This is a genomic window from Streptomyces sp. NPDC058239 (assembly GCF_042882185.1).
Classification (GTDB): domain Bacteria; phylum Actinomycetota; class Actinomycetes; order Streptomycetales; family Streptomycetaceae; genus Streptomyces.
Map to the genome: position 1 here is coordinate 55,906 of NZ_JBHVWS010000028.1, position 57,671 is coordinate 113,576.

At 69.8% G+C, this 57,671-nt stretch carries 48 protein-coding genes and 4 tRNA genes (1 of these 52 running past the window's edge); 28 read left to right on the plus strand and 24 right to left on the minus strand.

The annotated features are described in order from the left end of the window. Positions 1-11 precede the first annotated feature (11 nt). The 5 genes from ACFVYE_RS26955 to ACFVYE_RS26975 form a co-directional block, all read right to left on the minus strand. Positions 12-911, minus strand: a complete 900-nt coding sequence (locus ACFVYE_RS26955; RefSeq protein WP_383963960.1) for an LLM class flavin-dependent oxidoreductase — start codon at positions 909-911, stop codon at positions 12-14. A gap of 92 nt (positions 912-1,003) precedes the next feature. Further along, a complete protein-coding gene (locus tag ACFVYE_RS26960; RefSeq protein WP_383963957.1) occupies positions 1,004-1,546 on the minus strand; it encodes an RNA 2'-phosphotransferase in 543 nt (180 codons plus the stop codon). A gap of 165 nt (positions 1,547-1,711) precedes the next feature. Further along, positions 1,712-2,689 carry a MerR family transcriptional regulator gene (locus ACFVYE_RS26965; RefSeq protein ID WP_383963955.1) on the minus strand — a complete coding sequence of 326 codons (978 nt, stop codon included), beginning with the start codon at positions 2,687-2,689 and terminating at the stop codon, positions 1,712-1,714. Further along, positions 2,686-4,458: an SDR family oxidoreductase gene (locus ACFVYE_RS26970; RefSeq protein ID WP_383963952.1), complete on the minus strand. Its 1,773-nt coding sequence runs from the start codon at positions 4,456-4,458 to the stop codon at positions 2,686-2,688. The genes ACFVYE_RS26965 and ACFVYE_RS26970 overlap by 4 nt, the downstream gene beginning before the upstream one ends. Beyond that, on the minus strand, positions 4,455-5,306 hold the full coding sequence (locus ACFVYE_RS26975; protein WP_383963949.1) for a M24 family metallopeptidase: 852 nt from the start codon (positions 5,304-5,306) through the stop codon (positions 4,455-4,457). The genes ACFVYE_RS26970 and ACFVYE_RS26975 overlap by 4 nt, the downstream gene beginning before the upstream one ends. A 291-nt stretch (positions 5,307-5,597) precedes the next feature. On the opposite strand from ACFVYE_RS26975, the gene ACFVYE_RS26980 reads away from it, so the two are divergent. The 6 genes from ACFVYE_RS26980 to ACFVYE_RS27005 all read left to right on the plus strand — a co-directional run bounded on the left by ACFVYE_RS26980 (position 5,598) and on the right by ACFVYE_RS27005 (position 10,557). Continuing rightward, positions 5,598-6,587 (plus strand): ABC transporter ATP-binding protein, encoded by a 990-nt coding sequence (locus ACFVYE_RS26980; protein ID WP_383963990.1) that lies wholly within the window; start codon positions 5,598-5,600, stop codon positions 6,585-6,587. After that, positions 6,577-7,485: an ABC transporter permease gene (locus ACFVYE_RS26985; RefSeq protein WP_383963947.1), complete on the plus strand. Its 909-nt coding sequence runs from the start codon at positions 6,577-6,579 to the stop codon at positions 7,483-7,485. Before ACFVYE_RS26980 ends, ACFVYE_RS26985 begins: the two co-directional genes overlap by 11 nt. Beyond that, the gene (locus tag ACFVYE_RS26990; protein ID WP_327274090.1) at positions 7,482-8,393 is read left to right on the plus strand and encodes an ABC transporter ATP-binding protein; all 912 of its coding nucleotides are present in this window, start codon (positions 7,482-7,484) and stop codon (positions 8,391-8,393) included. The genes ACFVYE_RS26985 and ACFVYE_RS26990 overlap by 4 nt, the downstream gene beginning before the upstream one ends. 30 nt (positions 8,394-8,423) lie before the next feature. After that, entirely contained in the window at positions 8,424-9,143 is a 720-nt protein-coding gene (locus tag ACFVYE_RS26995; protein ID WP_383071178.1) for an ABC transporter permease, read from the plus strand. Between the two features lie 321 nt (positions 9,144-9,464). After that, positions 9,465-10,160 (plus strand): hypothetical protein, encoded by a 696-nt coding sequence (locus ACFVYE_RS27000; protein ID WP_383963943.1) that lies wholly within the window; start codon positions 9,465-9,467, stop codon positions 10,158-10,160. Between the two features lie 309 nt (positions 10,161-10,469). Further along, positions 10,470-10,557: transfer RNA gene (locus tag ACFVYE_RS27005), tRNA-Ser, on the plus strand. Between the two features lie 81 nt (positions 10,558-10,638). Here ACFVYE_RS27005 and ACFVYE_RS27010 read toward each other — a convergent pair. The 9 genes from ACFVYE_RS27010 to ACFVYE_RS27050 form a co-directional block, all read right to left on the minus strand. Then, the gene (locus ACFVYE_RS27010; protein ID WP_383963941.1) at positions 10,639-11,436 is read right to left on the minus strand and encodes an HAD family hydrolase; all 798 of its coding nucleotides are present in this window, start codon (positions 11,434-11,436) and stop codon (positions 10,639-10,641) included. Beyond that, on the minus strand, positions 11,433-12,710 hold the full coding sequence (gene serS / locus ACFVYE_RS27015; RefSeq protein WP_383963938.1) for a serine--tRNA ligase: 1,278 nt from the start codon (positions 12,708-12,710) through the stop codon (positions 11,433-11,435). Before serS ends, ACFVYE_RS27010 begins: the two co-directional genes overlap by 4 nt. Positions 12,711-13,343: 633 nt before the next feature. Continuing rightward, positions 13,344-14,279, minus strand: coding sequence for a prephenate dehydratase (gene pheA, locus ACFVYE_RS27020; protein WP_383963935.1), 936 nt, complete (start codon positions 14,277-14,279; stop codon positions 13,344-13,346). Positions 14,280-14,306: 27 nt separating this feature from the next. Further along, on the minus strand, positions 14,307-15,620 hold the full coding sequence (efeB, locus tag ACFVYE_RS27025) for an iron uptake transporter deferrochelatase/peroxidase subunit (protein WP_383963932.1): 1,314 nt from the start codon (positions 15,618-15,620) through the stop codon (positions 14,307-14,309). Positions 15,621-15,628: 8 nt separating this feature from the next. After that, positions 15,629-17,587, minus strand: a complete 1,959-nt coding sequence (locus ACFVYE_RS27030) for a copper resistance CopC/CopD family protein (RefSeq protein ID WP_383963929.1) — start codon at positions 17,585-17,587, stop codon at positions 15,629-15,631. A gap of 14 nt (positions 17,588-17,601) precedes the next feature. Further along, positions 17,602-18,051 (minus strand): copper chaperone PCu(A)C, encoded by a 450-nt coding sequence (locus ACFVYE_RS27035; protein WP_383963926.1) that lies wholly within the window; start codon positions 18,049-18,051, stop codon positions 17,602-17,604. After that, positions 18,048-18,701: an SCO family protein gene (locus ACFVYE_RS27040; protein ID WP_383963924.1), complete on the minus strand. Its 654-nt coding sequence runs from the start codon at positions 18,699-18,701 to the stop codon at positions 18,048-18,050. The genes ACFVYE_RS27035 and ACFVYE_RS27040 overlap by 4 nt, the downstream gene beginning before the upstream one ends. Positions 18,702-18,747: 46 nt before the next feature. Then, positions 18,748-19,476: a YcnI family protein gene (locus tag ACFVYE_RS27045; protein ID WP_389607524.1), complete on the minus strand. Its 729-nt coding sequence runs from the start codon at positions 19,474-19,476 to the stop codon at positions 18,748-18,750. Positions 19,477-19,641: 165 nt separating this feature from the next. Continuing rightward, complete coding sequence (locus ACFVYE_RS27050) at positions 19,642-20,445, minus strand: hypothetical protein (RefSeq protein ID WP_389607525.1); 804 nt, start codon at positions 20,443-20,445, stop codon at positions 19,642-19,644. Between the two features lie 259 nt (positions 20,446-20,704). Between ACFVYE_RS27050 and ACFVYE_RS27055 the strand changes: the two genes are divergently transcribed. Beyond that, entirely contained in the window at positions 20,705-21,232 is a 528-nt protein-coding gene (locus ACFVYE_RS27055) for an ATP-binding protein (protein ID WP_389607526.1), read from the plus strand. Positions 21,233-21,279: 47 nt separating this feature from the next. Here ACFVYE_RS27055 and ACFVYE_RS27060 read toward each other — a convergent pair whose 3' ends face one another. Both ACFVYE_RS27060 and ACFVYE_RS27065 read right to left on the minus strand, forming a co-directional pair. Then, positions 21,280-22,743, minus strand: coding sequence for an aminopeptidase P family protein (locus tag ACFVYE_RS27060; RefSeq protein ID WP_383963913.1), 1,464 nt, complete (start codon positions 22,741-22,743; stop codon positions 21,280-21,282). 135 nt (positions 22,744-22,878) lie between these two features. After that, on the minus strand, positions 22,879-24,303 hold the full coding sequence (locus ACFVYE_RS27065; RefSeq protein ID WP_383963911.1) for a PP2C family protein-serine/threonine phosphatase: 1,425 nt from the start codon (positions 24,301-24,303) through the stop codon (positions 22,879-22,881). A 568-nt stretch (positions 24,304-24,871) separates the two neighbouring features. Here ACFVYE_RS27065 and ACFVYE_RS27070 point away from each other — a divergent pair. Next, positions 24,872-25,588: a bifunctional DNA primase/polymerase gene (locus tag ACFVYE_RS27070; protein WP_383963908.1), complete on the plus strand. Its 717-nt coding sequence runs from the start codon at positions 24,872-24,874 to the stop codon at positions 25,586-25,588. Between the two features lie 856 nt (positions 25,589-26,444). Here the strand turns inward: ACFVYE_RS27070 and ACFVYE_RS27075 are convergent. The 3 genes from ACFVYE_RS27075 to ACFVYE_RS27085 form a co-directional block, all read right to left on the minus strand. Further along, on the minus strand, positions 26,445-27,410 hold the full coding sequence (locus ACFVYE_RS27075; RefSeq protein WP_383963905.1) for a DUF5926 family protein: 966 nt from the start codon (positions 27,408-27,410) through the stop codon (positions 26,445-26,447). 204 nt (positions 27,411-27,614) lie between these two features. Continuing rightward, positions 27,615-28,220 (minus strand): ATP-binding protein, encoded by a 606-nt coding sequence (locus ACFVYE_RS27080; protein WP_383963902.1) that lies wholly within the window; start codon positions 28,218-28,220, stop codon positions 27,615-27,617. A gap of 53 nt (positions 28,221-28,273) precedes the next feature. Further along, entirely contained in the window at positions 28,274-29,107 is an 834-nt protein-coding gene (locus ACFVYE_RS27085; RefSeq protein ID WP_383963899.1) for a glycerophosphodiester phosphodiesterase, read from the minus strand. 241 nt (positions 29,108-29,348) lie between these two features. On the opposite strand from ACFVYE_RS27085, the gene ACFVYE_RS27090 reads away from it, so the two are divergent. Then, complete coding sequence (locus ACFVYE_RS27090; RefSeq protein ID WP_383963896.1) at positions 29,349-30,869, plus strand: trypsin-like peptidase domain-containing protein; 1,521 nt, start codon at positions 29,349-29,351, stop codon at positions 30,867-30,869. Positions 30,870-30,919: 50 nt separating this feature from the next. Further along, positions 30,920-31,006: transfer RNA gene (locus ACFVYE_RS27095), tRNA-Ser, on the plus strand. A gap of 115 nt (positions 31,007-31,121) precedes the next feature. On the opposite strand, the gene ACFVYE_RS27100 is transcribed toward ACFVYE_RS27095, so the two are convergent. Next, positions 31,122-31,982 carry a bifunctional DNA primase/polymerase gene (locus ACFVYE_RS27100; RefSeq protein ID WP_383963893.1) on the minus strand — a complete coding sequence of 287 codons (861 nt, stop codon included), beginning with the start codon at positions 31,980-31,982 and terminating at the stop codon, positions 31,122-31,124. Between the two features lie 327 nt (positions 31,983-32,309). On the opposite strand from ACFVYE_RS27100, the gene ACFVYE_RS27105 reads away from it, so the two are divergent. The 8 genes from ACFVYE_RS27105 (at position 32,310) to ACFVYE_RS27140 (ending at position 40,136) form a co-directional block, all read left to right on the plus strand. Continuing rightward, on the plus strand, positions 32,310-32,621 hold the full coding sequence (locus tag ACFVYE_RS27105) for a hypothetical protein (RefSeq protein ID WP_383963890.1): 312 nt from the start codon (positions 32,310-32,312) through the stop codon (positions 32,619-32,621). 212 nt (positions 32,622-32,833) lie between these two features. Beyond that, positions 32,834-34,009, plus strand: a complete 1,176-nt coding sequence (locus ACFVYE_RS27110; protein WP_389607527.1) for an acyl-CoA dehydrogenase family protein — start codon at positions 32,834-32,836, stop codon at positions 34,007-34,009. Then, complete coding sequence (locus tag ACFVYE_RS27115; protein ID WP_383963884.1) at positions 34,006-34,965, plus strand: bifunctional MaoC family dehydratase N-terminal/OB-fold nucleic acid binding domain-containing protein; 960 nt, start codon at positions 34,006-34,008, stop codon at positions 34,963-34,965. The genes ACFVYE_RS27110 and ACFVYE_RS27115 overlap by 4 nt, the downstream gene beginning before the upstream one ends. Position 34,966: 1 nt before the next feature. Further along, a complete protein-coding gene (locus ACFVYE_RS27120) occupies positions 34,967-36,001 on the plus strand; it encodes an acyl-CoA dehydrogenase family protein (protein ID WP_383963882.1) in 1,035 nt (344 codons plus the stop codon). Next, complete coding sequence (locus ACFVYE_RS27125; RefSeq protein ID WP_383963879.1) at positions 35,998-36,393, plus strand: MaoC family dehydratase; 396 nt, start codon at positions 35,998-36,000, stop codon at positions 36,391-36,393. Before ACFVYE_RS27120 ends, ACFVYE_RS27125 begins: the two co-directional genes overlap by 4 nt. Continuing rightward, positions 36,390-37,556 (plus strand): lipid-transfer protein, encoded by a 1,167-nt coding sequence (locus ACFVYE_RS27130; protein WP_383963877.1) that lies wholly within the window; start codon positions 36,390-36,392, stop codon positions 37,554-37,556. Before ACFVYE_RS27125 ends, ACFVYE_RS27130 begins: the two co-directional genes overlap by 4 nt. 189 nt (positions 37,557-37,745) lie before the next feature. Next, positions 37,746-38,342 carry a SigE family RNA polymerase sigma factor gene (locus ACFVYE_RS27135; protein WP_383963874.1) on the plus strand — a complete coding sequence of 199 codons (597 nt, stop codon included), beginning with the start codon at positions 37,746-37,748 and terminating at the stop codon, positions 38,340-38,342. Between the two features lie 144 nt (positions 38,343-38,486). Next, positions 38,487-40,136, plus strand: coding sequence for a long-chain fatty acid--CoA ligase (locus ACFVYE_RS27140; RefSeq protein ID WP_383963988.1), 1,650 nt, complete (start codon positions 38,487-38,489; stop codon positions 40,134-40,136). 119 nt (positions 40,137-40,255) lie between these two features. Here the strand turns inward: ACFVYE_RS27140 and ACFVYE_RS27145 are convergent, their stop codons facing one another. Beyond that, positions 40,256-44,308 (minus strand): PAS domain-containing protein, encoded by a 4,053-nt coding sequence (locus ACFVYE_RS27145; RefSeq protein ID WP_389607528.1) that lies wholly within the window; start codon positions 44,306-44,308, stop codon positions 40,256-40,258. Positions 44,309-44,523: 215 nt separating this feature from the next. Beyond that, positions 44,524-44,979 (minus strand): SSI family serine proteinase inhibitor, encoded by a 456-nt coding sequence (locus ACFVYE_RS27150; protein WP_383974116.1) that lies wholly within the window; start codon positions 44,977-44,979, stop codon positions 44,524-44,526. A 239-nt stretch (positions 44,980-45,218) separates the two neighbouring features. Between ACFVYE_RS27150 and ACFVYE_RS27155 the strand changes: the two genes are divergently transcribed. The 8 genes from ACFVYE_RS27155 (at position 45,219) to ACFVYE_RS27190 (ending at position 53,468) form a co-directional block, all read left to right on the plus strand. Beyond that, positions 45,219-45,309, plus strand: a tRNA-Ser gene (locus tag ACFVYE_RS27155). 273 nt (positions 45,310-45,582) lie between these two features. After that, positions 45,583-45,655, plus strand: a tRNA-Arg gene (locus ACFVYE_RS27160). 79 nt (positions 45,656-45,734) lie between these two features. Further along, complete coding sequence (locus ACFVYE_RS27165) at positions 45,735-46,616, plus strand: DUF2797 domain-containing protein (RefSeq protein WP_383974113.1); 882 nt, start codon at positions 45,735-45,737, stop codon at positions 46,614-46,616. A 34-nt stretch (positions 46,617-46,650) separates the two neighbouring features. Continuing rightward, positions 46,651-47,529 carry an amidohydrolase family protein gene (locus ACFVYE_RS27170; protein ID WP_383974110.1) on the plus strand — a complete coding sequence of 293 codons (879 nt, stop codon included), beginning with the start codon at positions 46,651-46,653 and terminating at the stop codon, positions 47,527-47,529. A gap of 78 nt (positions 47,530-47,607) precedes the next feature. Next, the gene (locus tag ACFVYE_RS27175) at positions 47,608-48,348 is read left to right on the plus strand and encodes a response regulator transcription factor (RefSeq protein WP_383974108.1); all 741 of its coding nucleotides are present in this window, start codon (positions 47,608-47,610) and stop codon (positions 48,346-48,348) included. Positions 48,349-48,352: 4 nt separating this feature from the next. Next, positions 48,353-49,906, plus strand: a complete 1,554-nt coding sequence (locus ACFVYE_RS27180; RefSeq protein WP_389607529.1) for a sensor histidine kinase — start codon at positions 48,353-48,355, stop codon at positions 49,904-49,906. 26 nt (positions 49,907-49,932) lie between these two features. Then, positions 49,933-51,264, plus strand: coding sequence for a glycosyltransferase (locus ACFVYE_RS27185; RefSeq protein ID WP_383974103.1), 1,332 nt, complete (start codon positions 49,933-49,935; stop codon positions 51,262-51,264). Further along, the gene (locus ACFVYE_RS27190; RefSeq protein ID WP_383974100.1) at positions 51,261-53,468 is read left to right on the plus strand and encodes an ArnT family glycosyltransferase; all 2,208 of its coding nucleotides are present in this window, start codon (positions 51,261-51,263) and stop codon (positions 53,466-53,468) included. The genes ACFVYE_RS27185 and ACFVYE_RS27190 overlap by 4 nt, the downstream gene beginning before the upstream one ends. A gap of 4 nt (positions 53,469-53,472) precedes the next feature. Here ACFVYE_RS27190 and ACFVYE_RS27195 read toward each other — a convergent pair whose 3' ends face one another. After that, positions 53,473-54,330, minus strand: a complete 858-nt coding sequence (locus tag ACFVYE_RS27195; RefSeq protein ID WP_383974097.1) for an endonuclease/exonuclease/phosphatase family protein — start codon at positions 54,328-54,330, stop codon at positions 53,473-53,475. A 128-nt stretch (positions 54,331-54,458) separates the two neighbouring features. Between ACFVYE_RS27195 and ACFVYE_RS27200 the strand changes: the two genes are divergently transcribed. Further along, positions 54,459-55,988 carry an MFS transporter gene (locus ACFVYE_RS27200; protein ID WP_383974094.1) on the plus strand — a complete coding sequence of 510 codons (1,530 nt, stop codon included), beginning with the start codon at positions 54,459-54,461 and terminating at the stop codon, positions 55,986-55,988. A 94-nt stretch (positions 55,989-56,082) separates the two neighbouring features. Then, entirely contained in the window at positions 56,083-56,841 is a 759-nt protein-coding gene (locus tag ACFVYE_RS27205) for a TetR/AcrR family transcriptional regulator (RefSeq protein WP_383974091.1), read from the plus strand. 15 nt (positions 56,842-56,856) lie between these two features. Here the strand turns inward: ACFVYE_RS27205 and ACFVYE_RS27210 are convergent, their stop codons facing one another. Next, positions 56,857-57,671, minus strand: partial view of an NAD(P)-dependent oxidoreductase gene (locus ACFVYE_RS27210; protein WP_383974087.1) — the 3' portion only. The gene runs 148 nt beyond the window's last position; 815 of the gene's 963 nt are visible here — the last part of the coding sequence; its start codon lies off the right edge, out of view; the stop codon is at positions 56,857-56,859.

Here is a 57,671-nt window from a genome sequence, read left to right on the forward strand (position 1 = left end):
AGCCGGGTCTGTCAGCGGCCGAGCTGGGCCAGGCCCTCGGTGGCGATGCGCTCGAAGACCTTCTCGTCCGCCGCGAAGTCGGAGTCCGGGATCGGCGAGTGAATGACGATCTCCGTGAAGCCCAGTGCGAAGTGGGTGCCCGCAAAATCCACGAAGGCGTCGAAGGACTGCAGAGGGCGGTCCGGCGTGAAACCGGTGAGAAGGATCTTGTCCAGCTCGCCGACATCCCGGCCGATGGACTCGCAGGCCGTGCCCAGCTTGGTGAGCTGCCCGCGGATGGCCTCGACGGACTGCTCCGGGGTCCCCGCTTCGTACAGCTTCGGGTCGCCTGTGGTGACCCAGGCCTGGCCGTACTGCGCGGCAAGCTTCATCCCGCGCGGCCCGGTCGCGGCCACTGCGAACGGCAGCCGGGGCCGCTGCACACAGCCGGGGATGTTCCGGGCCTCGTTCGCCGCGTAGAACCGGCCTTCGTACGTCACCGAGGGCTCGCGCAGCAGCTGGTCGAGCAGCGGTACGAACTCGTCGAAGTGGTCGGCACGTTCGCGCGGCGTCCACGGCTCCTCGTCGCTCCGGCGCAGCGTCGTGGCATCGAAGCCGTTGCCGCCCGCGCCGATGCCGAGGGTGACGCGTCCGTCGGAGACGTCGTCCAGCGTGATGAGGTCCTTGGCGAGCGTGACGGGGTGCCGGAAGTTGGGGGAGGTGACGAGGGTGCCCAGGCGCAGCCGCTGGGTGGCGGCGGCCGCGGCGGTGAGGGTCGGTACCGCGCCGAACCACGGCCCGTCGCGGAAGGTCCGCCAGGCCAGATGGTCGTAGGTGTAGGCGGCGTGGAACCCCAGCTCTTCGGCGTGCTGCCAGACCTTTTGGCCCTTGCTCCAGCGGTGGATGGGCAGAATCACAGTGCTCAGACGCATGTCTACGACCTTACGGGTCCGAAAACCGGTGGGCGTCCCCGTGGAAGCACACCGGCCCTCGGCGGGACCGGTCGTGGGATCAGCCGCCGGGATCAGTCGCAAAAACGCAGGAATGCGGGCGGTACGGCAGCGGTGAGCCAGACTCCGTTGGCGCTGACATAGAAGGTGTGGCCCGCGCGGTGCATCGCGGCCGCGTCCACCGACAGGACGACGGGGCGGCCGCGCCGGGCGCCGACCCTGGTCGCCGTCTCGCGGTCGGGCGAGAGATGGACGTGTGTGCGGGCCATGGGGCGCAGACCCTCGCTGCGGATCGCGTCCAGCACGCGGCCCACCGTGCCGTGGTAGAGGTACACGGGCGGCTCGGCCGGTGGGAGAGCGAGATCGACCGGGACGGTGTGGCCCTGGCTCGCACGAATGCGGCCGTCCTCGACGGCGAAGCGCTGCTTGTCGTTGGCGGCGACGACATGGTCGAGTTCGGCCCGGGTGATGGGGAAGTTGTTGCGAGCCGTGGCGCGCAGCAGTTCGTCGATCGTCACCCAGCCGTTGGCGTCGAGCGTGATTCCGATCCGCTCCGGCTGGTGTCGCAAGTGTTTCGAGAGGTATTTGGACACCTTGATGGTGCGTCTGTCGTCCATCCCGTCAGAGTGCCCGCGGCGGTCGCTCACGCGCATCCGGATTTCACCCCGATTCGCTACAGCAATTATATTCGCTGTAGCAATTCTCGTCCACAGGTTTGATCCACAACCAACTTGAGTTATCCACAGGTTAATTGGCGATTCTGTGGACAAGTCGCTGAAGAATCAGCCGCTTTGGGTAATATGCGTTATTTCATTGGTGGATGAGACAAGTGCATCCAATGTCCTTGACTGCACCTCGCGTTCTGCCGCTGCCGCGATGAAGGCGGACACGTGCTCCGGACCAACCAGTCGTTCCACGGCGCGGATCGTCTCCGGCGGCAGATCCACTTGGCGCGCCATGGGGATCGAGTCCTCCGAGGTGAGCGGGGTCTCGGAGCCGAGATGGTGGTGCAGATGTCTGGTGGCGAACATCCGCATCGCACGCGCCAGTTCGGCGTCCACTGTCTGCTGAGCGAGCGGACGCAGCCTGCGCACCATGGCGGCCGCTTCTGCCGCGTCCGAGTCCGTCGGCGGGCGATGACCGAGGTAGCGCGCGAAGACGTGCTCCGTGGTGAACTCCAGGAAGCGCGAGGCGATCTGCTCGACCTGGCCGCGAAGTTCCCTCAGATGGCCCGAGATTGCACTGAGCGGTACACCGGCTTCGTGCAACTCGACGGCCACTGCGAGCTCTTGAGGGCTCGGAACCAGGAACTCGTCGTCCCGTCCCGGAATGCGTTCGAGTACGCCGAGCTCCACCGCCTCGGCGACCGCCTCGTCGTCCGGGCTGCCGCCGAACCTGGTGTTCAGCTCAGCCCGGGTGATCCGGTCGGCCTGCTCGTCCGTCCAGGGGCCGTGCACCTCGGCGACGAGCCCGAGCACCCCGCCCAGACCACGGCCCGTGTCCCACGCCTCCAGGAGTTCCTTGATGCTGGCCAGGGTGTATCCGCGATCCAGCAGATCGGCGATCTGCCGGAGCCGGGCGAGGTGGGTGTCCCGGTACACATTGGCCCGGCCGCGCCGTTCCGGCGTCGGCAGCAGGCCGCGGTCCTGATAGGCGCGGATCGTACGGACCGTGGCGCCGCTCGCATGCGCCAGGTCCTCGATCCGGTACTCGGTGGCGGACCGGCCGGCCACCGCCGACGACTGCCCGGGGCCACTCACAGCGGCGGCTTCAGCCGGGCGATCCCGCGCAGCGCACCGGGACTGAACCGGGACAGGAACCGGGCGCCGCGGGCCTCCGGTGTCACCGGCACAACGGCCTGGTTGCGCACCACTGCCTTGAGGATCGCGTCGGCGACCCTCTCCGGCGGATAGTTGCGCAGCCCGTACAGCCGGCTGGTCCGCTTCTGCAGACGCTTCTCCTCCGCGGCGTCGGCACCCGCAAAGTGCGTCGTAGCGGTGATGTTCGTGTTGACGATGCCGGGACAGATCGCGCTGACCCCGATCGACCGGTCGGCGAGCTCGGCCCGCAGACACTCGCTGAGCATCAGCACGGCCGCCTTGGAAGTGCTGTATGCGGGCAGCGCCCGGGAAGGCTGATAGGCGGCGGCGGAAGCCGTGTTGACGATATGGCCGCCCTGGCCGCGTTCGGCCATCTGCTTGCCGAAGATCCGGCAGCCATGGATGACACCCCACAGATTGACGTCCAGGACATTCCTCCAGTCCTCGCTCGTGGTCTCCAGGAAGGAGCCGGACAGGCCGATCCCTGCGTTGTTGACCAGGACGTCGACGATGCCGTACTCGGTGGCGACTTTCTCGGCGAGCTTCTCCATCGCCTGTTCGTCACTGACGTCGACCGCTTCGCCCCAGGCTGCCGGGGAACCGATCAGCCGGGCCATCTCCGCCGTCCTGGCCGCTCCCTCCGCGTCCCGGTCCACGGCCACCACCCGTGCGCCCGCCTCGGCGAAGGCGAATGCGGTGGCCCGCCCGATGCCGCCTGCCGCGCCCGTCACAAGGACCAGCTGTCCGCCGAACCGGTCCGCGTACGCCCCGGTCGGCGCGGTGTCCTGCACCGGCCGGCCATCCTCCCGCGCCGCCTCGTTGGCTGCCACGAACTCACTGATCCAGGAGGCGAGCCGGTCCGGCCTGGTGCGCGGCACCCAGTGCTTGCCCGGCAGGGAGCGGCGTACCGATTGGGGTGCCCACAGCTCCAGTTGGTCGTACAGCTTCTCCGACAGGAAGATGTCGCCGGTCGGTGTGATCAGCTGGACCGGTACATGCGCATAGGCGTCGGTACGGGGTCTGCGCAGCCGGGCCCGGATGTTGTCGCGGTAGAGCCAGGCGCCGTGTGCCGCATCGTTGGGCAGCGAGGGCGTCGGATAGTCACCCGCGGGCACCTTCTCCAGTCGCTGGAGAATCCGCGGCCACTGCTTGCCGAGCGGGCCGCGCCAGGCAAGCTCGGGCAGGACCGGCGTATGCAGCATGTAGACGTACCAGGACTTGGCGCCCTGGCCGAGCAGCTGGCCGACCCGGCGCGGGGTGGGCCGGTTCATCCGCTGCTTGATCCAGTGCCCGAAATGGTCAAGGGAAGGCCCGGACATCGAGGTGAACGAGGCGATCCGGCCCTCGGTCCGCTTGACCGTGACGAACTCCCAGGACTGGACAGACCCCCAGTCGTGCCCGACCAGATGCACCGGCCGGTCCGGGCTCACAGCGTCGGCGACGGCCAGGAAGTCATCGGTGAGCTTCTCCAGGGTGAAACCGCCACGCAGGGGTGCCGGCGCTGTGGAACGGCCGTGCCCGCGCACGTCGTACAGCACGACGTGCCACTGGCCGGCCAGTTGCCTGGCGACATCCGTCCAGACTTCCTTGCTGTCCGGGTAGCCGTGCACGAGGACGATCGTCGGCCGGCCCTCGTCGCCCAACTCGGCGACACACAGCTCGATTCCGCCCGTACGCACCCGGCGCTCGCGCGCTTCTGGCAGGCTCATGCCGCCACCCTCTCCTCGGCCCAGCGCCGCACATGCGGCAGATCGTCGTCCAGCCAGAAGGCGCTCTGTTCGGGGTCCTTGGAGTCGGTGACCACCAGGATCTCCTCGAACTTGGCGCCCGTACCACGGAATCCGAGGTGGGGTTCGACCGCCCACAGCCCGGGCTGCGGCGGATGGTCGGAGAAGCGGTATGGACTCCACAGCGGCGACCAGCCGTCCCGGTGTCCGTGCAGTGCGTCGCTCATCAGGCCCTTGAGCGACCGGGTGCCGAAGCCGAACACATGAGGGGACCAGCGGTGCTCGGCGACGCGGTCGAGCTTGTGGGCGATGACGCCGAAGGGGTAGGCGCGATGTCTGTTGACGTACCCCTGCTTGATCATCAGGCGCTCGACGTCCTCGTAGATCTCGCGCAGCGAACGCCGCTCCCGCACCTCGCGCAGAATCAGCTCACGGTGGACTTCCAGATCGGCCAGGAGCTTGTCGTGCAGGGGACTGAGCCCGAGACAGCCTGAGTAGCCGATGTCCGCTGTGAAACCCTTGTACACGGGGGCCATGTCGAGGATGAACGGCATCCCCGGCTCCAGCTTCCGGTTGGTCGGGAAGAACTGCAGGGGCACCTTGAAGCCGGCGAACGCCGTGCGGTCCCCGAACCAGGCGAAGGGGAGGTGGAACCAGTCCCGCACCCCGCGCTCGCGCAGCCAGTCGCGCTGCATGCGGGCGGCCTCGCGCTCGGTCACCCCCGGCGTGAGCCGGGCTGCGACCGCCTCGGCGCAGTCGTACGCGAGACGTTGCACTTCTCTGAACCCCCGCAGCTCCGGGGCCGGTTCGTCCGTCACTGCCGAGGTCATGCCACCGTCCGTTCCCTGCCGTGTGCGGTACGTGCCCGTAACGTGACACTGATGAATGTGACAATGTCCGGCGACTACGTCAAGAGGTGTGCCGAGACCTGTGGACAACCCGGGCAGGCCCATCTCCCTGCCTCCGGGCTCCTCCCCCGTGGTGGCTCCCCTACGGGTCCGTACGCCTGGAGTCTGATGCGGATCCAGCCGCCAGGACTGACGACCGGTGTGGTCCGCGCCACTATCTTCGAAGACGTGACTGTGATCGCGACCGAAAGCCTGAGCAAGCGGTTCCCCCGGGTGACCGCTCTTGACCGGCTCTCCCTGGACATCGGACCCGGTGTGACCGGCCTGGTGGGTTCCAATGGAGCCGGCAAGTCCACATTGATCAAGATCCTGCTGGGTCTGTCCCCTGCCACCGAAGGCCGGGCCGCGGTGCTCGGACTCGACGTCGCCACCCATGGCGCCGCCATCCGGGAACGGGTCGGCTACATGCCCGAGCACGACTGTCTGCCGCCGGACGTCTCGGCCACCGAGTTCGTCGTCCACATGGCGCGGATGTCCGGACTGCCGCCGACGGCAGCGCGCGAGCGCACCGCCGACACACTGCGCCACGTCGGTCTGTACGAGGAGCGCTACCGCCCCATCGGCGGCTACTCGACCGGCATGAAGCAGCGCGTGAAACTGGCCCAGGCACTGGTCCACGACCCGCAGCTGGTCCTGCTCGACGAGCCGACGAACGGCCTCGACCCGGTCGGCCGCGACGAGATGCTCGGGCTGATCCGCCGCGTACACACGGACTTCGGCATTTCGGTCCTGGTCACCTCGCACCTCCTGGGCGAGCTGGAACGCACCTGCGACCATGTCGTCGTCATCGATGGCGGCACACTTCTGCGCTCCAGCTCCACCAGCGACTTCACGCAGACGACCACGACCCTCGCGGTCGAGGTCACCGACAGCGACACCCACCCGGACGGCACCGATGCGCTGCGTCAGGTCCTCACCCGGGCCGGCGTCAAGCTCGTGGGCCACGACGGTCTCGATGGGCAGGGGCTGCCCGGTGCGGGCCACATCCTGCTGGTCGAGGCGACCGGCGAGGAGACGTACGACATCGTGCGCGACAGCGTCGCCGGGCTCGGGCTCGGTCTCGTACGGATGGAGCAGCGGCGCCACCACATCGCCGAGGTCTTCCGTACCGAAGAGGCACCGCACGCCGCAGCCGTCACGCAGACCGTGTCCGCGGTTGTCGGGGCCGTACAGCAGAAGGGGAGCGGTCGTGATGAGCACTGAGACCGGAGCCGTGAGCGGGAGCGAGACCTCCCGGATCCACAACATCGGGTACCGCTCCTACGACGGCACGCGGCTGGGCCGCAGCTATGCGCGGCGCTCGCTCTACTCGCAGTCCCTGCGGGGCTCCTTCGGACTGGGGCGTTCCGCGAAGTCCAAGGTGCTGCCGATACTGCTGTTCGGCGTGATGTGCATGGTCGCGGCGATCATCGTCGCGGTCGCCATCGCGGCCCCGGGGAGCACGGCTCTGCCGATCAAGTACACGGCGTTCGCGATCTATCTGCAGGCCGTCATCGGACTCTTCCTCGCCGCGCAGGCACCGCAGGCGGTCTCCCGTGACCTGCGCTTCAAGAGCGTGCCGCTGTACTTCTCGCGGCCGATCGAGCGGGTCGACTATGTCGTCGCGAAGCTGGCGGCCATGGCGTCCGCGCTCTTCATCCTCACCGGGGCACCGCTCGTCATCCTCTACGCGGGCGCACTGCTGGGGAAGTTCGACTTTGCCGAGCAGACCAAGGGATTCGGACAGGGGCTGGTGTCGGTGGCGCTGCTGTCCGTGCTCTTCGCCGGACTGGGCCTGGTGATGGCCGCGCTGACACCGCGCCGCGGTTTCGGTGTCGCCGCGGTGATCGCCGTACTGACCATCTCCTACGGCGCGGTCTCCACGGTCCAGGCCATTGCCTGGCAGACGGGTTCGACGGGAGCCATCGAGTGGCTGGGGCTCTTCTCCCCCATCACGCTGATCGGTGGTGTGCAGACCGCGTTCCTCGGGGCCAATTCGGCCTTCCCCGGAGGGGAAGGCCCGGGGGCCGGGGCCGGCGTGGTCTATCTGATCTTTGTTCTCGCGCTCGTCGCCGGCTCGTACGCCGTACTGATGCGCCGCTACCGGAGGGTCGGGCTGTGACCACCATCGAGATCGACCACACCTCGCGCTGGTTCGGCAATGTGGTCGCCGTCAACGACGTGAGCATGACGGTGGGCCCGGGCGTCACCGGGCTGCTCGGCCCCAACGGCGCGGGAAAGTCCACGCTGATCAATATGATGGCCGGTTTCCTCGCCCCGTCTACCGGCACGGTCACGCTCGACGGCCGGCCGATCTGGCGCAATGAAGCGGTGTACAAGGAGATCGGGATCGTGCCGGAACGGGAGGGGATGTACGACTTCCTGACCGGCCGCGAATTCGTCGTCGCCAATGCGGAGCTGCAGGGACTCGGCGATGCGGCGGCGCAGAAGGCGCTGGCCACGGTCGAGATGGAGTACGCGCAGGACCGCAAGATCTCGACCTACAGCAAGGGCATGCGCCAGCGCGTGAAGATGGCGTCCGCCCTGGTCCACGAACCGTCGGTGCTGCTGCTCGACGAGCCGTTCAACGGGATGGACCCGCGCCAGCGGATGCAACTGATGGCGCTGCTGCGGCGGATGGGGGCGGAGGGCCGTACCGTGCTCTTCTCCTCCCACATCCTCGAAGAGGTCGAACAACTCGCCTCGCACATCGAGGTGATCGTGGCGGGACGGCACGCGGCATCCGGTGACTTCCGGAAGATCCGCCGGCTGATGACGGACCGCCCGCACCGCTATCTCGTACGTTCCAGCGACGACCGCGCCCTCGCTGCCGCGCTCATCGCCGACCCGTCGACGGCCGGTATCGAGGTGGACCTGGGCGAACAGGCCCTGCGTATCCAGGCGGTCGACTTCGGACGCTTCACCGAGTTGCTGCCGAAGGTCGCACGTGACCACGGAATTCGCCTTCTGACCGTTTCGCCGTCCGACGAGTCCCTCGAATCGGTCTTTTCCTATCTCGTAGCGGCCTGAGTAGTGGCCTGAAAGGAGCTGTGAAGCGTCATGTACGACCCCACAGTCGCCCGGCTCACCTACCGGGCCCTGCTCGGCCGGCGCCGGGCCGCCATCCTCTTCGTCCTGCCGGCGCTGCTGGTGATCATTGCCGTGGCGGTACGGGCGTTCGCCGGAGCCGATGACCAGGTCGCCTCGGACGTGCTGGGCGGCTTTGCCATCGCCACGATGGTGCCGCTGATCGGCGTGATCGCCGGAACCGGAGCCATCGGTCCCGAGATCGACGACGGATCGATCGTCTATCTGCTGGCCAAGCCGGTGAAGCGGCCGACGATCATCTTCACCAAGCTGATCGTGGCCATCGCCGTCACGATGGTCTTCTCCGCACTGCCCACGCTGATCGCGGGGCTGATCCTCAACGGGAACGGCCAGCAGATCGCGGTGGCTTACACCATTGCGGCGCTGGTCGCCTCGATCGCGTACAGCTCGCTGTTCCTGCTGCTGGGCACCGTCAGCCGGCACGCGGTCGTCTTCGGCCTCGTCTACGCGCTGGTGTGGGAGGCATTGTTCGGCACCCTGGTGCCGGGGGCACGCACGCTCAGCGTTCAGCAGTGGTCCCTCGCGGTTGCCGAGAAGGTCGGCGGGGCCGGCGCGATCACCTCCGATGTCGGGCTGCCGGTCGCGACGGTCCTGCTGGTGGCGGTCACGGTGGTGGCGACCTGGTACGCAGGTCAGAAGCTGCGCACACTGAAGCTGGCCGGCGAGGAGTGATCGGGGGTTTCCCCGGATACCTCTGCCGTGCTCCGTTTCTGATCACTCCGATCTACGTCAACCCTCGTCTCCTGGACGGGGGTTGACGCATTTCGGACAGTAGTACGCGTAACTGTACGGTTATCGGTTCGTTGCGCAGGGTGCGTGGAGGCAACTGGAATCTGTGGCGTCGTAGCTTTCGTGAAAACAGGGATTGCCGATGCCGGTGAGGGAGTACCCGCCGGGTCGGTCATTGAGTGAGTGGCAACCGTGAGCGTCCTCCGCCCCTCAAGCCCGGGACAGGGCTGTCCATCGTCGGTTTCACGATCGGAAGGCATGTCCATGCCCACGGAAGTTGCCCTGCTCGAATCGCGTGCGCTGCGCGTCGAGCAGATGGGGCGCGTCGACGTCCTCGACAAGGTCAAGAGTCTTGTCATGCTCCCGGACGGAATTCACCTTCGCACAGAGGATGTGGCCCGTTACTTCGAAGTATCCACAACCGCGGTCAGGAGGCTCACGGACCGCCATCAGAACGAGCTCCTGGACAACGGGATGCGAGTGCTGCGTGGCGCTGATCTGCGCTCTTTCCATAGCGACATGCTGTCGCTATGGGCGGGTGAGGTGCCGGAAAGTTATCCACAGGCAGCGACTCAGCTCAGGCTCTACACCCGCAGGACCGTGCTCAACATCGCGATGCTTCTTCGCGACAGCGACATCGCTCGATGCGTCCGTACGTATCTGCTCGACGCCGAGCAGGACCTGCGCGCGGGCTACGCCGCGCTCGAACACCGCGTCACCCGGGTCGAGAGCTGCCTCGCAGGAGTGGGCAGCGCGCTTCAGGAACTCGGGCCCGTCCTCAACCGGATGTCGCACCGGCTCGACAGCCTCGACCGGAGGGTGGACATCACACATCAGGTCGTCGGCGCCATGAGCGTGCGGCTGGGCCACCTGTCCGAGGACATCGTCCGTATCGACGGAAGGATGGATGATCTCGCCCGCCACCTGAAGGATCTGGGCCGCCGCAACAAGCAGCGCTGATCCGAAGGCCGTTCACGGCCTTTCGGTATTGCCCGGAAAACGGGTGGCACCGAAAGGCCGTTCCGGTCACAGTAGTTGGTGCAGCACACGCCGGAACCGGCGCAGCACGCCCCGACAGCAACAGCAGCACGCCGACATGCACGTCACAGGCCGGGAGAGGAGCGCGACGATGACCGAGAGTCCGAGTCCGTCGAGTTCCCAGCAGGGCGGGCCCGAGCCGGCACCGGAGTAGTCACCGACGACTCCGCCGTGCCGATCGGAGCAGAGGACGCCCGGGGCGGTTTCTGCGCATCGTGCGGCCGCCCTCCCGGAGGATTGGCCGAGTGGAAAGGCAGCGGCTTGCTAAGCCGTCGTCGGGGCCGTGAACCCCGCGCGCGTTCGATCCGCGCATCCTCCGCAGCAGCAGTGTCGGGTACCGGTACGAGTGGAGCAGCCGTTCCAGCTGCCCGCGCCCGTACCTCTGCCCGTACCCGTACGACTAGAGCAGCCGCTCCAGCACCACAGCGATGCCGTCATCCTCGTTGGACGTGGTGATCTCCTGGGCCACAGCCTTCAGATCCTCATGAGCATTGGCCATTGCCACACCCCGCTGTGCCCAGGCGAACATCGGGATGTCGTTCGGCATGTCACCGAAGGCCAGAGTGTCAGCGGCCTTCAGGCCCAGCCGGCGCGCGGCCAGCGAGAGTCCGGTCGCCTTGCTCAGCCCCAGCGGCAGGATCTCCACCACACCAGGACCGGCCATGACCACGTCGACCAGGTTGCCGACGGCCGATCGCGCGGCCTTCGCCAGTGCGTCGTCGTCGAGATCGGGATGCTGGATGTAGACCTTGTTCAGGGGGGCCGACCACAATTCGGCCGGGTCCTCCGCGAAGACAGCCGGAAGCGGCCCTTCCTGTACGCGGTAGCCGGGGCCGACCAGCACTTCGCCGTCGAGCCCGTCGCGGCTCGCCGCCAGCGCCAATGGGCCGACCTCGGCCTCGACCTTGGACAGCGCGAGACCGGCGAGCTGCCGGTCCAGGGTCAGCGAGGTCAGCAGCTTGCGCTCACCCGCGTGGTAGACCTGTGCGCCCTGGCCGCAGACCGCGAGTCCCTCGTAACCCAGGTCGTCCAGGATGTGCCGGGTCCACGGGACAGCGCGACCGGTGACGATGATGTGCGCGGCACCGGCCGCGGTGACCGCAGCCAGTGCCTCACGGGTGCGCTCGGAGACCGTGTCGTCGTTACGCAGCAGAGTGCCGTCGAGATCGGTCGCGACGAGCTTGTACGGAAAGGTCACCTGGCGACCGGCTCCAGAACCTCGCGCCCGCCCAGGTAGGGCCGGAGCACCTCGGGTACCCGTACGGAGCCGTCGGCCAGCTGGTGGTTCTCCAGGATCGCCACGATTGTGCGCGGTACGGCGCACAGCGTGCCGTTCAGCGTCGCCAGCGGCTGGACCTTCTTGCCGTCGCGCATCCGGACGGACAGACGGCGCGCCTGGAAACCGTCGCAGTTCGAAGCGGACGTCAGCTCGCGGTACTTGCCCTGCGTCGGGATCCACGCCTCGCAGTCGAACTTGCGGGAGGCCGAGGCCCCCAGATCGCCGGTGGCGACATCGATCACCTGGAAGGGCAGCTCAAGAGCGGTGAGCCACTGCTTCTCCCAGTCCAGGAGCCTGCGGTGCTCGGCCTCGGCGTCCGCCGGGTCGACGTACGAGAACATCTCGACCTTGTCGAACTGGTGGACACGGAAGATGCCCCGGGTGTCCTTGCCGTATGTACCGGCCTCGCGGCGGAAACACGGTGAGAAGCCCGCGTACCGCAGCGGCAGCTTGTCGGCCTCGATGATCTCGTCCATGTGGTACGCGGCGAGCGGGACCTCGGAGGTGCCGACCAGGTAGAAGTCGTCCTTCTCCAGGTGGTACACGTTTTCTGCGGCCTGGCCGAGGAAGCCGGTGCCCTCCATGGCGCGCGGGCGGACCAGCGCAGGCGTCAGCATCGGGACCAAGCCGGCCTCGGTGGCCTGCGCGATCGCCGCGTTGACGAGGGCGAGCTCCAGCAGCGCGCCGACACCCGTCAGGTAGTAGAAGCGCGAACCGGAGACCTTGGCGCCACGCTCCATGTCGATGGCGCCGAGCTTCTCGCCGAGCTCCAGGTGGTCCTTGGGCTCGAAGCCCTCGGCCCCGAAGTCACGGATCGTGCCGTGTGTCTCCAGGACGACGAAGTCCTCCTCGCCGCCGACCGGCACGTCCTCGTGGACGATGTTGCCGAGCTGGAGCATCAGGCTCCTGGCCTCGGCGTCGGCCTCGTCCTGTGCCGCGTCGGCCGCCTTGACGTCGGCCTTCAGCTGCTCGGCCTTCTTGAGGAGCTCGGCACGCTCCTCGGGCGAAGCCTTGGGGATGAGTTTGCCGAGCGATTTCTGCTCGGAGCGGAGTTCGTCGAAGCGGACGCCGGACGACCTGCGCCGCTCGTCGGCGGAGAGAAGGGCGTCGACGAGCGCGACGTCCTCTCCACGGGCGCGCTGGGAGGCGCGAACACGGTCGGGGTCCTCACGGAGCAGGCGAAGGTCAATCACCCCTCCAGGCTACCGGTGTGCGCTTCTCCAGCTCGAACCGATATTGCCAAGCGCGTCATTTTGCCCGAATTGCCTGAATTGGCAATGCTGGAGGGTATTACGTGGCTGGAGTTGATCTCGATCGTCAATAAAAAGAGTTTATTCCCCTAAATGGGGCAGAAGGTGTCGACCGTCTTGACGTATCCGCCTTGCCTGGCAGGGGAGTTGGGCGTCACTTGTCCACAGGTGTTGGTGCTCCTCAAAGTTATCCACAGGCTGTGGGGAAGATCTGTGGACACCGGAAGAGATCATTCCGAAAGCTGCGTGGGGGCTCCCGGATTCCCCATTCAAACCCACTTCAGACGCTCGTTCGGGTGGGAATTCGCCGCCCAAAAGAGTTGATCAATGGAATTCAGGTGGCACGGGCCAACCCGGGCGACCTGCCGGCCTGTGGACGTATCTGAGTCGACTGGAGTGATATGTCGACCATGTCGCATTGAAGTGTCGACTTGTCCCCAGGTCGAGAACCACCCCTGTGGATAACTCTGTGGATGATGAAAAGCGGTAAATGGCACAGGCCGTTCAGACGTGCCGGCCCCCGGGCGCACCGGCCCCCGGACTGTCGGCCCCGGGGCCGGCCCCCGGGGGCCGCTGTCAGCCCCGGCCGTCCAGATTGCGGGCCAGCCAGTCGGAGGCCTCCGTGAACTCCGCGTCCGACGTCCCCGCCCGCAGTGGCCGTACATCCTGCATCGCCACCCCGGCCCGCGGGTACGAGCCGAGAAACCGTACCTTCGGGCAGATCCGCTTCAGCCCCATCAACGCCTCGCCGACCCGGCGGTCCGCGATGTGCCCCTCGGCGTCCACCGCGAAGCAGTAGTTCCCGATGCCGGCCCCGGTCGGCCGCGACTGGATCAGCATCAGGTTCACCCCGCGCACCGCGAACTCCTGGAGCAGTTCGAGCAGCGCACCGGGGTGGTCCTCGCCCAGCCAGATGACCACCGACGTCTTGTCCGCACCCGTCGGCGCCGCCGGCCGGGCCGGGCGGCCCACCAGGACGAAGCGGGTCTGCGCGTTCACCGCATCGTGGATATCGGTCACCAGCGGTTCGAGACCGTAGGTCGCCGCCGCGAATTCACCGGCGAAGGCGGCGTCGTACCGTCCTTCCTGCACCAGCCGGGCACCGTCGGCGTTGGAGGCCGCCGACTCCCATACGGCGTCCGGGAGATGGGCGGCCATCCAGTTGCGCACCTGCGGCTGCGCGGCCGGGTGCGCGGTGACCGATTTGATGTCGGACAGCTCGGTGCCCGGCCGCACCAGCAGCGCGAATGTGATGGAGAGCAGCACCTCGCGGTAGATCATCAGCGGTTCGCCGGTGGTCAGCTCGTCGAGCGTCGCGGTGATGCCGCCCTCGACGGAGTTCTCGATCGGCACGAGCGCTGCCGCGGCGGCCCCGCTGCGTACCGCGTCCAGAGCCACCGGTACGGAGACCATCGGGACGAGTTCGCGGGTGGCGGCTTCCGGGAGCGTACGGAGGGCGACCTCGGTGAAGGTGCCTTCAGGGCCGAGATATGCGTAGCGCGTGGCGGACATACCGTCACCCTAATGTGCCCCGGTCGCTCAGGACTCCAGTAGCCGCTGACCCACGTATTCGCCGTCCGCCGCACCGCCCGGCACCGCGAACAGTCCGCTGGCCTCATGGCGGATGAACGGCGACAGGGCATCGCCGCGGTCCAGCTTGCGCTGCACCGGAACGAACCCCCGCAGCGGATCCGCCTGCCAGCAGATGAACAGCAGCCCGGCGTCCGGAGTGCCGTCCGCCGAGATGCCGTCGTGGTACGAGAAGGGGCGCCGCAGCATGGCTGCGCCGCTGTTCTTCTCGGGGGAGGAAATCCGGGCGTGGGCGTTGTCCGGGATCAGGAGCCTGCCGTCGGGGCCCGCCTTGTCGAGGTCCATCGCGGTGGTCTCGGCGCCACCGCTCAGCGGAGCACCGTCCTTCTTACGGCGCCCTATGACCTGCTCCTGCCGTTCCACCGGGAGCTTCTCCCAGTCGTCGAGCAGCATCCTGATCCGCCGAACGACCGCATACGAGCCGCCTGCCAGCCAGTCGTACTTCTTATCGGTCCCGGCCGGTACGAAGATGCGCCGGTCGAAGTCGCTCTCGGCGGGCTTCGGGTTAGCGGTGCCGTCCATCTGGCCCATCAGATTGCGCGCGGTCATAGGCTGCGCGGTGGCGCCGGGGGATCGGTTGAAGCCGTTCATCTGCCAGCGGACCCTGGCGGCCGGGGCGGCCTCCTTCTGCACGGCACGCAGCGCGTGGAAGGCGACGAGTGAGTCGTCGGCGCCGATCTGTACCCAGAGGTCACCGTTGGAGCGCTTGGCGTCGATGTGGTCGGAGGAGAACGGCGGCAGCGGGTCGAGTCCCGGTGGCCGGTGGCCGACCAGGCCGGTGCGCTCGAAGAAGGTGCGGCCGAAGCCGAAGGTGACGGTCAGCGAGGACGGTCCGGCATCCAGCGCGATCCCGGTGTCACGGGCGGCGCCGTCCGCCGCGCCGCTGTCGGCGGCTTCGCCGGCCATCAGGCGCCGGGCCACGGCCGACCATCGGCGCATCAGGGCAGCCGCTTCCTTCCGTCCCGCACCGGGCGCCAGGTCGAAGGCGACGAGATGGCCGCGGGCCTGAAGCGGAGTGGTGATCCCCGGTTGATGTTTCCCGTGAAACATCACCTGGGTGGAGCCGACCGCGGTCAGTGCGGTCGGCTCGTCGGTCCGGGTCGCTGCATAACCGGTCGCGCCGCCCGCCGCCCCCAGTACCAGCCCGGTCGCGCCGGCCGCGCCCGCGCTGCCGAGCAGCCGCCTCCGGGAGATGGCGCCGCTGCCACGGGCTCTGTCGTCCCCGCTGCCTGCGGAGGTCTTCCTGTTGCTGTTTCCGCTCACGATCCTGCTCAGCCGATCTTCACGTTCTTGTCGATGGTCGTCTGGTCGATGTCCGACGTACGCACGGTCACCGCGACCTTCCAGTTGCCCGCCATCGGGATCTGGACGTTGCTCGCGGTCCAGTGGCCCTCGGTGAGCCGGACAGGGACGACGGGGAGCGGGCCGATGTCCTTGGACCCCAGAGTGAAGGCGAGCTTCAGCTCGGGGACGTCCATGGCCTTGCCGTCGATGCTGTCGATCCAGATGTGGAGTTCATTGGCACCGGTACGGGCGGGGTCGATGTCCATCCGCACCGTTCCCTTGCCGTTCTTGCCGCCTGTGTCGAAGGGCAGCGTCAGATTGACCGGGCCTTCGGCCGCGGGGGCGGCTGCCGCCGTCGAGGTGCGGGCCGCCTCTTCCTCGGTACGTCCCGGCTCGGTCGAGGTCAGTACGGTCGTCACGGCCAACAGCGCCACGGCGACCCCTGCTTCCGCCAGCACCGAACGGCGGAGCCCGGACCGGTCGGGGTCGGCATCGCGGATCCGCTTCTTCTCGGCGGTGGCCACGGCGGCCCTCTGCCGGGCGAGCTGGGTCGCCCGCGCGGGGTCCTCGGCCGCGGCGTCCGATGCACCCGGGGCCCCGGACTCCTCGACTTCGACGTCGTCCCTGGCGTCGGCCCGGAGTTCCGCTTCCTCCCCGCCCGTTTCGCCTGTGACCAGCCTTGCGGTCCAGCGACGCGAGATCCAGGCGATCCCGACCAGGACGGCAACGAGCCCCACCTTCACGAGCAGCAGCTGCCCGTACCCGGTGCCGGTGAGCGCGGACCAGGTGCCGACCTGGCGCCAGGACTGGTAGATCCCGGTGGCGGTGAGCACGAGCACGCTGCCGAACGCGATACGGGAGAAGCGCCGCACGGCCGCGGCTTCGATGTCCGGCGTCCGGTACAGCGCGACCAGCAGGGCCGCCAGCCCACCCAGCCAGGCCGCGACGGCCAGCAGATGCAGCACGTCGACCGGCATGGCGATGCCCGGCTGGATCCCGGTCGAGGCGTGTTCGGCGAGTGCCCAGGTCCCGGCGATCCCGGCGGCGATCACCGTGCCGCCGATGGCCAGTCCGAAGGTTAGGTCCTTCTTCTCGCGCTCGTCCTCGCGCTTCGCGTATGCCCCGAACAGCACGGCGACGAAGAGTGCGGAGGCGCCGAGCAGCAGCAACCGGGATACGAGCGCCGCCCCGGGCTTGGTGTCGAGCACGGCCTTCAGACCGTCGAGGTCGAAGGCGTCCGCGAGCTTCCCGGAGCCGGTGTACGGGTTGCGCAGGAGCAGCATGGCCAGGGTGGCCGCGGTGAGGGTCAGCCAGCCGCGTACGACCAGGCGTTGCAGGGGGCGTGCACCCGCCCCGCGCTGCCAGCAGGCCAGTACGAAGGCGGCGCCGCCGGCCAGCAGGATGAAACCGGCGTACGCGGCGTAGCGCGCGATGCCGTAGAGGGTGCCGACGAGGCCGCCCCCGGCCTCGTCCGTCGGGAGGGCGACGGTGGTCTTGGAGGGGGCTCCGACGGAGAAAGTGAAGGCGCCCGAGACGGGGTGGCTGTCTGCGGAGACGGCCTGCCAGGCGACGGTGTACGTACCGTCGGGCAGCCCGGTGTGCAGTGAGACGCCGTACTTCACGGTGGAGCCGCTCTGCAGATCACGTGGCGCGGCGCCGGTGTCGGCGCGCTTGCCGCCCGGGTCCAGGACCCTGATGGAGTCGTCACCCATGGCGACCTGCTCGGAGAAGGTGAGAGTGACTTCCTTGGGAGCGGTGTCGACCACCGCCCCGTCCTGCGGATCGCTCCCGGTGAGCGCGGCATGCGCGGACGCGGGGCCCGCGCCGCCCAGCAGCAGGCCGAACACCATGCCGACAAGGGCGGCGAGGAGTGCGGCCGCGGCGAGTGGGCGGCGCGGCGCGTGAGTGGACGAGGGCGGTCCGAAGTGCGGGGCGGTGGCTGTCATGGCGAGTCAGTCCCTCACTGCTTCTTCGGGTTGTGGGTGGTCTCCTTCACGGGAAGGTCGACCTTTATCGGGTCGGCCTTCTCGAAGTGCAGTTCCACGGACACCTTCTCGCCCTGCTTGGGCTGCTGCTTGAGCTTCATGAACATGATGTGGCTCCCGCCGCGTTCCAGATCCAGCTCGCCGCCCGCGGGCACCTCGAAGGACGTCACCATGCGCATCGTCTGGTTCTTCGTCTCGTGGATCGTGACGTCGTCCGAGAGCGGGCTGGTGACCGAGGTGAGCCGGTCGGACGTGCCGCCGCTGTTCTCGACGACGAGGAAACCGGCCGCCATGTCGCTGACCGGCTGCGGCATGAACGCGCCGGTCACCTTCAGCTCGGGCTTGCTGTCCGAGGACGAGCACCCCGCCAGCGTCAGCCCGGTGGTGAGGGCGATGACGCCGGCGAGGGTGGTGCGGCGGTTCACGGAGTCTCCCCCTTGACGATCTCGGGGAGGTCCTTGGTGTAGTCGTCGGGCGAGGTGTCCTCGCTGTATACGAGGTACCCCTTGTCGGTCTTCGGGGAGAACGCGATGACCTGGGAGCCGTGCATCGAGACGATCGTGCCGTCCTTCTCCTTCTTCGGGGCATCGATGCCGATGCCGATCTGGCGCGCGCCCGCCTGGATGGTCGGGAAGTCGCCGGTGAGGCCGATGAAGGAGGCGTCCTGGGCCTTGAGCCAGCTGCCCAGTGAGGCCGGGGTGTCCCGCTCGGGGTCGGTGGTCACGAAGACGACCTGGAGCTTGTCCTGGTCGGCCTTGGGGAGGGACTTCTTGGCGATGGCGATGTTGCTCATGATGAGCGGGCAGACATCGGGGCAGTTGGTGTAGCCGAAGTAGATCAGCGTCGGCTTGCCCTTGGTCTGCTCACGGAGGTCGTACTTCTTGCCGTGGGTGTCGGTGAGGACGAGGTCGGGCTTGGTGAACGGCTGGTCGAGTACCGTCGCCGCCTTGGTCTTGGGCTGGACGGACACATCGGCGACGGGCTTCTTTGCGCCGTCGTCGCTGCTGCCGCAGGCGGACAGGGTGAGCGCGGCCGCGGCGACGAACGCCGCGGCCAGCACCGTTTTCTTACGCATGGAGCACTGATTCCTGGTGGGTCGGTGGGACTGATGGGGCTGTGGGTCAGGCGGCGCGGCGGCGGCCGGCGAGGACACCGAAGGTCACCCCTGCGGCGCCGATGACGATGCCGACGATGCCGAGGACGCGGGCCGTGGTGTCACTGGAGGACTCGTCCGACGCGGCAGTTGTCTGCTTGTCCGCTGCTTTCGCGGTGGCGCCGGCGGCTGCGCTGTGCTCGTCGGCGGTCGCCGCGGTGAGCTTGAGGACCGGTGCCGGGCTCTCGGGCTCGGCGGCACCGTCCTTCTGCTCCTCGATCCAGCGGACGACTTCCTTGTCGTCGTACGTCTGGATGGCCTTGAACACCAGCTGGTCGGCGTCCTCGGGAAGCTGGCCGATGGAGAGCGGGAACTGCTGGAAGCTGCCCGGGCGGATGCCGCGCTCGTCCTTGTCGCCCTTGGCGGTCCAGGTGACCTTGGAGACGGCCTCGTTGATCTTCTGGCCGTGCATCTCGAGCGGCTTGGCCAGCTTGCTCTTGGTGACCTCGATGTCCCAGCCGGTCACGGCCTGTGGCATGACGGAGGCCAGCGGGTGGTCGGTCGGGAAGTTGACCTCGAGCTTGGTCGTCGAGGAGTTGTCGCGCTCGTTGGGGACCTTGAAGTTGACGGTGGCGTAACCGCCCTTGGCGGCCTCGCCCTGGGGCTGCACGCTGACGTGCGCGGAGGCCGTACCGGCGAGGATCAGCACGGTGGACGCGGCGATGCCGCCGGCGAGGACGATGCGGGAAACGTTCATGACAGGAATCTCTCCACGGAAGCACGAAGGAAAGGTGTCCGGCGCGCGGGTGCGCGACGGCATCGCGACACCTCTACCTCACCTGCGGCGTGCGTATGCCGACTCGCACGGCACCGGGTGGGTGCGTGAGTCGAGTCGTGCGTGCATCGAGTGGAGGGTGTCGCGTCAGGCTGCGAGTGCGTATACGGGTGGCGGCCCGCGCCTGATCACCATGTGCTGCAACGGGTCCCCGGTGGCGGGGGCCGGGGCGTCGACTGCGGTACGGGGGGTGCGCGGCCCGGTGGCCGGGCCCCCGGGAAGTCCGGCGCGCAGGGCGTTCACGAGCGAGAGCGCGGCGCGCAGCGCACGCAACCGGGCTCCGGCCGCGACCTGCTGGGCGCCGTGCGCCGAGAGCCGGGCCAGTCGGAACAGGGCGATCTCGCCGCGTCGCAGCAGCCAGCCGGTGGCAACGGCGGCCAGCAGGTGGCCGAGCAGCATGGGCAGGCTGGGCAGCAGACCGGCGAGGGCGGCCGGGTCCGAGCCGGTTGCGGAGGCCATGTGCTGGTGTCCGCCGGCCGTCACCGACGCCGGGTCGATTCCCGCGGTGGTGACGATGCGGTGCGCTTCGGCGGCGTTCAACTGCGCGGGTCCCATGCCGCACACGAGGCTTGCCGCGAACCGGATCAGTGAGTCGTCGCCCGCCGCGGTGTCCGTCGAGGTGGTGTGCGTACCCACGCCGAAGAGGGTGTGCAGGGCGATCTGTCCGCCGGCCAGCGCGGCGGCGATGGACGGCAGTGAGCGCTCGCGTCCGGCGAGCGGTGCCGTCACCGCGAAGATTCCCAGGAATCCGGCGAGCAGGGTCCACCAGGGGACGGCCGCGCAGGAAGCCAGGGAGTGACCTGCCGCGGACAGCGCGACACAGACCGCGGTGAACACCGCGGCCCTCAGGAGCCGCAGACCGGCTCCGGCGCGTGCGACAGGCATAGACATGGCGGGGCCATCATCGCACCGTGCCCCGGGCCTCCGTACGGCAGGTCCGGAAGGTCACCTGCCGTCCGATTGGATGCGGGCCGGGGCCACTGTGACTGGTTTGGACACCGGTCGGGGCCATCGGCCAGGTCTGGCATACACGGGTGTACGGAGTGCTGGTATCCGCCGAATGAGCGGTCTCACATCCGGTCTGTGCTTACGAACGGTCCTGCGCGGCAATACGTATCGGTATGTCGAGCCGCAGCCAGGAGGCTGGAGCATGAGCATCTGGTGGTCCCTCCATTTGCGGCGCGAGGCTGCGAGCGTTCCGCTCGCCCGTCGTTTCCTGCTGGGCGCGATGGAGACCGCGGGCGTGGATCCGGAGATCTCCTTCGACCTTTCGGTCGCGCTCAGCGAGGCCTGTGCCAACGCCGTTGAGCACGGCGGTGACCACAGGGTCCAGGGACAACAGAGCGTCGGCCCGGATCCGTGGGACGTATGGGACGAGCCGACGGGGACGGCCTGTGGGCAGTACCGAGTCACCGCTTATCTGGACGGCGAGAAGTGCCGTATCGAAGTCGCCGATTCGGGGCCCGGTTTCCCCGCCCGGCGCACTCTGCGCACTTCCGCGCAGCAGCACGATCCCCAGCTGTACCCGTCGCTCAGTGCGGAGAACGGCCGAGGTCTCTGTCTGATCGAGCAGCTTGCCGATCACGTCCACTTCGGCAACCGTCCCGGCCGTGGCGCCGTGGTGAGTTTCGACAAGATCCTGAAATGGCGGAAGGGCGCCCTGCTCATGGTGTCCTGAGCGGGGCGCCCTTCGACGCGTGGAGGTCCGTTGCCGGACGTTCCGGATCAGCCCTTGAGCTGAGCCATCCACGCCTCGACCTCGTCGGCCCGGCGCGGCAGCTTGTCGGAGAGGTTCCGGTTGCCGTCCTCGGTGACGAGGATGTCGTCCTCGATCCGGACGCCGATGCCCCGGTACTCCTCGGGGACGGTCAGGTCGTCGGTCTGGAAGTACAGACCGGGCTCGACCGTGAGGCATACGCCGGGCTCAAGCGTTCCGTTGACGTACGCCTCGGTGCGCGCGGCGGCGCAGTCGTGGACGTCCATGCCGAGCATGTGGCCGGTGCCGTGCAGCGTCCAGCGGCGCTGGAGGCCCAGCTCCAGGACCTTGTCCACGGACAGGTCGCCCAGCAGGCCCCACTCGACGAGCTTCTCGGCGAGCACGCGCTGCGCGGCGTCGTGGAAGTCGCGGTAGTCGGCACCGGGCTTGACGGCTGCGATGCCCGCTTCCTGGGCCTCGTACACGGCGTCATAGATCTTCCGCTGCAGCGGCGTGAACGTGCCGTTGATCGGAAGGGTGCGCGTCACGTCGGCGGTGTAGAGGTCATTGGTCTCCACACCGGCGTCGAGCAGCAGCAGCTCGCCGGAGCGCACCGCGCCGTCGTTGCGCACCCAGTGCAGGGTGGTGGCGTGCGGGCCGGCCGCGCAGATCGAGCCGTAGCCGATGTCGTTGCCCTCGATGCGGGCGCGCAGGAAGAAGGTGCCCTCGATGTAGCGCTCGCTCGTCGCCTCGGCCTTGTCGAGAACCTTGACGACGTCCTCGAAGCCGCGTGCGGTGGCGTCGCAGGCCTTCTGCAGTTCCGCGATCTCGAAGGCGTCCTTGACCAGTCGGGCCTCGGAGAGGAAGACGCGCAGTTCCTCGTCGCGCTCCGCGGTGACCTTGTCGGTCAGCGCGGCCTCGATGCCGGCGTCGTGGCCGCGGACGTTACGGACCGGGCCGGTGGCCTCGACCAGCGTGGCCGGGAGCTCGCGCACATCCTTCGCCGGGATGCCCAGCAGCTGCTCGGCCTCGGCGAGGGAGTGGCGGCGGCCGACCCACAGTTCGCCCTGGCCGTCGAGCCAGAACTCGCCGTTCTCGCGGTTGGAGCGCGGCAGCAGGTGGATGGTCGCCTCGTGGCCGTCCTGGGTCGGCTCCAGTACGAGGACGCCGTCCTGGGTCTGGTCGCCGGTGAGGTACGCGTACTCGGTGGAGGCGCGGAAGGCGTACTCGGTGTCATTGGAGCGGGTCTTCAGCTTGCCCGCGGGGATGACCAGACGCTCACCGGGGAAGCGCGCGGAGAGCGCGGCGCGGCGGGCGGCGGTGTGCGCGGCCTGGGCGATGGGTTCGAGGCCGTTCAGCTCGGTATCGGCCCAACCGGACTTCATGTTCGCGGCGAGTTCATCGGAGACGCCCGGGTACAGGCCGTTCTTCCGCTGCTTGACCGTCTCTTCTTCTTCGGTCTCCGGGTTCTCCGGGGTGAGCTCCTCAGCCACGATTTGTCTCTCCTTGATACGACACTGGACCCCGTCCATCGTACGGGCGTGCGGAAGGGGGCACAGGGCCGGAAGACCTGTTACACAGCTTGACCGGGGCGGGTTGCACAGCGCAGTCGGGGCGGCTCGGCCGGCTCAGTCGAAGCGCGCGGCCAGAATGACCACGTCCTCCGTGCTGCTGCCCTGGTCTAGCCCGTTCGGCAGCACGGTCCGCAGCACATGGTCGGCAACGGACCCGGCGTCGTCACGCAGCGCCTTCGGTACGCACGCCGCCGCCGTGTGGAGCCGTGCGAACGCCCGGTCCACCGAGTCACCGGTGCGGCGCAGCAGCCCGTCGGTGTAGAGGAGTACGGTCTCGCCGGGCGCGGGAGTGATCTCCACGCTGGGCGCCTCCCAGCAGGCGAGCATGCCCAGCGGTGCGGAGACCGAGGTCTCGATGAACTCGGTGCGCCGGTCGCCGATCACGAGCGGCGGGGTGTGGCCGGCGCCGGCCAGCAGGATCTTGCGGCGGGCGGGCTCGCAGTAGGCGAACAGGGCGGTTGCGGAACGGGCGGGTTCGGTCAGCCGCAGCAGCAGTTCCAGATCCGAGAGCACGGCGACCGGATCCTCGCCCTCCATCACCGCGTACGCCCGCAGACCGGCACGCAGCCTGCCCATGGCGGCCAGGGCGCTCGGGCCGGAGCCGTTCACCGAGCCCACGGCGAGACCGAGCGCACCCTCCGGCAGCGCCAGCGCGTCGTACCAGTCGCCGCCACCCTGCGGTGCCGTGCGATGGCGTGCGGCCAGCTGTACGCCGGTGACCCGGGGCAGTCGGCTGGGCAGCAGCTCCTCCGTGACGGTGGCGACATCTGCCCTGGCCCGCTCCAGCTCCAGCAGCCTGGCCAGATGCTCGCCGGCGTATCCGGCGTAGAGGCCGATGAGGTGGCGCTGGCGTTCCAGTGGTTCGGCGGGTTCGTCGTACAGCCAGACGGCGGCACCGAGTCTGCCGGTCGCCTCGGCGGTGAGCGGCAGGGCGTAGCTGGCGGCGTATCCGAGCCGGGCGGCGACCTCGCGGCGGCGGGGATCCAGGCTGGTGTCGCCGAGCAGATCGGGAGTGGTCTGCGCGCCTTCGGCGTCCGCCAGTCCTTCCAGGATCCGGCCGTAGGAGGTGGCGCTGCGCGGCACCGTCTCGATGTGCCCGAGCTCGGCATGGGCGAGTCCGAGGCCGATGGTGCTTACGGGGCCGCGGTGGTCGGACGGTTCGAAGACGACCAGACCGCGGCGGGCACCGACCAGGGCGGCTCCGGCGTCCAGCAGTTCGTGCAGCGCATCGTCGAGCGTGCTGGTTCTGGCCAGTCGCTCGGTGAGTTCGTGCAACGTGGTGAGGTCGGATACCCAGCCGGCCAGCCGGTCCTGGATGAACGCTCCGGAGGCGGCCGGTACTTCGGACAGAGAACCGGCAGTGTGCGCTGAAACAGGAACCATGGGATCGATTCCAGCCACTTTCGGCAGGTGCGGGGCGCTCATGGCAGTCGGCTTTCCCACCGGTGCGTTTCGTCGAATAGCATCGCAAACCCCCATGTCATTCTGCGCCGCTATCAGTGCATCCACATGTACACGTAGCATCCACATGTACACGCACAAGTAAGGCCATGTCCAGCATTGTCCCTGCGGGATTTGTGGTGTCCAAGTGACTCATAAGTTGGCCAAAAAATGCACCCTATGGCGGCTATTTGCGGTCGACTGGGTGTGCTCGACAGGGGGTGTTCTCGGGGTGAAGTCCCAGAGGGAGCGTCATTTCGGGCATGCTGGGTACGTAATCGATGATGGCCAGGGGCAGTTCTGATCGCCCCGGAACCTGGCAGCGGGCCCGGACGTCCTCATCTGTGACGGCCACGCCCCCACCCCCGAGTGGCGGGGTTTGCACCTTGGGACGGCAGGCGCGATATGTGCGCTGCTCCTCGCCATGCTTGTGTCCGGACCCGTCTCGCCCCTGCTCGACCCGGCTCAGCGCATGCTCGGTACCGACGACCCACCCGTACCGCAGATTTGAAGAGCATGTACGCACAGTGAAGTGATGAACGCGCATTGTGATGTGCGCGTGGTGTGATGTGGACCCTCGGCGTTCAACGGAAAGGAACGAGCGCTCATGCGCGAGATCCTCGGAAGGCGACGCAGGCTCCGGCGCAGGGCAAGGCCCGCCCAACTGGACGCGGTCCTGACCTGTGCCACCGCATGGCAGTGGCCCGTGCTCCCCGGAGTGGGACTGGAGGCGGCCGGTGGTCGCGGTGGCCGTGGCCGTGGCTGTGCCTGTCCCGATCCCGAGTGCGCCGTACCCGGCGCACACCCCTTCGATCCAGGTCTCCTCGCGGCGACCACCGACGAGCGCATGGTGCGCTGGTGGTGGGCCAACCGGCCCACCGCCCCGATCGTGCTGGCCACCGGCGGACGCGCCCCGTGCGCGCTGAGCCTGCCGGCCGTGGCAGCCGCCCGGGCGCTGGCCGAGCTGGACCGGATGGGCACGCGGCTCGGCCCCGTGGTGGCGACGCCGACCCGGTGGTCGCTGCTGGTCGCTCCGTACACCCTCGAACGGCTCGGCGAGCTGCTGCACGCCAAGGACCGGGTGCCCAGCTCGCTGCGTTTCCACGGCGAGGGCGGCTATCTCGTCCTTCCGCCGTCCGAGGTGGGGGCAGGGCAGGTGCGCTGGGAGCGGGCCCCTTCCCCGATCTCCCGGCCGCGCCCGGACAGGGGAGAGCCTGTCCCCGGATCCGCCGCGCCGTGGCTGCCGGATGTGGGGGCGGTACTCGACGCACTGGTCGAGGCGAGCGACAGCGCACCGGACGGCGGAAGCCGGCTCGCCTACTGACGAGTGGTCGGCGGGCGGTTGACGGGTGCGCCGCACCCGTGGGGGCGGAATCCGCGGTCGGCTCACTCGTTCGGACGTGAGCCGACCCGAGTTCCCGGTGTAAAAGGCGTGCGGCACCAGGATGTTCATATTCCGCTGAAATCTCCGACGGACCGTCAGGAATTCGGGCGAAGCCGACAGGTATCGACGGACGCCGACAGGTGAGGTCGCGTGATTGTCCGCGTGATCGGTATGGCGGGTGTGACAGCGTTCACGGTCCGGCTCCGCGCCACCTTCTCCCGTTTTATTCCGGCCGCTCCATCGGCCCCGGTCTCATGCCGGCCAATGCAAAGTCTGCCGCTGCAAAGTGCGTCGGTGCAGGGATTTCTGACGGACCCTCGGGGACCTTTTCGAAGCATTTTTCGAAGATTTATTCGAATAACTCCGTGGAGGGGTATCCATAAGGGAGTTCCGGCTTCTGTCCGAGGGCGGTCGCTCCGGCGGAAGCGGCGGTGCGTCGGTGGAGGAGGCTCCACTGTCGATGGTGGCCCGTCGTCAATCCGGGCTCTGTCGTGCCGGGTTGACGACGGTGTGCAGGCGCTGGGCTGTCGGGGCCCGACGTGGAGGCGAGGAATGGGCTGCACCGGCGAGGGGATCGTGCGCGGGCTCGTGCGCCGCGTCGCGCGCTGTGCGCCGTACCGGGAAATGAGGATGCCCGGTCGCTGGCGACGGGGGATGCACCAGCGACCGGGCTTCTAGAACGGTAACAAGAGATCTGCCGTTCGCAAATTCGATCTCGTGTATTAGGACAGTGATTTACCTACGAGTACGGCGAGTTGTGACATGCGTCACCGAACGGACCCGGGGGTTGTCACTGTCAGCTGAGTGTCACTTGGCGGTTGGTGAGCCCGCCACGGGCCCGCCGCTCCTCGGCGGTGAGCGGTGCGTCCGAGGCGAGCGCCGCCGTCAGCCGCTCCGCGAGCTCGGTCGCGGGCTTCTCGCACTCCGCGGCCCCCATTGCGCTCGGCAGATCCCAGACCGGGACCATCAGCCCGTGCGCCCGGAAGGAGCCGACCAGCCGCGTCCCCTCGCCCAGCGAGGAGGTGCCTGCGGCGTGCAGCCGGGCGAGCGCGTCGAGAAGCTGCTCCTCGGGGTGCGGCATGACCCAGCGCAGGTGGTTCTTCTCCGGGGTCTCGCACCAGTACGCGGCGTCCACGCCGGAGAGCAGGGTCGTCGGGATCGCCGCCTCGTTCGCGCGCTCCAGGGATGCGGACACCTCGGGCGTGGCGTTCTCCGCGTCCGGAACCCAGAACTCGAAGCCGGAGTGGACAACGGGCTCGAACGCCGCATCGGGGTCGAGTACGTCCTGCAGCCGCGGACCGTCGGCCGGTGCGCGCCGGGCGGCCACGGGCGAACCGGGCTCGGCGGCCAGCGCCCGCTGCAGTGTGTCCGCGAGGTCACGGCTGAGGTCACCGGACGGGGTGTCGTTCTGCAGGGCGAGCAGCACCGAGCCGTCGTCGCGGCGGAGCGCCGGCCACGCCATGGGCAGGACGGTCGCGAGAGTCACGGAGGGCACACCCTCGGGCAGCCCGCCCTTCAGCGTCAGCTCGACCGTTGCCGCGGGTACCAGCTCACGCAGGGCGACCCAGTCGCACTCGCCGGCCAGGCCCTCGAAGGGGCGGTGGACGAGCTCGGTCACCGCGTGGGCGGCGGCGCGGCCGTGACACGCCTTGTAGCGGCGGCCCGAACCGCACGGGCAGGGCTCGCGAGCCCCGACCACAGGGATCTCGCCGTCCTTGAGTTGCTGCTTCCCGGCCTTGGTCTGAGGGCGCTTCTTGGCCATGGTGGGCTTTCTCCCGATTGCGACAGTGCGGTCTGGGCCGCGAGCCTAGCGGCCCGTGTCGCGTCCGGGACACATCCGCCTGCGCGCCCGGCGGTACGGGAGTGCGGAACGCCCGCGCGTACGCCAGTCCATCGACACGTGTGCCGGTACGGGCGCTCGTACCGCCCCGTCGGCACCGCAGACATCCGTACCCGTGCGGGAACGTCAGCCCATGTCGTCGAAGGCGTCCGCGAAGCCCAGCCCGTCGAGCCCCGACACACCCTGGACTCCGGACACCCGCCCGTGCCCCTCGCTGACGAGGACCCAGACGGTGACCTCGCCGGACGAGCTGTCGCGTACGCCCCACTCCTCGGCGAGCGCGCTGATGATGTTGAGCCCGCGGCCGCCGCGCGCCGTCACCGACGGTGTGGCCGGAATCGGTCGGGTCGGACCGCCTCCGTCCGTCACTTCGACGGTCAGGCCGCCCGTTCTGTCCACGCGCCATGCGGCGCGGATGTCGCCGTCACCCACATCTGTGTGTCGCCCCAGCGGCCTGCCGTGCCGACAGGCATTGCTGAGTAGTTCGGAAAGGATCAATACAGCATCGTCGACGACCGAATCCGGCACCCCGTAGCTGCGCAATTGCTCGCGCATCCGGTGCCGCGCCTGACCCACGCCCGCAGGGCCATGGGGTACGGCCATGCTCGACGACGTGGGCACTTCCTGTGCCACCACCAACGCCACCCCCGAGACCTCCTTTGCCCCACGCCACGGAGTGGATGCCCTCCTGGACTGGACCGGAAACCGGCCAATCGCCTGCCAGTGACGCACTCGTAACGATCGAATACGGTTCGAATGCGCCGGTGTACTCCGTGTAACTGATGTTAAGAGCGTCCCAGTTGTGACAGAACCTGTTTCGGGCGGTTCGTGATGATTGCCTCGACGCCGAGATCGATGCAGAGCTCGACGTCCTCAGGTTCGTTGACCGTCCAGACGTGCGCGCGATGGCCCGCACGGTGCAGCCGCTCGATGTAGCCGGGGTGACTGCGTACGATCCGCATCCCCGGGCCGGCGATCCGTGCCCCGGCCGGCAGTCGTCCGTCACGCAGGCGTGGCGAGACGAACTGCATCAGATAGACGGTGGGCAAGCTGGGGGACGCGGCCTGGATGCGGTGCAGGGAGCGTGCCGAGAAGCTCATGATCCGTACCGGCGAAGGGCCTTCGGCCGGCGGGACGTCGAGTTCGAAGTGCTTCAGCAGATGCAGCAGCCGCTCCTCGACCTGGCCCGCCCAGCGGGTGGGGTGCTTGGTCTCGATGGCCAGCTGGAGCGGGCGCCCGGCTGCCCGTGTCTCGGCGACCAGTTCGAGCAGTCGCTCCAGAGTCAGCACGGAGGTGAGCTCCCCCGGTACCGGATCCCAGTCCGGGGACTCCGACTCCCCGCGGTCCTTCCAGGAGCCGAAGTCGAGGGCGGCGAGCTCGGAGAGCTCCAGCGCGGAGACGGCGCCGCGGCCGTTGGAGGTGCGATTCACCCGGCGGTCGTGTACGCAGACGAGGTGGCCGTCGGCGGTGAGCCGCACATCGCACTCCAGCGCGTCCGCGCCGTCCTCGATTGCCTTCCGGTATGCGGCCAGGGTGTGCTCGGGGGCGTCGTCGGACGCGCCTCGGTGGGCGATGACCTGGATGGAATGGTGCGTGGATTGCTGCCGTGCGTGGGTCACTGCGTCATGGTGTCACCGAGAAGCGACTGCTGTGTACAGCTCGCGCCACGGGTGTCCGCACCTTGCGACGCGGCTGTGGGTGCCTCGTACCGGGAGACCGTTTTGCCGGATGTAAAGATTGCTGTGCGGATGCACAGGTCCTGCTTACAGTGGCCTGACGTGCCTTGGGAAAAGCTGTCCCGGGACACGTACACAGCGGATCTCTTGCCGAAAATGATGTGGAACCGAGGAGTAAAGAGCTGTGAGCACAGAGAACGAGGGCAACGAGGGCACTGCGGCCGAGGCCGTTCCGTCCGTTCCGTCCGCACCTCCAGTGCCGGCCGATGCTCCTCAGGGGCCACCTGAGAGCACGCCCGCGTCCACGCCCGACGCCCCGGCGTACCCGCAGAAGCCGGACGCGGCCGCCGCGCAGCTGTCGCCCCAGGCGCAGCAGCCGTACCCCCCGACGGAGGAACCGGCCGCCGCGACCACCCCGATGGCTTCCGTGCCGGGTACGCCTCCCCCCGGGCTCCAGTCGGCCGCCGCGGCCAACTGGCCCCCACCCCCTCCCGCCGTCCCCGCATACGCGCACCACGGCGTGGACGGCGGCGGTGCCGGTCCGCTCTGGGGCGCCCCGGCCCAGCTCGACTCCCCCGAAGGCCCGCGCAAGCGGGGCATGGGCGGCCTGGTGGCCGCGGTGGCGGCGGCGGCGCTGATCGCGGGCGGTATCGGCGGCGCCCTCGGCTACTGGGCGGCCGACCGGAACGACAGCTCCAACGGTTCGACCACGGTCGCGGCGTCGGCCAACCCGCAGGACCTCAAGCGTGAACCCGGCACGGTCGCGGGCGTGGCCGCCAAGGCGCTGCCGAGTGTGGTCACCATCGATGCGCAGGGCGGTGACGGCGAGGGCGGCACGGGCACCGGCTTCGTGTACGACAAGGAAGGCCACATCCTCACGAACAACCACGTGGTGGCCTCCGCTGCGGACAACGGCCAGCTCACGGCGACGTTCTCCAACGGCAAGAAGTACGACGCCGAGGTGGTCGGCCGGGCGCAGGGCTACGACGTCGCCGTGCTGAAGCTGAAGAACCCGCCGTCGGGGCTCACCCCGCTGACCCTCGGCAACTCGGACCAGGTCGCGGTCGGTGATTCGACGATCGCGATCGGCGCCCCGTTCGGTCTGTCCAACACGGTGACCACGGGCATCATCAGCGCCAAGAACCGCCCGGTCGCCTCCGGCGACGGTGCCGGTGGCAGCAACTCGTACATGAGCGCCCTGCAGACCGACGCCTCGATCAACCCGGGCAACTCCGGTGGCCCGCTGCTCGATGCGCGCGGCGCGGTCATCGGCATCAACTCGGCCATCCAGTCGACCGGCAGCAGTGTCGGTCAGACGCAGGCGGGCTCCATCGGCCTCGGCTTCGCAATCCCGATCAACCAGGCGGCGAACGTCGCCCAGCAGCTGATCAAGACCGGCCAGCCGGTCTACCCGGTGATCGGCGCCACGGTCACGATGGACGAGAGGACCGGCGGCGCCGCCATTCCCGACCAGGGCACGGGCGGTACTTCAGCCGTGGCGAAGGACGGCCCCGCCGACAGGGCCGGTCTCAGGGCGGGCGATGTCATCACGAAGTTCAACGACACCGTGATCGACAGCGGCCCGACTCTGATCGGCGAGATCTGGACCCACAAGCCCGGCGACCGGGTGACACTGACCTACAAGCGCGACGGCAAGACGGCAACGGCCGAAGTCACCCTGGGGGAGCGCAAGGGCGACAGCTGACCGGCTAGGCTGTCCTCGCGTCAACCTCGGCCCATGGGCCGAGGGCGCGGGGTGGGTTGCCCGAGCGGCCTAAGGGAACGGTCTTGAAAACCGTCGTGGCAGCGATGTCACCGTGGGTTCAAATCCCACACCCACCGCACCTCGGCCGATGAGGCCGGTTGAGAAGGGGTGCCCGGAGCTTCCGGGCGCCCCTTCTCCGTTTCCCGTGCGATTCGCGAGACCTTCTCGATTCGGGGGAGGATCCCTGATCCGTCAGCCCGTGGTGAGGCGGGCCGCCGAGGCGATGGTGGCGCGGGCTTCGCGTTCGGTGAGGCCGGTGCGGACGGCGGCGTGGGTGAGGGCGTCCGCCAGGGCGTCGCCGAAGCCGTGTTCGTAGGCGCGGCAGGCTGCCCAGAAGAGGCGTGTGTTGCGCTGGCCCTCGCGTGCTGCCAGGACGAACCGGACCAGTCCCCGGCCCCGGTCGGTCCGGGGCGTGGGGTGGTGGGGGCGCGCGGGGGGCGTGAGCAGGCGGAGGAGTGCGCGGGGGCACGGGGCCGGCGGGAGGTCGGCGGTGCCAGGGGCGAGCCGGTAGGTGCCATGGGTGGTGACCGAGCCCGGGCCCACCAGGTAGCCGCCGGCGCCGCGGATGTCGATTCCGGGGGCGAGCCGGCTCGCGGAGTTCGGTACGCAGACGCCGGGCGGGCCGGTCAGCCAGATGTGGCGGCCGCCGCTGGGGGTGAGGACCGTGACGGTCGGCGGGATGGTGAACAGGTGGTGCAGTGCCAGCTGCTGGAGGGAGACGGCGGAGTCGTTGCCGCCGGTGGTGTCGATGTCCAGGTCGATGCCGATGAGGTGGTGCGGGGGCCGGCCGCAGGCGATGCCGTAGCCGGTGGCCCAGGGGGCGGCGGCGAAGAGGGCGCGTACGGCGGCGGGGTCGGTGGTGGCGTCGTGGACGCCGTGTCCGGGAAGGCCGCAGGCGCCTCGGCAGGTGACCGGCCGGTCTTCGTTCCGGTGCGGAGACGGCAGGGCGGGGAGCTTACCGGCGGAGAGCGGGATGACGGGGAGCCCGCGCTCGGCGGCGGAGAGCGCGTGGGCGAGGGCCAGGATGGCGGTCTGCCGGGCGGTGATGGCCATGGTTCTATTTTCGTACAGGTGTTCGAAGAAGGGAAGGGGGGTGGGGGACCGACGGGTCGGGTGCCGGAGCGCTTCTTCTCTTGGGGCGTGCGGGATCGGGTGCCCCGGTGGGGGTTGCAGGGGGCGTAGGAGGGGTGTGAGCTGGCGCTTTGGGGGCGCGGGAGGGTTTATCAGGTATTCCTCATGCTTGCGGGGGAATCGGATCACGTGGGTGGTTCGCCGGGCATTCGGTGGGCAACTCTGGTCTCGCGACGTCGTGACCAACACCGGGGTGGTCGGCCAACTGCCTCGGGACAAGCCGTACTTCCGCTTCCTGGAGGAATTGACATGGCAAGCATCCGTACCGCTCGTGCCCTCGCCGCTGTTGCAGCTCTGCCCCTTGCCGCCGTGCTCTTCAGCGGCGCTGCCCAGGCCGACAGCGGCTCGTTCGCGAACGACGGATCGAACGCGGCCGTTGCGACGGTCGTCGGCAGCGGCGTCGGTGGCAACAACTCCGGTAATTCGTCCACGTCACAGCAGCAGGCCGTCGGCTCCGGAGCGTCGAACCAGAGCAACTCCGCGCAGGTGAACGGATCGGCGTTCACGGCGATCCATCAGCACAACGAGAACGTCGTGGTGAACTTCACCAATCTCTGGTGACCCGGGACCGGCCATGGGCCGGTCGGGGGGTCGGGTCACGGCTGGTTGAACAGCGGCCTGCGCAAAGGAACTTCGGTGTCCTTGTGCAGGCCGCTTCGCGTTGCCCTGTGGCCGCGCAGAGGCGTCGGCGACCTTGACATCGAGTACAGATCTGACGGACAGTCAGAAACCGAGACCCTGATTCGTACGCCCGTGTCCGGGAGGAAGCCGCAGTGCACCTCGCCCAGACGGAGCGTCAGCGACAGCTGCGCGCCGAACTCCGTACGTACTTCAGCAAGGTGATGCCCGGGAGGGACGCGAGGAAGGGGCCCGGGGCCGAGGACCCGGCCGAGCAACGCCGACTGCTGCGCCGGATCGGCGCGGACGGGATGCTAGGACTCGGCTGGCCCGTCGAATACGGCGGCCGGGGCCGCGGCCCCGACGAGCAGTTCGTCTTCTTCGACGAGGCCTATCGGGCAGGTGCGCCCGTTTCTATGGTCACCCTCAACACCGTCGGGCCGACGCTGATGAAATACGGGACCGAGGAGCAGAAGGCGTACTTCCTGCCCAGGATCCTGAGCGGTGACGTCGTCTTCGCCATCGGCTACAGCGAGCCGGAGGCCGGTACGGACCTCGCCGCGCTGCGCACCAGGGCCGTGCGGGACGGCGACTCCTGGGTGATCGACGGGCAGAAGATCTTCACCAGCAATGCGCAGAACGCCGACTGGATCTGGCTCGCCTGCCGCACGGACCCGGATGCACCCAAGCACCAGGGCATCTCGATCATTCTGGTCCCGACGGACGCCCCGGGGTTCGCCTGGACGCCGATCGAGACCGTGGGCGGGCTGACCACGACATCCACCTACTACGACGCGATACGGGTGCCCGCCACTCATCTGGTCGGTGCGCAGAACGGCGGCTGGGGGCTGATCACCAACCAGCTGAACCATGAACGGGTGGCTCTCGCCGCCATCGGAATGCAGGCCGAGGACTTCTACGAGGCGGCACTCACCTTCGCTCGCACCCCCGACCCGCTGACGGGACGGCGTCCGGTGGACGAGCCGTGGGTGCGGACCCGGCTGGCCGAGGCGTACGTCCGGCTGGCGGCGACGCGCCTGCTCAACTGGCGGCTGGTGGGGGAAGTCGGGGCGGGTTCACTGGCCCCGGGCGAGGCGAGCGGCGTGAAGTTCGTGGGAACCGAGAGCGCTGTCGAGGTGTATCGGATCTGCCAGGAAATCACGGGCGAGGCCGGGACGATCCGGGGCGGTTCGCCCGGCTCCTTCGGGGACGGGGAGCTGGAGCGGATGAACAGGGCGGCGCAGATCAACACCTTTGGGGGCGGAGTGAGCGAGGTGCAGCGGGAGATCGTCGCGACGATGCGGCTCGGAATGAAGAGGGGCAAGCGGTGACGGGCGCGCGGGAAGGGCGGGAAGAACAGGGCGAGTCGGACCGGTTGTACGGGCGGCTCAAGGAGTTCGAGGGGCGTGCCGCCGCGACCGCGGGTGTCGGCAAGGACCTCGTCAACGAGCCGATGATCAGGCACTGGTGCGAGGCGATGGGGGACACCGGCCCCGCCTACACGGGGCCGGAGGCAATCGCCCCGCCGACGATGCTGCAGGCGTGGACGATGGGCGGCCTCTCGGGGCACACCGACCGCTCCCAGGCGTACGAGGACCTGTTCGGCCTGCTCGACGGCGCGGGGTACACCTCGGTGGTCGCGACCGACTGCGAACAGGAATATCTGCGGCCGCTGCGGCCCGGTGACCGGATCACGTTCGACGCGGTGATCGAGTCGGTCTCGGAGCGGAAGACGACCAAGTTGGGGACGGGCTACTTCGTGACGACGCGGATGGACGTCCGCGCGGAAGGGGAGCCCGCCGGGACGCACCGCTTCCGGATCCTCAAGTACACACCGGCAGCGGTGAAGCGTGCGGCGCCCCGCGGCGGCCGGAGCCTGCGCCCGAGGCCGGTGATCAACCGGGACAACGCCGGGTTCTGGCAGGGTGTCGCCGAGCACAGGCTGCTGATCCAGCGGTGCGGCGAGTGCGCGACGCTGCGTTTCCCCTGGCTGCCCGGCTGCAACGGGTGCGGCTGCCAGGAATGGGACACGGTCGAGGCGAGCGGCGAGGGCACCGTCTTCAGCTACGTCGTGATGCATCACCCGTCCTTCCCCGCCTTCAGCACCTCCGCGGAGGGCGGGCCGTACGCGGTGGCGCTGATAGAGCTGGCGGAGGGCGTGCGGATGGTCGGCAATGTGGTCGGCGTGCCGTACGACAAGGTGCGGACGGGAATGCCGGTGCGGCTGGAATTCCTCCGTACGGACCCGGAGTTGGAGCTTCCGGTCTTCCGGGGAGGTGAGGGCTGACATGGACTTCGCACCCACCGAGGAGCAGACCGCGGCACTGGGGCTGGCGGCGCAGATCTTCGGGGATCTGTCGACGCACGAGCGCCTGGCCGGAGCCGGCACGGGGACGGACGCCGAGCTGTGGAAGGAGCTCTGCGCGGCCGGACTGACCGCAGCCGTGGAGGAGATCGGGCTGCTGGGCCTGGTGCTCCTGCTGGAGGAGCAGGGCCGGACGACGGCGCAGGTGCCGTTCGCGGCGAGCTGTGTGTACGGGCTGCTCGCCGTGGCCGGCCACGGCACGGACGAACAGCGGGAGCGACTGCTGCCTCCGCTGCGGGACGGCACGGTTGTCGCCACCGGGGCGTTCCCGGCGCGCGGCGGGATACGGGCGGACGGCGAGGGGCGGCTGAGCGGCAGCATGCCGTACGTGCCGTGGCTGCGTGACGCGGGCCTCGTTCTCGTCGCAGACTCGGACCGGGGGCTGTGGATCGTACGGACCACTGATCCGGGTGCGGCGACGGAGCCGGTGGAGACCACGGCGCCGTGGTCGGCGGCGCGGCTCGTCCTGGACGGGGCGCCCGGGGAGCGGCTCGGTGGCGCCGGGGCGTACGAGGCGGTGCTGGCCACGAGCCGGACTGCGTTCGCCGGGTTGCAGGCCGGGGTGTGCGCCGGTTCGCTGGCCAGGGCCGTCGCCCACACGAACACGCGGGAGCAGTTCGGGCGCCCGCTCTCCACCAAGCAGGCGGTGCTGCTGCGCGCCGCCGACGCCCATATGGACACCGAGGCGATACGCGTCACCGCCTACGAGGCGGCCTGGCGGTACGACACGGGACTGCCGTACGGACCGCAGGCCCTGACCGCCGCCTGGTGGGCGTCGGAGGCCGGAAAGCGGGTGGTGCACGCCGGACAGCATTTGCACGGCGGAACGGGCGCGGACCTCGACCATCCCGTACACCGCCACTTCCTCTGGGGCCGTCAGCTCGACGCCTATCTGGGATGCGGCAGCGAAGTACTGCAGGAGATCGGCCGGTCGTTGGTGAAGGAGGGACCGGAGTGAAGGTCGGTGAGGAGCTGGCGCCGCTGGAGATCGCGGTGACCCGCACGCTGATCGTGGCGGGCGCCATCGCCTCCCGCGATTACCAGGACGTGCACCATGACGCGGAACTCGCCCGGGAGAAGGGCTCCCCGGACATCTTCATGAACATCCTGACGACCAACGGCCTGGTCGGCAGGTACGTCACCGACCGCTTCGGTCCGTCGGCGGTGCTCCGCAAGGTCGCCATCAGGCTGGGCGTGCCCAACTATCCGGGGGACACCATGGTCCTGAGCGGCACGGTCACAGCCCTCGGCGACGACGGGACGGCCGAGGTGTCGGTCGTCGGAGCCAACGGTCTCGGCAGGCATGTCACCGGCACGGTGACCATCAGCGTTCCGGAGGGGGTGGCATGAGCGTACGCAGGGCCGACTCGCTCGGCGGCAGGGCGGCGATCGTGGGGATCGGGGCGACCGAGTTCTCCAAGGACTCCGGGCGCAGCGAACTCAAACTGGCCGTCGAGGCGGTGCGGGCCGCCCTCGACGACGCCGGGCTGACCCCTGACGATGTCGATGGACTGGTCACCTTCACCATGGACACCAGCCCCGAGATCACCGTCGCCCAGGCGGCCGGCATCGGGGAGCTGTCGTTCTTCTCCCGCGTCCACTACGGGGGCGGGGCGGCCTGCGCCACCGTCCAGCAGGCGGCCCTGGCTGTGGCGAGCAAAGTGGCCGACGTCGTGGTCTGTTACCGCGCGTTCAACGAGCGCTCCGGACGCAGGTTCGGTTCCGGGGTGCAGCAGCGGGAGCCCACCGCGGAGGGGGCGGCGCTCGGCTGGAACCTCCCCTTCGGGCTGCTCACGCCGGCCTCCTGGGTCGCCATGGCCGCCCAGCGTTATCTGCACACCTATGGGCTGACGCCGGATGTCTTCGGCCATGTCGCGGTCACCGACCGCCGCCATGCCGCCCGGAACCCCGCGGCGTACTTCTACGGGAAGCCGATCACGCGGGCCGACCATGCCGCATCGCGGTGGATCGTCGAACCCCTGCGACTGCTCGACTGCTGTCAGGAGACCGACGGCGGCCAGGCGATCGTCGTCACCAGCGTGGAGCGGGCCCGGGATCTGCCGCAACCGCCCGCCGTGATCGTCGCCGCCGCCCAGGGGGCCGGGCGGGCGCAGGAGCAGATGACCAGCTTCTACCGCGACGATCTGACGGGCCTGCCGGAGATGGGGGTGGTCGCCCGGCAGCTCTGGCGGAACTCCGGCCTCTCCCCCTCCGACATCGATGTGGGCATCCTCTACGACCACTTCACACCGTTCGTCCTGATGCAGCTGGAGGAGTTCGGCTTCTGCGCACCGGGCGAGGCCGCCGACTTCGTCGCGGCCGACGCGCTGCCTCTGAACACGCACGGCGGCCAGCTGGGAGAGGCGTATCTGCACGGGATGAACGGCATCGCGGAGGCGGTCCGGCAGATCCGGGGCTCGTCGGTGAACCAGCTGTCCGGGGCGGCCAGGACCCTGGTCACGGCAGGTACCGGCGTGCCCACCTCGGGACTGATCCTGGGCGCGGACGACTGAGTGCGGGTCAGCTGCCCGAGTGGGGTGCCGTCCGGGCCCGGGCAGGGCATCGGGGGCGACCCTGAGCCCTGATGACGACGACTCCACCTACAGGAGGTGGAGCAGGCCCCACCCCTACACCCTGAGGCGGACGCGGTTTCGGGACCTGGGGCCGATCCCCGGGACGGCGCCCGCTCCTAGCGTGGAACCATGACCACGTCAGTCTGCACGGGCACCTCCGGGGGAGCTGCCACCATCGGACACGTCCCGTACGCCGCGCGCACTCCGTACGCCTCACGGGCTCCGCACGCCCCGTATCCGTCGTTCTCCTCGTTCGTACGGGCCCGGGGGCCCGTACTGCTGCGTGCCGCGCGCTCGCTCACCGCGAACCCGAGCGATGCCGAGGACCTGCTGCAGACCGCGCTCACCAAGACGTATGTCGCCTGGGAACGGATCGAGGACCACAGGGCGCTCGACGGATATGTCCGCCGGGCACTGCTGAACACCCGGACCTCGCAGTGGCGCAAGCGCAAGGTCGACGAGTTCGCCTGCGACGAACTGCCCGAGCAGGAGGCATCGCCGGCTCCCGACCCCGCCGAGCGCCAGACGCTCCACGACGCGATGTGGCGTGCCGTGCTGAAGCTTCCGGACCGGCAGCGGGCGATGGTGGTCCTGCGGTACTACGAGGACCTGAGCGAGGCCCAGACGGCCGAGGTGCTCGGGGTGTCCATCGGCACGGTGAAGAGCGCGGTGTCGCGGGCGCTCGGCAAGCTCAGGGAGGACCCGGAGCTGGCTCCGGTGCGGTGAACCCGGGTGGCGGCAGCGTGCCGGAGAGGCCTGATTTTGCCGAACGACACCGATTCGTACTCCCGGGACTAGTGACATACCGCATGGTATGTGAGCAGAATCAGCGGAACCCTACTGCCGCGTAGCGCCCACCGGGAGGACGCCGTGCTGAGCACCATGCAGGACGTACCGCTGACTGTCACCCGCATCCTCGAACACGGGATGACCATTCACGGGAAGTCCCAGGTCACGACCTGGACCGGCGAGCCCGAGCCGCAGCGACGCAGCTTTGCCGAGACAGGCCGGCGGGCCACGCAGCTCGCGAACGCGCTGCGCGACGAGCTCGGTGTCGACGGCGACCAGCGGATAAGCACCCTCATGTGGAACAACGCCGAGCACGTCGAGGCGTATCTCGCGATCCCTTCGATGGGCGCGGTCCTCCACACGCTCAACCTCCGGCTCCCCGCCGAGCAGCTGATCTGGATCGTCAAGCACGCCGACGACAAGGTCGTCATCGTCAACGGCTCCCTGCTGCCGCTGCTCGCGCCTCTGCTCCCCCATCTCACGTCGATCGAGCATGTGATCGTCACGGGGCCAGGAGACCGTTCCGTCCTCGACGGCGCGGCGCCCCGGGTGCACGAGTACGAGGAGCTGATCGCCGGCCGCCCGACCAGCTACGACTGGCCCGAGCTCGACGAACGCCAGGCCGCCGCCATGTGCTACACCTCCGGCACCACCGGTGACCCCAAGGGCGTCGTCTACTCCCACCGCTCCATCTACCTGCACTCCATGCAGGTCAACATGTCCGAGTCGATGGGCCTGACCGACAAGGACACCACGCTGGTGGTCGTCCCCCAGTTCCATGTGAACGCATGGGGTCTGCCGCACGCCACGTTCATGTCCGGCGTCAACATGCTCATGCCGGACCGGTTCCTGCAGCCCGCCCCGCTCGCCGACATGATCGAGCGCGAGAAGCCGACCCATGCCGCCGCCGTCCCCACCATCTGGCAGGGGCTGCTCGCCGAGGTCACCGCCAACCCGCGCGATCTCACCTCCATGGCCCGCGTCACCATCGGCGGCGCAGCCTGTCCGCCCTCCCTCATGGAGGCGTACGACAAGCTCGGCGTCCGCCTCTGCCACGCCTGGGGCATGACGGAGACCTCGCCGCTCGGCACCATGGCCAACCCGCCCGCCGGGCTGACCGAGGAGCAGGAGTGGCCCTACCGCGTCACCCAGGGCCGCTTCCCGGCCGGCGTAGAGGCGCGGCTGGTCGGCCCCGGCGGCGAGCATCTGCCGTGGGACAACGAGTCGGCCGGTGAGCTTGAGGTGCGCGGCCCCTGGATCGCCGGTGCCTATTACGGGGGCGCGGACGGCGAGGCCCTGCGCCCCGAGGACAAGTTCAGCGAGGACGGCTGGCTGAAGACCGGTGACGTCGGCGTGATCAGCGAGGACGGCTTCCTCACCCTCACCGACCGGGCCAAGGACGTCATCAAGTCCGGCGGCGAATGGATCTCCAGCGTCGAGCTGGAGAACGCGCTCATGGCGCACCCGGATGTGGCCGAGGCGGCGGTCGTCGCCGTCCCGGACGAGAAGTGGGGCGAGCGTCCGCTCGCGACCGTCGTCCTCAAGGACGGTGCCACCACCGAGTACGAGGTGCTGAGGAACTTCCTCGCCGAGTCCGGCATCGCCAAATGGCAGCTGCCGGAGCGCTGGACGATCATTCCGGCGGTGCCGAAGACGAGCGTCGGCAAGTTCGACAAGAAGGTGATCCGCAAGCAGTACGCGGAGGGTGAGCTGGACATCACCCGGCTCTGACCCGACCCGGTCGGGGAGCACGACGAGGGCGGTACGGGATCTCCGTACCGCCCTCGTCGTCATCTCCGGGTGTCCGCCCGGCCGTTCGCGCCCGTGTCCGTATCGCGTGTCCGTACGCGTCAGTTCGTGCCGATCTTCGCGAGCAGGTCGACGATGCGCGACTGCACCTCGTCGCTGGTGGAGCGCTCGGCCAGGAAGAGGACGGCCTCGCCCGAGCTGAGCTTCGGCAGTTCCGACCCGGTCATGTCGGCGGAGGTGTAGACGACCAGCGGGGTCCGGTTCAACTGGCCGTTGGCACGCAGCCAGTCGACGATCCCGGCCCGGCGGCGGCGTACCTGCATCAGGTCCATCACCACCAGGTTGGGCCGCATCCGGGTGGCGAGCGCCACCGCCTCGTTGTCGGTGGAGGCCCGCGCGACCTGCATACCGCGGCGTTCCAGCGTCTCCGTCAGCGCCAGCGCGATCTCCTCGTGCTCCTCGATCAACAGCACTCGCGGCGGATGCTGTTCGCTGTCGCGCGGGGCGAGCGCCTTGAGGAGCACGGCCGGGTCGGCACCGTATGCGGCCTCCCGTGAGGCCTGCCCCAGACCGGCCGTCACCAGCACCGGGACCTCGGCCGCCACCGCCGCCTGACGCAGCGACTGCAGCGCCTTGCGGGTGATGGGACCGGTGAGCGGGTCGACGAAGAGCGCGGCGGGGAACGCCGCGATCTGGGCGTCGACCTCCTCGCGCGAGTGCACGATCACCGGCCGGTAGCCGCGGTCGCTCAGTGCCTGCTGGGTGGAGACATCGGGCGCGGGCCAGACGAGCAGCCGACGCGGGTTGTCCAGCGGCTCCGGGGGCAGCTCGTCGTCGACCGGCTGCGGCGACGGACGGTTGGCGACCTCGACCGCGCCACCCGGACCATCCAGCGGCTCCGGCCCCTCGGCGCCCTCGTCGGGTGCCCCTATGGCGTACGAGCGTCCTTCGGCCTCGGGAGCGGAGAGCAACTGCCCCGAACCCGGGCCCTGGCCCTGCGCGGCGGCGGACTGGGACGGTGCGGACTGCGGGGTGCGCTCGCCCTCCGGCGGGGCGGCGAGCTTTCGGCGCCGGCCGGCACTGCCGAGCGTCTGGTTCTGCTGGTGCGCGATGTGCTGGGCGAACGGCACACCCTGCCCGAGCGTCCGCACGCTGAACGCGCGTCCCTGCGTCGAGTCCGACGAGCCGCCGGGCATCGGAGTCTCCGCGGGCAGCGGCTGCCTGCGCGCGTCCGCTACGGGCGCGGTGTTGCGCGGACGGCTCTCCGCGATGCCGGTGGCGTCAGCGGTGCCTGCGACGGCTGTGGTGCCGGTGGTGTGCGTGGTGTGGCCGGCCGCGGGCCATTCCGGATCGCCGCCGGACCGGCTGCCGGGGTGATCGGCGGGGTGATCGCCGGGGTGGTTGTCGATCCGGTCGTCGGGCTGCTTGCCGGGCGTGGTCGGCGCGGCCGGGCCCTGCCCCGAGGAACCGTTCTCCGCCCAGCCGCCGGACTGCACGGGCTGCTGCTCCGCAGGCTGCCCGACGGCCGGTCCGGCCTGCTGGGGAGCGTCGGCCCGACGCGCACGGCGCTGCCCGGTCGCTGCGGAGTGCTCCTGGGGCGGTGTGTGGTTGTCGTCCGGCGCGAGGCGTACGGCGTCGTGGCGTCCGGGCAGCGAGGCGTCCGCGTCCGCGTCGGCGGCCGTGGGCGGGGTCCGGTCGGCATCCGCGGGCGGGAGCGCGAACGCGGTACGAGGCCCGGTCGGCTCGGCCTGCGCGGAACGCTCCTGCATGGCCGCCAATGCCCGTCGCGCTCGCCGCCCGGTCGGCTGAGGCGCCGACGCCGAACCGTCACCGGCCTGCGGGAGGCTCTCGGAAGCGGAAGCGGAAGCGGAAGCCGGCAGCGCCAGCTGGTTCTCGCCGCCCTGGCGCGCCCGGTGTCCACCCGCAGGCACCGGCATCGGCGTCTCGGCCGGAACGCCCTGCGGAGGCACGGTCTGTCCACGCTGCGGACGACCACCGCCACCCTGCGCGCCCTCGGCCGCCGTCACCACCGCCCCCTCGGACGGTGCCGAGGCCGCGGGCAGCGCCAGTGCCTGCCCCGGCCCCTGCTGCTCGGCAGCGGGCTGCCCAGGCCTCTGCCCCTGTGCCTGCTCGGGCAACTGGGACAGCTGAGCCGGAAGTGACTGCTGAGCACCGGTCTCGGCCGGACTCGGCCGCCCACGCCTGCGCCCCGACCCCTCGCTCTGCTGGGCCGGAATGATCTCGTGCGGGCTGGGCGCGCTCTGCGCACCCTGCGTCTCCTGCGAGCCCTGCACCGCGGGCTCGCGACGTGCCCGTCGCCGCCCCGTCGGCTCGGCCGCCGCGGTGTCTCCGTCCCCGGACCCGGCCCCCGCCCCGGAACCGCCCACAGGGCTCTCCAGGAACGCGTCCGTGGACGCCCGCCGCGCCCGCCGCCGCCCGCCGCCCGGCGCGGCCTGACCGGCCATCGGCTCCGGCTCCGGCGCGGGTTCGGGCTCCGGCTCGGGCGCCGGTGGCATCACCGTTCCCGAGCCCGCGCCCAACGGCACTTCGAGCACATACGCGCTGCCGCTCATTCCCGGCACCTCGTGCGTCTGGAGCACGCCGCCGTGCGCCCGTACGATCCCGCGCACGATCGGCTCATGCACCGGGTCTCCCCCGGCGAACGGCCCGCGCACCTCGATCCGTACGACCTCACCGCGCTGCGCCGCCGCGACGACGACCGTCGAGTCGACGTAGCCACCGCCCGGCACCACGCGGGCCTTGCCGGTCGAGTCGACCCCGGCGACATCCGCGACCAGATGGGCGAGCGCGGTCACCAGCCGGGCCGCGTCCACCTCGGCCTCGATCGGCGGCGCGTGCACCGCGAACTGGGCGCGCCCGGGACCGATCAGCTCGACGGCCGCGTCGATGCCGGCCGTCACGACCGAGTCGAGCAGCACGTTCGCCTTGACCAGCTCCTCCGAGCCGGCGTCCAGGCGCTGGTAGCCGAGCACATTGTCGACGAGCGTCGTCATCCGGGCGTAGCCCGCGGCCAGGTGGTGGAGGATCTGGTTGGCCTCCGGCCACAGCTGGCCGGCCGGGTCGGCGGCGAGCGTGGAGAGTTCGCCGCGCAGCTCCTCCAGCGGTCCGCGCAGCGACTCGCCGAGTACGGCGGTGAGCTGGGTGTGCCGGGCGGTGAGCGCCGCCAGCTGTTCGGCCTGCGCTTCCAGTTCGGCCGTGTACCGCTCGGCCCGGTCGGCCAGCTCCGCGCTGTGCCGTTCCGTCAGTCCGGTGACCTCCGCGGTGTGGCCCGCGGTCAGTTCGGCGACCTCGGCCGTGTGCTGCTCGCTGAGCTCCTCGTAAGGCCTGCGGTCGGTGAACGTCATGACCGCACCGACCAGCTGGTCCCCGTCCCGGACCGGCGCGGTGGTCAGATCGACCGGCACCTGCGCACCGCTCTTGGACCACAGGACCTGCCCGCGCACCCGGTGCTTGCGGCCGGACCTGAGGGTGTCGGCGAGCGGCGACTCCTCGTACGGGAACGGCTCGCCCTCCGCCCGCGAGTGCAGGATCAGCGGATGCAGCTCCTGGCCACCCAGATCGCTGGCGCGGAAGCCGAGGATCTGCGCGGCGGCGGGGTTGACCAGGACGACCCGGCCGTCCGTGTCCGTGCCGACGACGCCCTCGGCCGCGGCCCGCAGGATCATTTCGGTCTGCCGCTGCGAACGGGCCAGTTCGGCCTCGGTGTCGACGGTGCCCGACAGATCCCGTACGACGAGCATCAGAAGCTCGTCACCCGTGTAGCTGCCGCTGTAACTGCTCTGGAAGTCGTTGTACGCGGCCTGCCCGTCCTCCAGGCTGGCGCTGGTGACCTCGACCGGGTACTCGTTGCCGTCGGTCCGCCGTGCGGTCATCCGCGTCGGCTTCGTACGGCCGCGGTCGTCGGCGGACTCGGGCCGGCGCATCGAACCCGGAATCAGCTTGGAGTCGAACTCCGGCAGCAGGTCGAGGAGCCCGCGCCCGACGAGCGCGGTGCCCGGTGTCTCGAACATTTCCAGCGCGATGGTGTTGGCGTTGACGACCGTGCCGTTGCAATTGACGAGCAGCAGCCCGTCAGGGAGTGCATCGAGTATGGCTGCGAGGCGAGCAGTGCCTCGGGATGGCCTGCTGCTCACGACGACGCTTCCTCCCTGATTACCGCACCTTGCCGACAGCGGGCCCCATCTTGCCCCTCGGGCCGCAGGCTGTCACGGAAGGAGTCTAAAGGCAGGGGAGGGGCGTGGGGCGGCGGATGAGGGGGAGCTCTCACCAAGGTTCTGTGCATACGGTGTACGACTCCAGCCCGTCGCGTGACGTTCGATATGCCCTGGACAGGGATGTGGCCTCCTGATCACCGGACATTGGGGAGCACCGGCCGCAGCCCGTTCCAGCGCGAGATCGCGCAGCCGTTGGTCCGGTCGAAGGCCGTGTCGATGCTCCTCCCCCGCCAGATTCCGGTGACCCGGGCGGTGGCCGGACCCCCGAACTGCTGGGTGCACATCGCGTCCCCGGGCACCGGGGCGAACGGGTCCGCGCCCTCGCCCGCCAGCTCCTCCAGCCGGTCGCAGGCCTGCTGCGCCGCCGGGTGGCTGCCGCCCGCCGGTCCGCACTTCAGCTCGAAGACGCCCTCGGCCGCGGGATCTCCCGTGCCCGAGACCGTAACCGTCAACCGGGTGCGGGCGTCGTCGGCGTGCAGCAGCAGAGGCAGCGGCAGCGGAAGGGGGGCGGTGGCCGCGGTCGCGGCCGGCGCGGCGGCGGACAGCGCGGCGAGAGACGCGACGGCGGTGAGGGCGAGGCGACGCAACATGCGGGCTCCTGTGCTCGTGCACTTCGACGAGAGGGACGGGACAGCGGGTGGAACGGACGGAAGAGCGGGAAGGCGGCGCCTCCCTCGTCCCACTAACGCTCCGCACGCCACGGCGTTGCGCAACCGCAGGCGCTTTGCCCTCGTGCCCGACTGCCTAGTACCGTAGGCAGCGATTGGTGACGCAGTGCTCAGCTGTGTCATCATCTGCACGCACCACTCGCGCTCGCGCGAGGTGTGCTGGAGGCGTCGCCTAGTCCGGTCTATGGCGCCGCACTGCTAATGCGGTTTGGGTCTTAAAGCCCATCGAGGGTTCAAATCCCTCCGCCTCCGCTTCATCACCGAAGCCCCGTGTCAGTGACACGGGGCTTCGGTCGTATCCGGACCCGGGCGGTCCGGATACGACCCCGTGGTGGCCCGCGGCTCGCTCGGGTGTCCAGTCGGACAGTCACCCGCGGCAGCCTCAAACGGGGTGTTTTCGCAGGTCAGAGGTGGTGTGGCTAAAGGATTTCGCGCTACGGCGCAGGTCATGTAATGTTGTTCCCGCAACGCCGACCAGGCAGAAAAGCCCGGGAGGTAAACGCCAGCGGTTAACACCGCGGGCAGGCACTCGTAGCTTAACGGATAGAGCATCTGACTACGGATCAGAAGGTTGCAGGTTCGAATCCTGCCGAGTGCACAGTGGCAAGAGGCCCCCGGATTCATTCGGGGGCCTCTTGGCATTCCCTCCGCCTGAATCGGAATCCGGGAGTTCGCGCATGGGGTGGCAGTGCACCGGGCTGCGATGGCCCGACGCGCAGGGGTCGCCCGTGCTGGGGTGGCGCCGGGGCGGGGCCGTTCGGGTGAGTGTGCTGTCCTACGGGACGGAGCTCGGCTTCCGGGCCCTGGGAGAGCGATGTTGCATCGGGGCGCGCGGGAATGCGTGTCCGGTGAAGGCCGTGGTGTCGGGGCGGAGCGCGGGGGCGCGGTGTCCTGAGTGCGCGCGGCTGGACCGGGCGCACTCGGTGGCCGCCGACACGATCCCCGATGACCCCCGAACGTACCGCGTGTATCTCGCCTGGTTCGGGCCGGGGATGGTGAAGGCCGGGATCACCGCCGAGGAGCGGGAGGCGGCGAGGCTGCGGGAGCAGGGGGCCGTGGTGTTCAGCTGGCTGGGGCGGGGGCCCTTGATGGCGGCGCGGCGGACCGAGGAACTGCTGCGGTCGGCGCTCGGGGTGCCGGACCGGATTCCGTACGCCAGGAAACGGGCCGTACGCGCGGTGCTGCCGGGGGTGGCGGAGCGGCGTGCCGAGGTGGCGCAGCTCTACGGGCGGGCTGCGGCGCTGGAGGGGGCCGGGTGGCCTCAGGCGCTGGAGCGGTTGCCGTTCGAGGCGGTCGATCATGCCCGGCTGTTCGGCCTTGACGGCACGGTCGAGGTGGCGTGGGCGGTCACCGAGTTGACCGACGGGGGCGTGGTGGCGGGGCGGCTGGTGGCGGCGGCGGGGCCCGATCTGCATCTGGAGACGGTGACGGACGGGGTCGTGGTGCTGGACACCCGGCTGATGACCGGGTGGGAACTGGCGGGCGCCGACGCGCAGGCAGGGGTGGGCGTGCCGGTGGCCGACATCGGGGGCGGTGGCGTGCAGGGCGGGCTGTTCTGAGATCGTCGGGGCCGGACGGTGAAAGGGGTGCGCGATGAGTGGTGACGCCGACGACGTCGTGCGGTTCTGGGAACGGCTGGGGCTGCCCGGGATCATCGATGTCCATACGCACTTCATGCCGGAGCGGGTGCTCCGCAAGGTCTGGGCGTACTTCGACTCCGCGGGGCCGCTGACCGGGATGGAGTGGCCGATCGAGTACCGGCACGACGAGGACGAACGCCTCGCGCTGCTGCGCTCGTTCGGCGTGCTCCGGTTCACCTCGATGCTCTACCCGCACAAGGCCGGCATGGCGGCCTGGCTGAACGGCTGGGCGGCCGACTTCGCGCGCCGGGTGCCGGACTGTCTGCACACCGCGACGTTCTTCCCGGAGGAGGGTGTGGAGCGGTATGTACGAGAGGCCGTGGAGGCGGGGGCCCGGGTCTTCAAGTCGCACCTTCAGGTCGGCGCGTACGACGCCAACGACCCACTGCTGGAGCCGGTGTGGGGGCTGCTCGCGGAGGCCGGGGTTCCGGTGGTGATGCACTGCGGCTCCGGGCCGGCGCCCGGCAAGTACACGGGGCCCGAACCGGTCGGCCGGCTGCTCGCCCGGCATCCGCGGCTGCGGCTGATCGTGGCGCACATGGGGATGCCGGAGTACACGGAGTTCCTCGCGCTGGCGGAGCCGTACCCGGAGGTACGGCTCGATACGACGATGGCGTTCACGGACTTCACGGAGGACTTCACGCCGTTCCCGGTGTCCGAGCGGGGGCGGCTCGCGGCGCTCGGGGACCGGATTCTGCTGGGGACGGACTTCCCGAACATCCCGTATCCGTACGCGCATCAGCTGCACGCGCTGGAACGGCTGGAGCTGGGGGACGACTGGCTGCGCGCGGTCTGTCACGGGAACGCGAGCACGTTGTTCGCCGTGGACTGACGGTCCATGAGGGGCTTTCTCAGGGAATTCACAGAATCGGGAAAGGACCCTCTCAGAGGAGCCTCACAGGGTTGAGGCATGACGACGACGACCTCGCCCCAGGGGCGTACCGAACTGCTGAGGGCGGACCGCAGCCCCGTCCGTGTGCTGGTGGTGGACGACGAGGCTCCGCTCGCCGAGCTGCTCTCCATGGCCCTGCGTTACGAGGGCTGGGAGGTGCGCAGCGCCGGGGACGGAGCCGGTGCCGTGCGGATGGCGCGCGACTTCCGGCCCGATGCGGTGGTCCTCGATGTGATGCTGCCCGACACGGACGGGTTCGCCGTACTCGGCAGACTGCGGCGGGAGCTCTCCGAGGTCCCCGTGCTGTTCCTGACCGCGCGCGACGCGGTGGAGGACCGGATCGCCGGGCTCACGGCGGGCGGCGACGACTACGTCACCAAGCCGTTCAGTCTGGAGGAGGTCGTGGCGCGGCTGCGCGGGCTGATCCGGCGGTCCGGCACGGCGGCCGTACGCAGCGAGTCGACGCTCGTCGTCGGCGATCTGATGCTCGACGAGGACAGCCATGAGGTGAGCCGGGGCGGAACGTCCATCCACCTCACGGCGACCGAGTTCGAGCTGCTGCGCTTCCTGATGCGCAATCCGCGGCGGGTGCTGAGCAAGGCGCAGATCCTGGACCGGGTGTGGAACTACGACTTCGGCGGGCAGGCGAACGTCGTCGAGCTGTACATCTCCTATCTGCGCAAGAAGATCGACGCCGGACGGTCGCCGATGATCCACACCCGGCGCGGGGCGGGATACCTCATCAAGCCCGGTGAGTAGGCGCGTGAACCGGCGGCGGGGCCCGTGGACGCTGCGGACCCGGCTCGTGGTCTCGGCGGTGACGCTGATCGCCGTGGTCGCCGCGGTCATCGGCTCGGTCACCACCATCGCCTTCCGCAGCTATATGTACGGCAAGCTCGACGACCAGCTGCATTCCATCGCCATGCGGGCCTCCAAGCCGCCCCTCGGTGCCGGGGGACCGATGCCCGGCGGTGCACAGCAGAGCGACGACCCGCTGGCCTTCGTCGACGCGCGCGGGCTGCCCGTCGGCGCCTTCGGGGCCGTTCTGTCGGACGGCGCGGTCACCGAGTCGAGGGTGGTCGCGGAGAGCACCACCACGCCGGGGCTGGGGACCGAGGACAGCGGGCAGCCGATGACCGGCGCCCAGCAGAGCGCCCTGGAAGCGGCGGACACCCCTGTCGGGGGCGGGGCGCAGAGCATCGACCTGCCCGGACTCGGCTCCAACCGGGTGGAGGCCGTCACGGGCCCGCAGGGGACGACGATCCTCGTCGGCATCCCCGCCGCCGAGGTGAGCTCCGCCCTCACCACCCTGATCCTCGTCGAGGTCTGTGTCACCGGAGCCGGTCTGATCGCGGCCGGTATCGCGGGCGCCGCCATGGTCGGTGTCGCGCTGCGGCCGCTGCGCCGGGTCGCCGCGACCGCGACCCGGGTATCCGAACTCCCGCTGCACAGCGGCGAGGTGGCCCTCCTGGAGCGCGTCCCGGAGGCCGAGGCCGATCCGCGGACCGAGGTCGGGAAGGTGGGCGCGGCGCTCAACCGGATGCTGGGTCATGTCGGTTCGGCGCTGGCGGTGCGGCAGGAGAGCGAGATGCGGGTACGCCAGTTCGTCGCGGACGCCAGCCATGAGCTGCGCACCCCGCTGGCCTCGATCCGCGGATACGCCGAACTGACCCGGCGCGGCCGCGAGGAGACCGGCCCCGACACCCGGCATGCCCTGGGGCGGATCGAGTCCGAGGCGGAGCGGATGACGGGCATGGTGGAGGATCTGCTGCTGCTCGCCCGCCTGGATGCCGGGCGCCCGCTGAGTCACGAGAGCACCGATCTCTCGCCGGTCGTCGTCGACGCGGTGAGCGATGCCCGCGCCGCCGGGCAGGGGGATCACCACTGGCGCCTCGAACTGCCGGACGAGCCCGCGACCGTGTACGGCGATCCGACCCGGCTCCATCAGGTGCTGGTCAATCTGCTGGCGAACGCCCGTACGCACACCCCGCCCGGCACCACCGTCACCGCGCGGGTGCGTGCCACGCCCGGCCACCCCTGGGTGACGCTGGAGGTCCAGGACAACGGGCCCGGCATTCCGCCGGAGCTGCTGCCGCATGCCTTCGAACGGTTCGCGCGCGGTGATGCCTCGCGCTCCCGCCACGCGGGTTCCACCGGGCTCGGTCTCGCCATCGTGCAGGCCGTCGTCGTCGCACACGGCGGCCGGGTGGAGGTGGCCTCGGTCCCGGGGCACACGGTGTTCGCCGTCCATCTGCCCGCGGTTCCCGCAGTTGCTCCGCACTCACAGCAGGGGGACAGGCTCAGCACATCGGCGTGACAGCGGGGCCGGCGAGTGTCGATGGCATGCGAACCGACACGCCTTGGAGCACCCTGCCGGCACGGGACCACCTCCTCGCCGGAGCGGTCGATGCGGCAGGTGCACCCGTACTCGATGTGGTGGTACCCGTCTACAACGAGGAGAAGGACCTCGAACCGTGTGTGCTGCGCCTGCACGACCATCTGGCGCGCACCTTCCCGTACGCCTTCCGGATCACCGTCGCGGACAACGCGAGCACCGACCGGACACCGCAGGTGGCGGCGCGGCTCGCGGCGGCGCTGCCCCGGGTGCGGTCGTACCGGCTGGAGGAGAAGGGCCGCGGGCGGGCGCTGCGTACCGTCTGGTCGCACTCGGACGCCCCGGTCCTGGCGTACATGGACGTCGATCTCTCCACCGACCTCAACGCGCTGCTGCCGCTGGTCGCGCCGCTGATCTCGGGCCACTCGGACCTGGCGATCGGTTCACGGCTGGCCCGTAGCTCGCGGGTGGTGCGCGGATCGAAGCGGGAGTTCATCTCGCGCGCCTACAACCTCATTCTCCGCTCGTCGCTGGCCGCCCGGTTCAGCGATGCGCAGTGCGGATTCAAGGCCATCCGACGTGAGGTCGCGCAGCGGCTGCTGCCGATGGTCGAGGACACGGGGTGGTTCTTCGACACCGAGATGCTGGTGCTCGCCGAGCGCGCCGGGCTGCGTATCCACGAGGTGCCGGTCGACTGGGTCGACGATCCCGACTCCACCGTCCACATCGTGCGGACCGCGACCGAGGATCTGAAAGGCGTGTGGCGGGTGGGGCGGGCGCTGGCGGTCGGCGCACTGCCGCTGGACCGGCTGGCGAGGCCCTTCGGGGACGATCCGCGCGACCGCGCTCTGAGCGGGGTGCCGCGCGGCCTGGCCCGGCAGCTCGTCGGATTCTGTGTCGTCGGCGCGCTCTCCACGCTTTTCTATCTCGCCCTGTACTCGCTTTTCCGGCTGGGTGTCGGCCCGCAGATCGCCAACGGCGGCGCGCTGCTGGTGTCCGCCGTCGCCAATACGGCAGCCAACCGGAGGCTCACCTTCGGCGTACGCGGCCGGGGCGGAGCCGTACGGCACCAGGCGCAGGGCCTGGTCGTCTTCGCCATCGGTCTCGCGCTGACCAGTGGCTCGCTGGCCGCACTGGGAGCGGCGTCCGGATCGCCCTCGCACGGCACGGAACTCGCCGTACTGATCGCGGCCAACCTCGCGGCGACGGTGCTGCGGTTCCTGCTCTTCCGCGCCTGGGTCTTCCCGGAGCGGGCCTCCGGGGGGCCTGCGGCTTCCGCGGCTCCCGCCTCGGCCGGGCGCGCCGATGACACTCACCACGAACTGGGGAACGTCCGATGACCACGCTGCGACCCGACCACCTTCCGGCCCCGCCGGATGCGCCGACGCCCCAGGCACCGGCCGCCGGGGGCGGCCACGCGCGACCGAACAAGCCCTTGGCGCACCGCGTGTGGCGGGGCAGGCCCGAGGACCCGCGCTGGGCGCGGCCCGCCTTCCTGGCCATGCTGCTGGTCATCGCGCTCGCGTACCTGTGGAACCTCAGTGCCTCCGGGTACGCCAACTCCTTCTACTCCGCGGCCGTCCAGGCCGGCAGCCAGAGCTGGAAGGCCTTCTTCTTCGGCTCGCTGGACGCGGCCAACGCGATCACTGTCGACAAGCCCCCGGCCACGCTCTGGCCGATGGCCCTGTCGGTGCGGATCTTCGGCCTCAGTTCGTGGGCGGTTCTGGTTCCGCAGGTGCTGATGGGGGTGGCCACGGCCGGGGTGCTGTACGCGGCCGTACGCCGCCGTTTCAACGCCCCCGCCGGACTGATCGCGATGGCGGTGTTCGCGCTCACGCCCGTCGCCGCGCTGATGTTCCGCTTCAACAACCCTGATGCGCTGCTGGCGTTGCTGATGACCGTCACCGTCTGCTGCGTGCTGCGGGCGATGGAGAACGGCCGGACCAAGTGGCTGGTGTGGGCGGGTGTCGCGGTCGGTATCGCATTCCTGTCCAAGACCCTGCAGGCATTCCTGATCCTGCCGCCGCTGGCCGTGCTCTACGCGGTGTTCGCGCCGGTCTCCGTGCGCAAGCGGTTCGGTCAACTGGGGCTCTCGACGCTCGCGATGGTCGTCGCGGGCGGCTGGTGGGTGGCGATCGTCGAACTGTGGCCCGCCTCGTCGCGTCCGTACATCGGCGGCTCCCAGAACAACTCCTTCCTGGAGCTGACCTTCGGCTACAACGGCCTCGGCCGGATCAACGGCGACGAGACCGGCAGCGTCGGAGGGGGCGGGGGCGGCGGCGGTCGGTCCGGCGGTCAATGGGGGGAGACCGGCATCGGCCGGATGTTCAACTCCGAGATCGGCAGCCAGATTTCCTGGCTGCTGCCTGCCGCACTGATCCTGCTCGCCGCGGGCGTCTGGCTCACCTGGAAGGCCAGGCGCACCGAAACGGCCCGTGCGGCGTTCCTCGCCTGGGGCGGCTCGCTGCTGATGACGACGGTCGTCTTCAGCTTCATGGCCGGCATCTTCCACCAGTACTACACGGTCGCCCTGGCTCCGTACATCGCGGCGCTCGTCGGTATGGGTGCCACGGTCCTGTGGGAGGAGCGGGCCAGGTGGTGGGCGCGTGGAGCGCTCGGCGTGACGGTCGCGGTGACCGCGCTCTGGTCGTACGTCCTGCTGGGAAGGACTGCGGACTATCTGCCGTGGCTGCGCTGGGCCGTCCTCATCGGAGGTCTGGCCGGAGCGGCGGGCCTGCTGCTCGTCGCGCGTCTGGGACGTCAACTGGCGCTCGCAGCGGTAGGGGTGAGCCTTGTCGCGTCGCTGGCCGGTCCGACGGCGTACACCCTCAGCACGCTGAACACCGGGCATCAGGGCTCGATCGTCACGGCCGGTCCGTCCGGCGCCAGCTCCATGGGCGGTCCCGGCGGCGGCCGGGGCGGCCCCGGTGGCAAGGGCGGCGGAAAGCGGCCTCCCGGCCAGGGCAACCAGCAGGGCGGCGGCATGGGTCAGCCCCCGACGGGCGGCCAGGGCGGCGGTCCCACCGGACAGCAGGGGCAGGGCGGCAACCAGCAGAACGGCCGGCAGCCGGGAGCCATGCCCGGTACCGGCACCGCACCCGGTACAGGCACCTCGCCCGGCACCGCACCGGGCGGCACGGGCGAAGGCGGCACCCCAGGAGGCGGAGGCATGGGCGGTCTGCTCAACGGCTCGTCCGTCAGCGCCGCAGCCGAGAAGCTCCTGGAGAAGAACGCCGGCGACTACACCTGGGCCGCCGCCGCCATCGGCTCACAGAACGCGGCGAGCTACCAACTCGCCACCGGCGATCCGGTGATGGCGATCGGCGGCTTCAACGGCAGTGACCCGTCCCCGACGCTCTCCCAGTTCAAGAAGTACGTCGAGGACGGCAGGATCCACTACTTCGTCGCGGGCGGAATGGGCGGAGGCGGCGGCAACAGCGGCGCCTCGTCCCAGATCTCCTCGTGGGTGGAGGAGAACTTCAAGGAGGTCACGGTCGGCAGCGCCACGTTCTACGACCTGACCCGGCCGAAGAGCGGAGAGTAGAGGCTCAGCGCCACAGCAGCAGATCCGCGACAACCGGGCGGTGGTCCGAGGCGAGCGTCTCGGCCACCGCCGCGTCGCGTACCCGTACGGAATCCTTCGACACCGCCACATAGTCGATCCGCTGCACCGGATCCTGCGCCGGGTACGTCGGCCCGCCGGGCTCGATGTCCGTCAGCTCCTCCCACAGCGGGGCGAGTTCGGGCGCGGCCGGTGCCGCGTTGAAGTCGCCGAGCAGGATCTGCCGCACCTTCTGCCGTCCCGGTGCCTCGTCCTCGGCCATGACCCGGCGGGTGTCGGCGACCTGGGCGGTCCGTACGGACGGGTCGCCGCGGTAGTCGAGGTGCGTCACATACACATGCACGGGCAGCCCCTTCACCCGCAGGACCACCTCGCCGAAGCCGGGCGCGGGGGCCGGAACCGGGTTCGGGTCCTGGGTGGAGAGCCGGGTGATCTCGTGGTTCTCGGCGCTCACGATCCGGTACCTGGACAGCACCGCGACACCGAACTCGCGCCGGGGCGCACCTGGAGTATCGGGGTCGAGGCTGTAGATCGGGGCGAACGAGACCTGCATGTGCAGCCGCTCGGCCAGCTCGGCCGCCAGATCGCGCCACTCGCTGCGGGTGCCCCAGTGGACGTCGACCTCCTGGAGCCCGATCACATCGGCGTCCAGTGAGCGGAGCTCGGCGGTCTGCCGGTCGAGATCGAAGACATTGTCCATGCCGGCGCCTGCATGGATGTTGTACGTGGCCACGCGCAGCGGGACCGCGTGCCCCTGCCCGGCGGCCGATGCCGGGGGCGCGACGGCGGTGCCCAACAGGCCCGCCGCGATGAGTACTTCCACCGTACGACGACGCAGTGACATACCACTCCAGTCCTTGTCGGATCAGCGGCGAGCACGGTACCGCGCGGAAATGAGTTGTACACCGTATGGGGGCGCCTATACGGTGTATAACTCTTCCTCGTACACCGTATAAGGCATCAGGAGTCCGCATGACGGCGACCGTCGCCGAGCAGAACCACCTCTCGCCGCCGAGCCACCCGCAACGCTGGTTGATCCTCGGCGTCATCTGCCTCGCCCAGCTCACCGTGCTGCTCGACAACACCGTTCTCAACGTCGCCATCCCCTCCCTCACCCGGGAGCTGGACGCCTCCACCGCCGATGTGCAGTGGATGATCAACGCCTATTCACTGGTCCAGTCGGGTCTGCTGCTCACGGCCGGCAGCTCTGCCGACCGCTACGGCCGCAAGAAAATGCTGGTCGCGGGGCTCGCCCTGTTCGGCATCGGTTCGCTGGCGGCCGGACTGGCCCAGTCGTCCGCGCAGCTGATCGCCGCCCGGGCGGGTATGGGAATCGGCGGTGCGCTGCTGATGACGACGACTCTGGCCGTCGTCGTGCAGATCTTCGACGACTCCGAGCGGGTCAAGGCGATCGGGATCTGGTCGACCGTCAGCTCGCTCGGCTTCGCCGTCGGACCGCTGGTCGGCGGAGTGATGCTCGACCACTTCTGGTGGGGTGCGATCTTCCTGATCAACATCCCCGTCGCGGTCGTCGGTCTGGTTGCCGTCGTCCGGCTCGTCCCGGAGTCCAAGAACCCCAGTGGCGAGCGCCCCGACCTGCTCGGCGCGCTGCTCTCCACCATAGGTATGGCATCCGTCGTGTACGCGATCATCTCCGGCCCGGAGCACGGCTGGACGTCGGGCCAGGTGCTGCTGACCGCCTTCATCGGGGTCGCCGTCCTCGCCGGGTTCGTGGTGTGGGAGCTGCACATCCCGTACCCGATGCTGGACATGCACTTCTTCCGCAACCAGAAGTTCATCGGGGCGGTCGCGGGCGCGATCCTGGTCGCGTTCGGGATGGGTGGCTCGCTCTTCCTGCTCACTCAGCAGCTTCAGTTCGTCCTCGGCTACGAGCCGCTGGAGGCCGGTCTGCGTACGGCTCCGCTGGCGCTGAGCGTCGTCGCGCTCAACCTCACCGGACTGGGGGCCAGGCTGGTGCCCAAGCTGGGCACGCCCGTCACCATCGCGGCCGGGATGAGCCTGCTGGCCGCGGGTCTCGCCGCGATCGCGCTGCTCGGCGGCGACGGCTACGGCGGCATGCTGCTCGGCCTGGTCGTGATGGGCGCGGGTATCGCGCTCGCCATGCCCGCCATGGCCAACGCGATCATGAGCGCCATTCCGCCGGAGAAGGCGGGCGTGGGTGCGGGGGTCAACGGCACGCTCGCCGAGTTCGGCAACGGTCTGGGGGTCGCCGTCCTCGGCGCGGTGCTCAACTCCCGGTTCGCAGCGCTCGTGCCGGCGGCCGTCGGGGCCGCCTCGCTGCCCGCCGCGCTGGCGTCGGCCGCCGATGACGGGGAGCGGGCGCGGATCACGGACGCCTTCGCCTCGGGACTGGAGACCAGCCAGCTGGTCGGAGCGGTGGCGGTGCTGGCCGGCGGCCTGCTGGCCGCGGCGCTTCTGCGCCGCGCGGAGCGGGCAGAATCTGCTCGGGCGGACTCGGCCGGGGCAGCGGCAGCGGCATAGCATCGAGGCGGGGCGCATCGAACCGTACGAATCCGCTTCGTGCGCATGGGTACGCATCCGGTTCGTCCCGCCGGCAAGACGAGGAGAGTGCGCCATGGTGTCCGCGGCCGACCGTGTGAAGAACCCCGCCAGGACCAGTGTGTGGCTGGACCGGAGGGCACCGTCGCGCACCCGTAGATCGGACCAGCCGGCCGGTCTCGACCGGGACAGGATCACCGCGGCCACCGTCCGGCTGCTGGACGCGGAGGGCCTCGCCAAGTTCTCCATGCGCCGGCTCGCGGCCGAGCTGGACGTCACCGCGATGTCCCTCTACTGGTACGTGGACACCAAGGACGATCTGCTGGAGCTGGCCCTCGACTCGGTCTACAGCGAGGTCGCGCCCCCACCCGAGGGCGCGCACTGGCACGAACGCCTGCGTGAACTGGCCATCTCCTACCGGGAACTGCTGGTCCGGCATGTCTGGGTGTCGCCGCTCGCCGGCCACTTCCTCAACATGGGCCCGCACTCGATGCTGTTCTCGCACGCTGTCCAGGACGTGATCCGGGCGACGGGGCTGCCGCTGCACCAGCAGACGGGCGCCCTCTCCGCAGTCTTCCAGTTCGTGTACGGATTCGGCACCATCGAGGCCCACTTCGTGCAGCGCAGCGCGGAGACGGGGGTCAGCCAGGACGAGTTCTTCCAGCAGGCGATGAGCGCCATCCGGAGCCAGCCGCAGTTCAGCCGGATCGTCGAGTCCTCGCAGGACCTGATGGACGCCCGCGGCGGCGACACGGTCGAGGAGATGCGCGACCGGGACTTCACCTTCGCCCTGGACCTGCTGATCGCGGGCATCGAGGCGATGCGGGACCGCTGAGGCCTCGTTCGTCCCTCAGTACCCGCGCCTCACATCCACGGCCGTCCCCGGCACCCGCCCCTGCGCCATCGCCTCCCAGCACGCGGCGAAGTCGATGACGATGTCCTCGTCCGCCGTGATGCCCGCGGAGTGCGAGGTGATCACCGTACGGGGCAGCTGCCAGCACCGGTCGCCGGGCGCGGCAGGCTCCTCGGGCAGTACGTCGAGCACCGCGCGCCCCACCGCACCGGCGTGCAGCGCGGCCTCCAGCGCGCGCATGTCCACCGTCGTGCCCCGGCCGACATTGATGAACGTGGCGCCGTCCATGCCCGCGAAGCGGTCCGTCCCGAAGAACCCGTCCGTCGCGGGGGTCAGCGGCAGCGTGGAGACCACCCACCGCGCCTCGGTGAGCGGCCGCGCGTCGTCGTCCGCCCCGACGACCCGGTCGAAGCCCGCCGGTGCCGTACGCGCCCCGCGCCCCACGCCCACGGTCCGGATGCCGCACCCGCGCAGCAGGGCGGCGACGGCCGAACCGATGCGGCCGGTCCCGTAGATCACGGCCGTTCGGCCGGCGGCGAGCTCGGAGGGGATACGGCGCCACTCGGCCCGTGCGTGCTGAGCGGCGAATTCGGGGACGGACTGGCAGTCGGCGAGCACCCAGGCCAGCACGTACTGGGCGATCCGCTCCCCCATGCGGCCCACCGTCCGGGTGAGAAGCGCCCCGGACGGCCACGGCCCGGCGGCCAGCAGGGCGTCCGTACCGGCGTTCACGCTGTGGAACCACACCAGCGACCCGCTCCGAAGCGAGTCCGGCAGCGAGGCCCCGACATAGATGAAGGGCTCCTGAGGAG

Excerpts from the sequence above, each read along its gene's own strand:
- ACFVYE_RS26955 (WP_383963960.1), bottom strand. The coding sequence starts at position 911 with ATGCGTCTGAGCACTGTGATTCTGCCCATCCACCGCTGGAGCAAGGGC.
- ACFVYE_RS26960 (WP_383963957.1), bottom strand. The coding sequence starts at position 1,546 with ATGGACGACAGACGCACCATCAAGGTGTCCAAATACCTCTCGAAACAC.
- ACFVYE_RS26970 (WP_383963952.1), bottom strand. The coding sequence starts at position 4,458 with ATGAGCCTGCCAGAAGCGCGCGAGCGCCGGGTGCGTACGGGCGGAATC.
- ACFVYE_RS26975 (WP_383963949.1), bottom strand. The coding sequence starts at position 5,306 with ATGACCTCGGCAGTGACGGACGAACCGGCCCCGGAGCTGCGGGGGTTC.
- ACFVYE_RS26985 (WP_383963947.1), top strand. The coding sequence starts at position 6,577 with ATGAGCACTGAGACCGGAGCCGTGAGCGGGAGCGAGACCTCCCGGATC.
- ACFVYE_RS26995 (WP_383071178.1), top strand. The coding sequence starts at position 8,424 with ATGTACGACCCCACAGTCGCCCGGCTCACCTACCGGGCCCTGCTCGGC.
- ACFVYE_RS27000 (WP_383963943.1), top strand. The coding sequence starts at position 9,465 with ATGCCCACGGAAGTTGCCCTGCTCGAATCGCGTGCGCTGCGCGTCGAG.
- pheA (WP_383963935.1), bottom strand. The coding sequence starts at position 14,279 with ATGTCCGCCACGCGCTACGCATATCTCGGCCCTGAAGGCACCTTCACC.
- ACFVYE_RS27030 (WP_383963929.1), bottom strand. The coding sequence starts at position 17,587 with ATGACAGCCACCGCCCCGCACTTCGGACCGCCCTCGTCCACTCACGCG.
- ACFVYE_RS27040 (WP_383963924.1), bottom strand. The coding sequence starts at position 18,701 with ATGCGTAAGAAAACGGTGCTGGCCGCGGCGTTCGTCGCCGCGGCCGCG.
- ACFVYE_RS27045 (WP_389607524.1), bottom strand. The coding sequence starts at position 19,476 with ATGAACGTTTCCCGCATCGTCCTCGCCGGCGGCATCGCCGCGTCCACC.
- ACFVYE_RS27050 (WP_389607525.1), bottom strand. The coding sequence starts at position 20,445 with ATGTCTATGCCTGTCGCACGCGCCGGAGCCGGTCTGCGGCTCCTGAGG.
- ACFVYE_RS27055 (WP_389607526.1), top strand. The coding sequence starts at position 20,705 with ATGAGCATCTGGTGGTCCCTCCATTTGCGGCGCGAGGCTGCGAGCGTT.
- ACFVYE_RS27065 (WP_383963911.1), bottom strand. The coding sequence starts at position 24,303 with ATGGGGGTTTGCGATGCTATTCGACGAAACGCACCGGTGGGAAAGCCG.
- ACFVYE_RS27070 (WP_383963908.1), top strand. The coding sequence starts at position 24,872 with ATGCGCGAGATCCTCGGAAGGCGACGCAGGCTCCGGCGCAGGGCAAGG.
- ACFVYE_RS27075 (WP_383963905.1), bottom strand. The coding sequence starts at position 27,410 with ATGGCCAAGAAGCGCCCTCAGACCAAGGCCGGGAAGCAGCAACTCAAG.
- ACFVYE_RS27100 (WP_383963893.1), bottom strand. The coding sequence starts at position 31,982 with ATGGCCATCACCGCCCGGCAGACCGCCATCCTGGCCCTCGCCCACGCG.
- ACFVYE_RS27105 (WP_383963890.1), top strand. The coding sequence starts at position 32,310 with ATGGCAAGCATCCGTACCGCTCGTGCCCTCGCCGCTGTTGCAGCTCTG.
- ACFVYE_RS27120 (WP_383963882.1), top strand. The coding sequence starts at position 34,967 with ATGGACTTCGCACCCACCGAGGAGCAGACCGCGGCACTGGGGCTGGCG.
- ACFVYE_RS27130 (WP_383963877.1), top strand. The coding sequence starts at position 36,390 with ATGAGCGTACGCAGGGCCGACTCGCTCGGCGGCAGGGCGGCGATCGTG.
- ACFVYE_RS27135 (WP_383963874.1), top strand. The coding sequence starts at position 37,746 with ATGACCACGTCAGTCTGCACGGGCACCTCCGGGGGAGCTGCCACCATC.
- ACFVYE_RS27150 (WP_383974116.1), bottom strand. The coding sequence starts at position 44,979 with ATGTTGCGTCGCCTCGCCCTCACCGCCGTCGCGTCTCTCGCCGCGCTG.
- ACFVYE_RS27165 (WP_383974113.1), top strand. The coding sequence starts at position 45,735 with ATGGGGTGGCAGTGCACCGGGCTGCGATGGCCCGACGCGCAGGGGTCG.
- ACFVYE_RS27170 (WP_383974110.1), top strand. The coding sequence starts at position 46,651 with ATGAGTGGTGACGCCGACGACGTCGTGCGGTTCTGGGAACGGCTGGGG.
- ACFVYE_RS27175 (WP_383974108.1), top strand. The coding sequence starts at position 47,608 with ATGACGACGACGACCTCGCCCCAGGGGCGTACCGAACTGCTGAGGGCG.
- ACFVYE_RS27185 (WP_383974103.1), top strand. The coding sequence starts at position 49,933 with ATGCGAACCGACACGCCTTGGAGCACCCTGCCGGCACGGGACCACCTC.
- ACFVYE_RS27190 (WP_383974100.1), top strand. The coding sequence starts at position 51,261 with ATGACCACGCTGCGACCCGACCACCTTCCGGCCCCGCCGGATGCGCCG.
- ACFVYE_RS27195 (WP_383974097.1), bottom strand. The coding sequence starts at position 54,330 with ATGTCACTGCGTCGTCGTACGGTGGAAGTACTCATCGCGGCGGGCCTG.
- ACFVYE_RS27200 (WP_383974094.1), top strand. The coding sequence starts at position 54,459 with ATGACGGCGACCGTCGCCGAGCAGAACCACCTCTCGCCGCCGAGCCAC.
- ACFVYE_RS27205 (WP_383974091.1), top strand. The coding sequence starts at position 56,083 with ATGGTGTCCGCGGCCGACCGTGTGAAGAACCCCGCCAGGACCAGTGTG.